Below are 53,973 nucleotides of genomic sequence, written 5' to 3'. Positions count from 1 at the left end.
AACACCTCGACGGTGTGGACATAGCCCCGGTCGAACAGGGCGCCGTAGAGCTCGCGGATCCGCTCGTTGATCCAAGTGCGCTCGCTGTCCCGGCGGGGGCCGGCGCAGCCGTCGATCACCGCGTCGAAATCCGTATCGCAGCAGACCTCGAACTGGTCGCTCCGCACGGTGCGGGCGAGGCGGCGCGGAACGCGGAACCCATCGAGCGGCAGAATACCCCGCGCCCTCGGCTCGACCCAGTAGAGGGTCGGATCGTCGGCGTCCTCGGCCATCGGGAAGATGCCGGCGGCGTAGGCCTTCAGCAAAATCTCGGGCGTGATGTCGATGCGAGCGCCGTCCTGCATGGCGTGACTGTCGCGCGACGCCGCCGGGAACGCCAGGGGGGACGGCTCAGGTCTTGAGGTTGCCCCCGGCCAGGGCGGTCTCCAACCAGTGGATGTCGTACATCCCGTTCTGGACGTCCTGATTGCGCACGAGCGCCCGGAACAGCGGCAGGGTGGTGTCGACCCCGTCGATGACGAATTCGTCCAGAGCCCGGCGCAGGCGCATCAGGCACTCGTTGCGGGTGCGGCCGTGGACGATCAGCTTGCCGATCAGCGAATCGTAGTTCGGCGGGATGCGGTAGCCCTGGAAGGCCGCCGAATCGACCCGCACGCCCAGCCCGCCGGGCGGGTGATAGTAGGTGATCTGGCCAGGGGAGGGGCGGAAGGTTTCCGGGTCCTCGGCGTTGATCCGGCACTCGATGGCGTGACCCTCGACCTTGATGTCGCTCTGCGACACCGAGAGCGGCGCCCCCGCGGCGACCCGGATCTGCTCGTTCACGAGATCGATCCCGGTGATCATCTCGGTGACCGGGTGCTCCACCTGGATGCGGGTGTTCATCTCGATGAAGTAGAAACGGCCGTCCTCGTACAGGAACTCGATGGTCCCGGCGCCGAGATAGCCGAGCTTCTTCATGGCGTCGGCGCAGATGCCGCCGATCTCGGCGCGCATCGCCTCGTTGAGGGCGGGCGAGCCGCCTTCCTCCCACACCTTCTGGTGACGGCGCTGGAGCGAGCAGTCGCGCTCCGCGAGGTGGATTGCGTCGCCCCGACCGTCGCCGAGGATCTGCACCTCGATGTGGCGGGGCTTCTCGAGGTACTTCTCGAGGTAGACCGCGTCGTCGCCGAAGGCCGCCTTCGCCTCGGAGCGGGCCATGCCGATGGCCTGATCGAGGTCGGCTTCCGTGCGGGCGACCTTCATGCCGCGCCCGCCGCCGCCCGAGGCGGCCTTCACCAGCACGGGATAGCCGATCTCGGCGGCCACCCGCTTGGCCTCGTCGCCCGGCTCCACGCCGCCGTCCGAGCCCGGAACGCAGGGGATGCCGAGGCTGATCGCCGTGCGCTTCGCCTCGATCTTGTCGCCCATCACGCGGATATGCTCCGCCTTCGGGCCGATGAAGCCGATCTCATGGTGGGCCAGCACCTCGGCGAAGCGGGCGTTCTCCGACAGGAAGCCGTAGCCCGGGTGCACCGCGTCGGCCCCGGTGATCTCGCAGGCCGCGATGATCGAGGGGATGTTGAGGTAGCTGTCGCGGGCGGCGGGCGGGCCGATGCAGACACTTTCGTCCGCGAGGCGCACATGCATCGCGTCGGCGTCGGCGGTGGAATGCACCGCGACGGTGGCGATGCCGAGTTCCTTCGCCGCCCGCAGGATCCGCAGCGCGATCTCGCCCCGGTTGGCGATCAGGATCTTATCGAACATGGCGACAGCTTCTTCGAGCGGCGCGGAGCCGGGGAGGACCCAGGAGTGTCACGCGATGGTCGGCGTCACGCGATGACGAGGAGCGCCTCGCCGAACTCGACCGGCTGCCCGTCCTCGACGAAGATCGCGGTGACGGTTCCGGCGCGGGGCGCGACGATCTCGTTGAAGGTCTTCATCGCCTCGATCAGCAGCAGCTTGTCGCCGACCTCGACCTTCGAGCCGACATCGATGAAGGCCTTGGCCTCGGGCGAGGGGCGCATGTAGGCGGTCCCCACCATCGGGGAGGGCACCGTGCCGGGCTCCGTCCGGCTCGGCTCCGCGGGCGCGAGGGAGCCGGGCATGGACGGAACCACCGGTGCCGCCAACGCGACGGGGGCGGCGGGCGCCGCGACCTGCATCGTCACGGGCTCGATGCGGCGCACGACGCGGATGCGGAGATCGCCCTTCTCGACCTCGATCTCCGATAATCCTGTCTCGGTGACGAGGTGGGCGAGTTCGCGGACGAGCTCGGGATCGATGGAGTCGTGCTTGGACATCCGGCCTTCTTCGTGTGGCATCGGTCGAAACGTCCGGCGGGACGCGGCCGATCTCGGCGGCGGCGGCGGCATCGGGTGCCGGCCGCCGCGGCGACCCGCGCTCTTAGACGAACGAGCCCCCCCGCGACAAGGCCGCCGGGCGGGGCCGGGTTCGGAATGGGCGCCTCAGCAGGAGGCGTGACCGCACTGGCGCACGTCGGAGATGGTCTTGCGCATCGGCTCGACCCCTACAGCGCCGGGAATCACCTCGTCGCCGACGATGAAGGCAGGGGTTCCCGAGAGGCCGAGCCGGTCGCCGAGACCGCGATTCTCGGAGATGGCGGCCTTCACCTCGGGGGCGGTCATGTCCTTCTGGACCTTGGCCGTGTCGAGGCCCATGTCCTTGGCGACCTGGAGGGCCTTGGCGCCGTTGACCTTGCCCTTCGACTCCAGCAGCTTCTGGTGGAATTCGAAGAGCTTGTCGCCCTTGATCTGATTGGCGACGGCCACCGCGACCTCGCTCGCCTCAACGGAATCCTGACCGAGGACGGGGAAGTCCTTGATCACGACGCGCAGCTTCGGATCGGACTTGATCAGGGCCTGCACGTCGCTGAGCGCCTTGCGGCAGTAGCCGCAATTGTAGTCGAAGAACTCGATCAGGGTGACGTCACCCGCAGGGTTGCCGGCGACCACGTCGTGCGTGCCCTTGGTGAGGAGGTCGCGGGCCTCCTTGAGCGCGGCGGCCTGGGCGAGGCGCTGCGTCTCGACCTGGCGCTTCTCCGCCTCGGCGAGGGCGTCCTGCAGCACCTCGGGATTCTTGATCAGGTAGTCCTTGATGATCCCCTCGATCGCGCTGCGCTGGGCATCCGTGAACGGCGCGGCGGCGTTCTGCGCGAGGACGGGTGTCGCGACGCCGAGGCCGAGGGCGAAGGCCAGGACGGGCAGGGAACGGAAGGACGGCATGGAACCTCGCGGAGGCGCGAGCGCCGGATCTGCCGCTCGCGCAAGGGTCGTATGATCCTGGGTCGTATGATCCTGGGGTTTGGCGTTTTCGCGGCACGCGGTCAAATAGCGGGCGAGCCATCCGCCCGGAGCGCCCGATGGGCGCGCGCAATGCCAGCGAGTCCGATGATCCCTCCCTCCCGCCGGTCCGAAGCCGTCGCACCCTTCATGGTGATGGACGTGATGTCCGCCGCCGCCGCCCGGGAGCGGTCGGGGCTGGACGTGGTGCACATGGAGGTCGGCCAGCCCTCGGCCGGTGCGCCCCGGCCCGTGATCGAGGCCGCGCAGAAGGCCCTGGCGCTGGGCCGCGTGCCCTACACGGAGGCGCTCGGCCTGCCGGCCCTGCGCGAGAGGATCGCCCTCGATTACCGGACCCGCTACGGCGTCACCGTGCCGCCGGAGCGGGTCATCGTCACCACCGGCTCCTCGGCCGGGTTCCTCCTCGCCTTCATGGCCCTGTTCGATGCGGGCGTCCGGGTCGGCGTGCCGCAGCCGGGCTACCCGGCCTACCGCAACATCCTCGCGGCCCTCGGCATCACGCCCGTGCCGATGGTGCTGCGGCAAGAGGACCGTTTCGCGCCCACCGCCGACCTCCTCCAAGCGACCCACGAGGCCCACGCCCTGAAGGGCGCCCTGGTGATGAGCCCGGCCAACCCCTCCGGCACGGTGATCGTGCCCGGCGCCCTCGACGCCCTCTGCCGCCGGGCCCGGAGCCTCGGCCTGCCCCTCATCTCGGACGAGATCTACCAGGGCCTGACGTACGGCGCGCCCGCCGCCACGGCCCTGCAATTCGAGCCGGAGGCGGTGATCATCAACTCCTTCTCGAAGTACCATTGCATGACCGGCTGGCGGATCGGCTGGATGGTGCTGCCCGAATCCCTCGTCCGCCCGGTGGAGCGGCTGGCGCAGAACTTCTACATCTCGGCGCCCTACCTCTCGCAGGTCGGTGCGGCGGCGGCCTTCGACGCGACCGAGGAGCTGGAGGCGGTGCGCGAAGGCTATGCCCGCAACCGCGCGATCCTCCTCGACGCCTTCCCCGGCCTCGGCCTCGGCAAGGTCCACCCCGCCGACGGGGCGTTCTACATCTATAGCGACGTCTCCGCCCTCACCGACGACGCGGCGGGCTTCTGCAAGCGGATGCTGGCCGAAACCGGCATCGCCGCCACGCCGGGCCTCGACTTCGACCCGGCCGAGGGCGGACACCACATCCGCTTCTCCTTCGCCGGCTCGGAGCAGGATTGCCGCGAGACCGTGACGCGGCTCAAGGCGTGGATGGGGTAGCCGGGTCCGGCCTCACCCCACCCGAACGAGGGCCTTCACCGCCCCCGGCAGCTCCGAGAAATGCTCGATCACCCGGTCGGGCGAGAGGTCGGCCACGGGAACGTCGGTGTAGCCGAAGGTGACGGCGACAACGGCGATGCCCGCGGCCTTGGCGGTGTCGATGTCGGTGCGGGAATCGCCCACCATCACCGCCCGGCCCGGGTCGCCGCCCGCCCGGGCGATCGTGTCCGTCAGGTGGCGCGGGTCGGGCTTGAAATGCGGGAACGTGTCTCGCCCGCAGATGACCGCAAACCGGTCGGCCACGCCGAGGGTGGTGAGCAGCTTCACCGATTGTCCCTCGAACTTGTTCGTGCACACGGCGAGGCGGAAGCCCGCCGCCTCCAGCGCGTCGAGGGCCGGCACCACGCCGTCGAACAGGTGGGACGTGTCGGCGAGGTGGTCGTCGTAATGGGCGATGAAATCGTCGAAGAGCCGCTCGTGGTCCTCATGGCTCAGCGCCCGGCCCTCCGCCTCGAAGCCCCGTCGGATCAGCGCCTTGGCGCCGGCGCCGATCAGGTCGCGCGCCTGGGACAGGGGCAATTCCCGGAGGCCCTCGCGGGCGAGGAGGATGTTCAGGGTGCCGATGAGGTCTCCGGCCGTCTCGGCCAGGGTGCCGTCGAGGTCGAACACGGCGATGGGCGGGGCGGCCATGAGGTCATCCAGAAGGTAGGAGCGCCGTCCGGCTCGTGCATCGATCCAGGCGGGGCGTCGGCCGTGCCTGAAAAAATCGATGCAGAAACAATGAGCTAGGGCAGGGGCGCTGGAACGGGGCGAGTGCGTCACTGCACTAGCTGCGCCCGCGCCGCGCGGCAAGGCACCGCGCACGGTCGCGATGCCTCAGGTTCGCCCGAAACGGACGCGAAAGCGACGCCTCCACTCCCGCGGAAATCCCATGCGCCCGATCCTGCCGACGCTCCTCGTCTGCGCCACGCTCAGCGCGCCCCCGGCGCTGGCCTCCTCCTACGAGTTCGTGCCCGCCCCGCAGAACGATCTCAACCGGATGTACCGGATCGATAAGGTGACGGGCGAGGTCACCTCCTGCCAGTACGGCCTGCAGGAATCCGGCGGCGGGATCGGGCAGACGGTCTGCTTCGGCGCGGGGGAGGGCGCCGGCGCCCAGCCGCCCTCCGAGTACGGCCTCGTGGCGAGCCGCCACGCCCGCGAGGCGGGGGTGTTCCGGGTCAACTACCGCACGGGCGAGATGAGCATCTGCTTCGTGCTGGTGAAAAAGGAGCAGGTGGTTTGCACCCAGCAGTCGCGGCCCGGTGCCGAGGCAACCGAGGGTGTGCAGACCGGACGGACGGGTCCGAGCGCCACTCCGCCACAGGGTGGCCGACCCTGATGGATTCGGGCCGCGACAGACGTTCCGAACGCGGCGGCGACGTGCTACGGGCGCGGCGAATCTTCCTCACGGTTCCTTCGCGAATGACCGAATCTCCTTCCGTCGCAGCCAGCCGGATCTTCCGGCGATGAGCGGTCCCGACCTGCGCCGGGCCGCCGCCGCCCGCGCCCTCGATCTCGTGCGGCCCGGCATGCGGCTGGGCCTCGGCACCGGCTCCACGGCGGCGGCCTTCGTCGCCCTCCTCGGCGAACGGGTGCGCGACGGTCTCGACATCGTCGGCGTGCCGACCTCCGAGGCGACGCGCATCCAGGCGGAGGGATTGGGCATCCGCCTCTCGACCCTCGACGCGCTGCCCGAACTCGACCTCACCATCGACGGCGCCGACGAGGTCGATGAGCGCCTGCGCCTCATCAAGGGCGGCGGCGCGGCCCTCCTGCGGGAAAAGATCGTCGCCTGCGCCAGCCGCCACATGGTGGTGATCGCCGACGCGGCCAAGCGCGTGGACACCCTGGGTGCCTTCCCCCTGCCCATCGAGGTCAACCACTTCGGCCTCGCCGCCACGCAGCGGGCGGTGGAGGCGGCCATCGCCCGGTCCGGCGCGGCGGGTCCAGTCGCCCTGCGCCGGGGCGCGGACGGCGCCGCCGTCACCACCGACGGAGGACACGTCATCCTCGATGCGAGGCTCGGGGCGATCCCCGATCCCGAGGCGCTCGGCGCGGCCCTCTGGGCGGTCCCCGGCGTCGTGGAGCACGGTCTCTTCCTCGGAATCGCCTCCGCCGCCATCCTCGCCGCCGAGGTAGATGGAGAGGCCGAGGTCACGGTCCTCGGCACCCCCCCGACCTTCTGACCCAGGCCATCCGTGATGCCCGCGCCGCCGGCCCGATGATTCCGGTGGCGGGCGTCCCCGCTCCAACCCTCAGGACCCGCCCATGTCCCGCCTCCTCGCCGCCGTGCTCGGCCTTGCGCTCGCCGCCACCGGCCTGCCCGCCCTCGCGCAGACCAAAACCCCCGCCGCCGCGGCGACCGCCGCCCCGGCCATCTCGGCGAATCACCTCGCGCTCGCCCGTGAGGTGATGCTGAACTCGGGTATCGCCCGCTCCTTCGATTCCATCATCCCGTCCTTTGCGGAGCAGATCCGCAAGCAGGCCATCACACGCCCCGAGATCCAGAAGGACCTTAACGAGGTGCTCGTGCAGCTCCAGCCGGAGATGGAATTGCAGAAGCAGCGCATGATCGACATCGCCGCCCGGCTCTACGCCTCGCGTCTCACCGAGGCGGAACTCACCGACATCGCGGGCTTCTTCCGCTCGCCCGCCGGTAAGCGCTACGTCGAGACCCAGCCGCTGCTGCTCGACGAGATGGTGCACGCCATGCAGGGCTGGACCGAGGAGGTGTCGGAATACATCATGGTCCGCGTGCGCGCCGAGATGGGCAAGCGCGGCTTCAACCTCCAGTAATCCGTGGCGGAGGCGGCCACCGGCCGGATGCATCCCGCCTTCACGATCGGCGGCGCGGCGCTCGCGCTGATGCCGCTGGCGATGACCCTCGCGAGCCGATCGAGCCCGGCCGTGGTGGGGTTCGCCGCCCTGTGCTTCCTCGCCGGATGCTGGCGCGTGGACCGGGCCGCCCTCCGCGCCCTGCTGCCGCCCCTCGTCTCGCCCCCCGGGCTCGCGGCACTCGCCTTCCTCGCCTGGAGCGTGATCTCCCTCGCCTGGAGCCCGTTCCCGGCGCTGTCTCTCAGGATGCTGTCCGAGTTCCTGCCGACGCTGCTCGCGGCCTACTGCCTCGCGCGCCTCGCGCCCGGACGACTGCCCGGCTTCGCGCCGACCCTCGGCGCCGTGGCCGTCGTCCTGTCCGCCGCCTACGTCGCCGTCGATCTGGCCGCCGACATGCCGGTGGAGCGCTTCCTCGGCAGCCGGGTCGCGGCGTTCGTCTTCAACCGCTCGGTCATGACCCTCGATCTCGTGGCCGGGCCGCTCGCCTTCGTCCTGTGGCGGGGGCGGCAACGGGTGGCGGCGGTGGCGACGCTGGCCTTCACCATGCTCGGCGTCCTGCGCTCGATCAGCGGCGCGGCGATGATGGGCCTCGCCGCCGGGCTCGGGATGGCCGGCCTCGCCCGCCTGCTGCCCCGCCGGGCCGGGATCGGGCTCGCGGGGCTCGGGCTGGGCCTCGCCGTGGCGCTGGCCCCGGTGGAGGGCGATCTCCTCGCCCGCGTCATGCCCGACGCGATGCACGCGCAGTTGACGCAATCCTCCTCGCGGGCGCGGGTCGCCATCGCCCGGAGCTTCGGCGCCGCCGTCGCCGCCGACCCCTGGCGGGGTGCGGGGTTCGGCACGAGCGGACGCTTCGCCGAGACGCCCGCCGCCGCACGGATCCCCGGGGAGATGCGGGTGCTCCTCGGCGTGGGCCATCCGCACAACAGCTTCCTGCAGGTCTGGGCCGAGCTCGGCCTGCCGGGGGCGTTCCTGGCCGCCCTCGTGCTGATGCTCATGCTGGACCGGCTGGCGCGGCTGCCCCGGCCGGACCTCGCGGTCGCCCTCGGCCTCGTGGCGACCTCGGCCGCCATCGCCTTCGTGGAGCACAATGCCTGGGCGGCGTGGTGGACGGCGGGGCTCGGCGCTGCCATCTCCTGGGCGAGGGAAGCGGCCCGCCAGCGGGTCGAGGATGCCGCGACGCGGTCCTTCGCGATGGGTGGACAGGCATGAGCGACGACGTCGATCTCTTCGTCATCGGGGGCGGCTCGGGGGGCGTGCGGGCCGCCCGGATCGCGGCGGGCTACGGCGCCAGGGTCATGCTGACCGAGGAATACCGGGTCGGCGGCACCTGCGTCATCCGCGGCTGCGTGCCGAAGAAGCTGATGGTCTATGCCGGCCGCTTCCGCGACGAGTTCGAGGACGCCGCCGGCTTCGGCTGGACCGTCGAGCCGCCACGGTTCGACTGGAGCGTGCTCAAGCGGCGGCGCGACGCGGAGGTCACCCGGCTCGAAGGCATCTACGACGCCAACCTGCTCCGGGCGGGCGTCGAGATCGCGCCGGAGCGCGCGGTGATCGAGGACGCCCACACGGTGCGCCTCCTGACGTCGGATCGGCGCGTGAAGGCCGGGAAGATCCTCGTGGCGGTGGGGGCGCGCCCGCTCAAGGAGCCGACGGTCCCCGGCATCGAGCATGCCATCACCTCCAACGAGGTGTTCGAGCTGGAGAGCCTGCCGGAGCGGATTCTGGTGATCGGCGGCGGCTACATCGCCGTCGAGTTCGCGGGTATCTTCGCGGCGCTCGGGAGCCGCACGACCCTGATGCACCGGGGCGACCGGCTGCTGCGCGGCTTCGACGACGAGGTGCGCGACGCCCTCGCCGAGGCCTATTCCCACCGGATGGACCTGCGCCTCGGCCGCACCCTGGACCGGATCGACCGGCGGGCGGACGGCCTCCAGGCGACGCTGGACGACGGCAGCACCATCGCGGCCGACCAGATCCTGCTCGCCACCGGCCGCCGGCCGAACGTCGAGGGCCTGGGACTGGAGAATGTCGGGATCACGCCCGATGCGGCGGGGGCGATCCCCGTGGATGCCTTCTCGCGGACCTCGGTGCCGTCGATCTTCGCCGTCGGCGACGTCACCAACCGGGCCAACCTGACGCCCGTGGCGATCCGCGAGGGGCACGCCTTCGCCGACACCGAGTTCGGCGGCAAGCCAACCACCGTGGACCACAGCTTGATTCCGACGGCCGTCTTCTCGACGCCGGAGATCGGCACGGTGGGCCTGAGCGAGGCGGCGGCGCGGACGGCCTGCGGCCAAATCGACGTCTACAAGGCGAGCTTCCGCCCGATGAAGGCCACCCTGTCGGGGCGGGAGGAGCGCATCCTGATGAAGGTCCTCGTCGAGGCCGCGAGCGACCGGGTGGTCGGCGTCCACGTCTTCGGCCACGACGCGGGCGAACTGATCCAGGCGGTCGGCATCGCCGTGACGATGGGCGCCACGAAGGCGGATTTCGACCGCACCATCGCCGTCCATCCCACCGCCGCCGAGGAACTGGTCACCATGCGGGTACCCGCCGTAACAAAACACCCTGTGGGTGTAGGCTAGGCCGGAAATCCGCTCCACCGCGCGACGAACGCTCGTCCGGGCCTCGACGGCGTGCACCTCAGAGCCATATCACGGCGATGGGCAAGCAAGGCTCGGGCAACGGAAAGCGGGACGACGCGCATGCGCGTCGGCAGGCCATCATCGATGGTTTGCTGGCCGACGCCCTGCGTCCGGCCTTCACCTATCGGCTGCCGAGCCAGGAATCGCTCCCGGCCGACATCCGCAAGGCGATCGACCGGCTGCTCGCCAAGGCCGAGGCGCAGCGCAGCCGCTGCCTGACCTACGACGACCTGGAGGAGGCGCTGCCGCCCCGGGACGTCTCGGCGGAGGATCTGGAGGCGATCTTCTGGATCCTCGCCGAGCACGGCATCGAAGTCGAGGACGGCGAGCCGGGCGACTGACGCTCCGTTCCCGCGCCCCCTCGCGATCCGCGAAAGACTTCTCTATAAGCGCCCATCCGCGTGTAGGGCGCGGCCGCACGGAAGGAAGTGCGTGGAGAGGTATGATGGGCGAGCGCTGGACACCGACGACGTGGCGAAATCTGCCGATCCAGCAGGTTCCGGCCTATCCGGACGCCGCCGCCCTGGCTGCCGTCGAGACGCAGATCGCGAGCTTTCCACCGCTGGTTTTTGCCGGTGAGGCGCGCAAGCTGAAGTCGGCCCTTGCCCGGGTTTCGACCGGTGAGGCGTTCCTCCTCCAGGGCGGCGACTGCGCCGAAAGCTTCGACGAGCACTCGGCCGACAATATCCGCGACTTCTTCCGCGTCTTCCTGCAGATGGCGATGGTGCTCACCTTCGCGGGCGGCTCGCCCGTGGTGAAGGTCGGCCGCATCGCCGGGCAGTTCGCCAAGCCGCGCTCCTCCCCGAACGAGACGCAGGACGGCGTGTCGCTCCCGAGCTACCGGGGCGACATCGTCAACGGTCTGGCCTTCTCGGAGGAGGCCCGCGTGCCCGATCCCCGTCGCCAGCTCGAGGCGTACCGCCAGTCCGCGGCGACGCTGAACCTGCTGCGCGCCTTCGCCACCGGCGGGTACGCGAACCTCGAGAACGCGCACCGCTGGATGCTGGGCTTCGTGAAGGACTCGCCGCAATCCTCGCGCTACCAGGATGTCGCCTCGCGCATGACCGACGCGCTCGGCTTCATGCGGGCCATCGGCATCAACCCGGAGACGCACCAGGAGGTGCGGACCACCGATTTCTACACCAGCCACGAGGCGCTGCTGCTCGGCTACGAGCAGGCCCTGACCCGCGTCGATTCGACGAGCGGTGACTGGTACGCCACCTCGGGCCACATGCTCTGGATCGGCGACCGCACCCGCCAGCCGGACCATGCCCACGTGGAATACGCCCGCGGCATCAAGAACCCCATCGGCCTGAAGTGCGGCCCCTCCATGACGGGGGAGGGGCTCATCAAGCTCATCGATCTGCTCAACCCGGAGAACGAGGCCGGCCGCCTCAGCCTGATCTGCCGCTTCGGGGCCGACAAGGTGGGCGACCACCTGCCGAACCTCGTCCGGGCCGTTGAGCGCGAGGGCCGGTCCGTCGTGTGGGTCTGCGACCCGATGCACGGCAACACCATCTCGGCGGGCGGCTACAAGACGCGACCCTTCGACCGGGTGATGCACGAGATCGAGAGCTTCTTCGCCGTCCACCGGGCGGAGGGCACGATCGCCGGCGGCATCCACTTGGAAATGACCGGCAAGGACGTCACCGAGTGCACGGGCGGCGCCCGCGCGCTCACCGCCGACGACCTGAGCGACCGCTACCACACCTATTGCGACCCGCGCCTCAACGCGGAGCAGGCGCTGGAAGTGGCGTTCCGCACGGCGGAGCTGGTCAAGCGCGAGCGGGCCGAGATCGAAACGCCGCGCCTCGACGCGGCGGAGTAAGCCGCTCTCCCCGTCGTTGCAGGCGGGGCGAAGCCATCGAGGGCAGCGGGACGCGTCCAACCGTGTCGCTGCCCGTGTGGCTCGCGGATGCGCGCAACGACGGCGGGGGCAAGAGACGCCCTAAGCGATCGCCCGCGAGGCACCGTTCCAGCGGGCGATGAGACCCGCCACCTGGCCGATCGGCACCGGGCGGCTGAACAGGTAGCCCTGTACCTCGTCGCACCCTTCGGCCCGCAGGCGGAGGAGTTGCGCCTCGGTCTCGACGCCCTCGGCGGTGGTGGTCATCCCGAGGCTCGCCCCCAGGCCGATCACCGCCCGGACGATGAAGTCCGTGCCGTCCTCCTCGCAGAGGTCGCGGACGAAGGACTGGTCGATCTTGATCTTGTCGAAGGGGAAGCTGCGCAGGTAGCTCAGCGACGAGTAGCCGGTTCCGAAATCGTCCATCGAGACGCGCACGCCCAGGCCCTTGAGGCTGTGCAGGATCGCCGTCGTGACGCCGGGATTGGCGACGAGGACCGATTCGGTGATCTCGAGTTCGAGGCGCCGTCCCGGTAGGCCGGTGGAGCGCAGGGCCTCGCGCACCGCCGTCACGAGGCTCGCGGAAGTGAACTGCACCGCCGAGACGTTCACGGCGATCTTGAGCCCGTCGGGCCAGCGTACGGCGTCGGCGCAGGCGCGGGCCAGCACCCACTCGCCCAGCGGCACGATCAGGCCCATCTCCTCGGCGATGGGGATGAACTCGGCCGGGGAGATGAAGCCCCGCTCCGGGTGGTTCCAGCGCAGCAGCGCCTCGAACCCGCAGACCCGCTCGGCGGCGAGGCTGTAGATCGGCTGGTAGTAGACCTCGAAGGACTCGTCGGCGACCGCTTGGCGAAGGTCGCGCTCCAGCAGGCGGCGGGCCTGGAGGCGGGCATCCATTTCCGCCTCGAAGAAGCGGAAGGCGCCCCGCGCCTCGGCCTTGGCCCGGGCGAGGGCGACGTCGGCGTTCTTGATGAGCTTTTCCGAGGAGGTTCCGTCGCCGGGCGCGACGGTCACGCCCACGGTCACGCCGACGCTGACCGTATGGCCGGACAGCACGTAGGGCGACTTGATCACGTCGATGATCCGGCGGGCGAGGACGGCGGCTTCCTCCGGCCGATCGACGGCGCGCTGGACGACGACGAACTCGTCGGCGCCGATGCGGGCGACGCAATCGATCTCGCGGATGCAGGCGCTCAGCCGGTTCGCCACCGCCACGAGGAGTTCGTCGCCGACGCCGTGGCCGAGGGTGTCGTTCACCGGGCGGAAATCGTCGAGGTCGATGGCCATCACCGCGAAGCCCTGGTCGCGCCCGGTCTGGCTGACGGAGGCGGCGATGTGCTGTTCCAGCGCGGCGCGGTTCGGCAGGCCCGTGAGCACGTCATGGTGGGCGAGGAAGGCGATGCGCGCCTCGGCCCGGCGCCGCTCCGTCACGTCCTCGTAGGTGGCGACGAAGCCGCCGCCGGCCGTGTTGCGCCGCTCCACGGCGATGATCTTGCCGTTGGCCAGTTCCTGGACGATCGGCCGTCCGGGCTGTCCGAAGAACGCCTCGCCGTCCCGCCGCAGCATGTCCGCCTCGTCCCGGCCCAGGGCCAGGCTGATCTGGAGGACCTGGGCGGCGGTCATGCCGGGCACGACCGCGTTGGGGTGGAGATCGTAGATCTGCGCGTAGCGGCGGTTCACCACCATGAGGCGGCCGTCCGCATCGTACAGGCAAAGGCCCTGGGACATGTTATCGAGGGCCGCGTCGAGGCGCAGGTTGGTCTGGCGGAGCTGCGCCTCCTGTCCCTTCACCATGCTGATGTCGCTGCACACGGCGACGAGCCCGCCATCCGAGGTGGCGCTCCGGCTCACCCGCAGCCAGCGGCCGTCGGGCTGGAGGAACTCGCCGTCCCGGGCCAGGGCCGCGAGGCAGCGGGCATGGGCGTCGGGGCCCTCGAACAGCTGCATCGCCCTCGTGTTGGCGAAGGCGATCTGCCCGGCGGGGTCGAGGACGATGATGCCCTCGCGGGAGCTTTGCAGCGCGTCCGCGAGCAATTGTTCGGCGGATTGGCGTTGGCGCACCTCCCGCTCCATCATGGCGCGGATGTTGTCGCGCATCACCGCCATGGACCGGAGCAGGCTCCCGAGCTCGTCGCGGCCACCCGTGGGGATCATGTCGTCGAGGCGCCCGCCGGCGATCCGCTCCGCCGCCGCCGAGGCGGCCGCCAGGGGACCGCGGATGCGGCGGTGGAGCAGCCACGCGATGAGCGCGGACCCGGCGATCGCCAGGGCAGCCACGGCGATGTTGAAGCGCAGCTCGCTCGCCACGGCGGAGCGTGCCGCCTGGCGGAAGGTGAAGCCGTCGCCCGCCGTGTAGTTCACCAGCAGATCGAGCTGGGCATCGACCAAATCGGCCTGGTGGTCGAGGGCGTCCCAGCGCTCCGGGCGGACGGTGGCGATATCGCCGAAGCTGCGCCGCATCTCGTCCCAGGCCGCGACGCCGGACTGCACGGCGCCGGCGGCCCGCAGGGCCCGATCGGATTGCGAGCGCTCGACGGCGATGGTCAGGTCCTCGGCCAGCGTCGTGTTCAGGTCCGCGATCTGCGCGTCGAGCTTGGCGGCGATCGTGTGGTCCTTGGTGAGGCCGTGACGGGCGAAGGCCGAGCGCATCTTCGCGAAGTCCGCGGCGGCGGCGCGGGCGTAGTTGATGGACATCAACGACTGGTCGTAGGTGCGCCCGACGAGATCGCCGACATGGTCGATGGCGATGACGGCGTAGGCGCTGAGGCCCCCGGTCAGCAGGCTCATGGCCAGGAACGCGACGAGGATGCGTCCGCGCACGGTCGAAACCCAGTCGGTCAGCGAGCCCGTCGCCGAACGTCCGGTGCGCCATTGTTTCGTCGGAACTGCCGCATCGGTGAGTTGCATTGGACCGGGTCGCCGCGCCTTCCGTAACTGCGACCTTGGGTCAGACATCTTAAATTGTGATTAGCTGAGCCTTATGATCATTCGTGATTTTTATGGGCCGCAACATGGACGTGTCCGCTCGCTGCGCATTTTTTCGAGTGTCTGAAAATCTTTTCTCAAAGATTGTCGAGTTAGGAAGTCGAGGCATCGAGAGCTTCGCATGTTTTCTTTCGAGACCGTTTCGAACCATAGGTCGTCCTACGTGCTCGCGGCGACGACATTAGCCTCCCTCGTCCTAGGGATGGGCAGCGGCGTCGTCGTGGTGGGGGGGCTTCAGGCGGCCGGCACCATCGTCTCCCAGAAGGGACGGACCTTTCTTCCCGACACCCTTACCCTGACGAAGGGCGAGGTCGTGACCATCGTGAACGACGACAGCGACCTGCTGCATCACGCCTACGTCGATTCGCCGAACTTCAGCTTCGATTCGGGGGACCAGGAGCCGGGAAGCCGGACGCCGATCACCTTCAGCGAGAAGGGCGTGTTCCAAGTGCTCTGCGGCATCCATCCGAAGATGAAGCTCGTCGTCCGGGTGAACTGAAACGCCGAGCCGGGCCGCGAGGGCTCAGGCGCACGCGCGTCCTCCATGCGAGGGGGCACGAGGCGACCGTCCTGCATCGGTTCCCGCCAGCGTCATTGCGAGCGGAGCGATCCGCGTCCGACCGTCTCCGCCTCAGCGCTCGGCCGAGCGCATCGGCTGGCTCGGCCCCCTGTCGTCGGGATCGACGGGCTGGTCTTCCTTGAGGTCGGGGGAGGGGCCGAACAGCACCTTCGTGTCGGGATCGAGCCCGTCCTCCAGTTCGAGGACGCGGCCGAAATCCCGCCGGACCTTGATCGGCCGCCATGTGATGTGCCGGTTCTCCTTGAGGACCGCCACGCGCATCTCGCCCCTGTGGAACACGATCGCCTCGGCCGGAACGGTCACGCCCGGCCGCTCCCGCGGGATCTTCAGCGTGACGTCGGTGTGCAGTCCGGCCCGGAGGACGCCGTCGGGATTGGGGACATCGACCTCCGTGGTCAGGGTCCGCGACGGCGTCTGCAAGGCGCTCGAACTGCGCTGGACCGATCCGGCGAAGGTCCGTCCCGGGAGCTGCGGGACCCGGATCTGCGCCTCGAGCCCCGGCATCACGCCCCGCGTCAGATTCTGCGGCACGTTGACGATGATGCGGAGCGTGCTGTCCTGATCGATGTTGAGGAGCGCCGTGCCGCCGTTGTCTGCGCGGACGAGATCGCCCACATCGACGGTGCGCGTGGTCACCACGCCGTCGAAGGGCGCAACGACGCGCTCGAAGGCGGTGAGGGCCTTCAGCCGGGCAACGGCGGCCTCCTGCGCCTTGATGTTGGCGGCGGCGACCTTCACCCCGGCCTCCGCCGCCGCGAGCGTCGCCGCCTGCGAGAGAAGCCCGGCCTGCGAGGTGTCGGCGTTCTGGCGCGAGGCCCAGCCCTGGTCTGCCAGCGTCGTGGTGCGGTTGTTGGTCAGGTTGGCGAGCGTCACGTTCGCCTTGGCCTGCTCCACCTGCGCCTGCGCCTGCAGCGCCTGCGCCTGGAATTGCCCGAGCTGGGCCTGCGCCTGGACGAGCTGCTGGTCGAGGTCGGGGGCGGCGATTCGCAGGAGCAGATCCCCCGCCTTCACCCGGGAGCCGATATCGACGTGCCGCTCCGCGATGTAGCCCGTCGCCCGCGCCGCGATGGCGGCGGTGAGAAAGGGGCTGGTCTCCCCCGGCAGGGTGAGGTCGACGGGACCATCGACCCGCTCGGCGGAGACGGTCCGCACGCGGGGGACGAGGTTGCGGATCGCGTCGAGGGTCACGGTCGCCTCGCGGTCGCGCTGCCAGTGGCCGTAGGCGCCCCACCCGATCAGGGCCGCCCCAACCAGCAGCACCAGCACGTAGGGGGTCTTGCCGGGCGGCGGCGGAATGTCCTTCCCGTCCTCGCGAGCATTCATGACCGGTCCGCTCCGCGCCGGCCGACGTCCGACCGTCGGACTCTAGCGCGGCGGAAGGGGAGGAGCCAGGGTGCCCGGTTGCCGCAATTGCGGGCGGCGGCCCGACAGGCGCTTGTGCAGATGCACCATCAGGGCGATGCCGAAGAGCGGCGTGACGAGGTTGACCACGGGCACCACCATCAGGCCGGCGAGGAGGCAGCCCGCGAGCAGCGTCCGGGCGGCGTGGGAGCGCCGCATCTCCGCCGCCTCCGGCAGGGGCCGGAAGCGGGCGGCAGCCATCTCGAAATACTCCCGCGAGAGGAGGTAGGCGTTGGCCCCGAAGAAGGCCGCGACCCCGACGAGGGGGATGAAGAAGATCGCCAGGGCGACGAGGTTCACGAGCAGCGTCAGGCCCGCAAACCGGACCGCGTAGACCATCGCGAGGCCGTAGGGCATGGCCTGCCCCGGCGGGTCCGCGGGAAAATCCGTCCGCTCGACGATCTCGGCGGCATAGTCGAGGAAGAATCCCGCCACGAGGATCGAGATCGCCGGCATGAGGTAGGCGAGGGCGACGAACAGCCCGAAGCCCGCCAGATAATACGCGACGGTGTCGAGGATCGGATACTGCGCCGAGATGTGGTGGCTCGTCTGGAACCATTGGATGAGCCGTGTGAGCCCGAACCACGCGAACAGGAGGATCCCGAGGGTGAGCCCGAGGGATTTCCAGAGGATGCCCCGCAGTGCGGGCGACAGCGTGTGCCGCAGGGCGGCGGCGGCGGATTCGTAGAGCATCGCGCGCGGGTTCCGGGTCAGGTCGGTGCGGCAGGGTTGTGGGAATGCGGCGGGCCGGGCGCAAGGGTTTCTTCGGCTCGATGCCCCCTCACGGCAATCGGTCGCCTGGGACGGGACGAGGGATGGAGCGACACTGGGCGCCATGAGGACAGGCACGACACCGAGACCGGCGGCGGGACGCCTCGACGCGCCGCGCCCCCCCGACTTCCGGCCCGCCCTGGCGCCGCTGCCGGAGGCGCCGGACGTGGTGGTGATCGGCGCGGGCGCGGCGGGCATCGCGGCGGCGCGGACCCTGACGGATGACGGCCTCGCCGTGGCGGTGCTGGAGGCGAGGGACCGGGTGGGCGGCCGGGCCGTCACGGTGTCGCTGCGCGGCCACCCGATCGATCTCGGCGCGCACTGGCTCCACGCCGGGCCGATCAACCCCCTCGTCGCCCTCGGCCGGGAGCGCGGCGAGCGCCTGTTCCGCGCGCCCCAGGACGGCCATGCCTGGGTCGGCGGACGTCCCGCCCCGGCGCGGGAGGCGCGGGCGAGCGATCGCGCCTTCGCCCTGGCCGACCACGCCATGACCGGCGGTGCCGGCCGGGGCGGCGGGGACCGCGCCGCCGCCACGGCTCTGCCCGTCGCGCCGGGGCCCTGGGGAAAGCGAGTGGCGCAGGTCCACGGCCTCGTCTCGGGCCGTCCCCTTGAGGAGGTTTCGCTCCACGATTTCCCGAGCATGGAATACGGCGACAACTCCTTCATCGCCGGCGGCTACGGCAACTACCTCGCCCGCTTGGCCACCGGGCTTCCGATCCGGCTTTCGGCCCCGGTCCGGCAGATCGACTGGCGGGGGGAGGGCGTCATCGTCGAGACGGTGGCGGGCCAGCGCATCGCGGCCGCCGCCGCCGTGGTGACTGTGCCGGTGATGGTCCTGCGCGAGGGCCCCACCTTCTCGCCGCCGCTGCCGAACGCCATTCGTGCGGCGATCGACGGCTTCACCACCGGGATCTACGAGCACGCGGTACTGCACTGGCCGTCGAGCCCCTTCACCGGGCGGGATCGCCTGGCCGGGTTCCACGGCGGGCGCCGGGCGCCGCCGGGCCTGTTGACGCGGATCGAGGGGACGCCCTTCCACTTCTACGAACTCGATTCCCGCGAGGCCGAGGCGATCGACGCCGCCGGGGGCGGCTCGGATGCGGTGAGGCGGCACGTGCGCGCGGTGCTGGCCGAGCAGGTCGGCCGTGACCGGCTGCGCGACCTCGCGATCCCGCTGGTCAGCGCGTGGCGGCACGATCCCTTCGCCAGGGGCTCCTGGGCGGTTGTGCCGCCGGGCCACGCCCCCGCCCGCGCCACCCTCAGGGACGGCGTCGGCGGGCGGATCTGGTTCGCGGGAGAGGCCCTGTCGCGGGAGCAGTGGGGGACCGTGGGCGGTGCTTACGAGCAGGGCGTGCGCGCCGCGCGGGACCTTTGCCGGACGATCCGCGCGGGTCGTCCCGCCCGCTGACGACCGCCACCGGCTTGCCGCGCGCAGCGCAGGAGGGCATCCCCGGCGCGAAGGTGGTTTCACGGGACGGCGATGAACTGGATCGAAGGCATCGGCTACCTGGGCACGGCGCTCACGATCTCGGCCTCCGCGATGAGCACGATGATCCCACTGCGGATCATCTCGCTCTGCGCGAGTCTGGTCGTGGTGACCTATGGCGTTCTCATCGGCAGCATGCCGGTGGTGCTCACCGAGTGCATCCAGATCCCCTTCAACGCCTACCGCCTGTGGGAGATGATTCGCCTCGTGCGCGACACGGAGAAGGCGGCCTCGGGCGACCTCTCCCTCGAATGGCTCTCGTCCTTCGGGACGCGGCGGCGGTTCGGCACCGGGGAGATCATCTTCCGCAAGGGCCAGCCGGCGGGGGAGATGTACTATGTGGAAAGCGGCGTCTTCTCGATCCCCGAGGTCGGGATCACGCTCCGCCGGGGCGGCATCGTCGGCGAACTCGGCCTGCTGTCGCCGGGCAACAAGCGCACCGCCTCCCTCGTCTGCCTGGAGGCGGGGAGGGCGCTCTGCGTCTCCTATTCGGAGGTCAAGCAGCTCTACTACCAGAACCCGGAATTCGGGTTCTACTTTCTGAAACTGACGAGCGAGCGCCTGTTCCAGACCGCGAAGGCCGGCGAGCCCCTCACGGCCGGGGACGCGCTGTAGCGAGGAGGCGCCACCGCGTCGCCCTCACGGCGGGCGACAGGAGGCGCGCCGCCCCGGCCTCAGAGCATGCTGGGCAGGATCCGGTCCGGCGGGCGGTGGCCGTCCATGAAGGTGCGGATGTTGATGATCACCTTCTCGCCCATGTCGACGCGACTCTCGAAGGTGGCCGAGCCCATGTGAGGCAGCAGGACCACCTTGCCCTGGCGGGCGAGCTTCACGAGGCGCGGGCTCACGGCGGGCTCCTGCTCGAACACATCGAGGCCGGCGGCCGAGATCTCGCCCGATTCGATGAGGCGGGCCAGGGCGCTCTCGTCGATCACCTCGCCGCGGGCGGTGTTCACGACGATAGCCTCCGGCTTCAGGAGCTTGAGGCGGCGGGCGGACAGGAGATGGTAGGTCGCCGGCGTGTGGGGGCAGTTCACCGAGACGATGTCGACGCGGGCGAGCATCTGGTCGAGGGATTCCCAGTAGGTCGCGTCGAGGGCGCCCTCGATCGCGGCCGGGACCCGGCGCCGGTTGTGATAGTGGACCTGCAGGCCGAAGGCGCGGGCGCGCTTGGCGAGCGCCTGGCCGATCCGGCCCATACCGACGATGCCGAGGCGCTTGCCGGTGATGCGGCGGCCGAGCATCCAGGTCGGCGACCAGCCGGTGGTCCAGTCGTCGTCGGGGATGATCCGGGCGCCCTCGGCCACGCGCCGGGCGACGGCCAGGATCAGGCCCATGGTCATATCGGCGGTGTCCTCGGTGAGGACGCCGGGGGTATTGGTGACGGTGATGCCGCGCTCCAGCGCGACGCCGACATCGATGTGATCGACGCCGTTGCCGAAATTCGCGATCAGGCGAAGGTTCGGGCCGGCCTGCGCCAGCAACCCGGAATCGATCTTGTCCGTCACGGTGGGCACCAGCACGTCCGCCTCGCGCAGGGCGGAGGCCAAGGCGTCACCGGACAGGGGGGTGTCGCTGTCGTTCAGGCGAACGTCGAACAGCTCGCGCATCCGCGTTTCCACGGCATCCGGCAGACGCCGTGTCACCACCACGAGCGGCTTGCGCTTCGACACGTCTCACTCCCCCCGGGGCCCTCTGGCCGCAAGAAACCGTTAACGGAGTTTCGCCACACAGACCGGACGGACCGGGCCGTGCGTCTCCCTGAGGTCTGTCTATCAGAGGCCCGGCGGAACACAATCGGAGGCCGGACCGGCATCCGACGGCACGCCTGCGAAGCGGGACTGGAAACACGATGCGCCAACATGGACCGATTGCGGCGGCGGCCATGATGATCGGCGCGGTGATGGCCTCGACGGCCCCCGGTGCCGTGTCCGCCGCCTCGGCCCAGGAGAGCGGCGTCGGCCCGGTCACGAAGTTGCCGCTGCCGCGCTACGCCAGCCTCAAGACGGATCGCGTGAACCTGCGGGAGGGCCCCTCCAAGGATCATCGCACCCTGTGGGTGTTCCAGCGCGCGGGATTGCCCGTGGAGATCGTCGGCGAATTCGAGACTTGGCGGCGGATCCGCGATTCCGAGGGAACCGAGGGTTGGGTGCTCCACTCCCTCCTCTCGGGCCGCCGGACGGCGATCGTCAATGCGGGGCCGGAGAAGAACGGCATCAAGCCGGATGTGCCCCTGCGGTCCTCGCCCGACGATACCTCCGCCGACGAGGCCCGTCTCCAGACGGGGGTGATCGGCAGCGTCAAGAAATGCACCGGCGGCTGGTGCCGCCTCATCGTCTCCCTGCCGAGCAAGCGCGACGTGGACGGCTACATCCGGCAGAACCGGCTGTGGGGCGTATATCCGAACGAGACGGTGGATTAGCACGCGGTACGGAGCAGAGACTGGCTCAACCCGCCCGCGCACTCCGTCATTGCGAGCGAAAGCGAAGCAATCCAGGGAAGCGGGACTTCTCAAGACGTGGCGCCGCCCTGGATTGCGTCGCTGCGCTCGCAATGACGACCGGGTCTGAGCAAGAAACAAAAAACCCGCCGGGACGCCCTTGAGCGTTCCGGCGGGCCTTAAATCTGCGAGCCCGGATCTGAAAGAGCGCGCTTCAGCCCTGCTGGCGGCGACCGGCGGGGCGGCGGCGGCGCAGGCGGACGATCACCTCCACGCCCGCGATCTCCATGCCTTCGGGGGCCTCGGGCAGCGAATCGACTGTGATGCCGCAATCCGGCATGTCGATCACCGCGCCCTCTTCCTCCAGGTAGAAGTGGTGGTGCTCGGACGGGTTGGTGTCGAAGTAAGCCTTCGACCCGTCCAAGGCGAGCTGACGCAGCAGGCCCGCCTCGGTGAACTGGTGGAGGGTGTTGTAGACAGTGGCCAAGGACACCGGCACCTTGGCCCGCATCGCCTCGTCGTAGAGCATTTCCGCCGTCAGGTGACGGTCGCCCCGGCCGAAGAGCAGCCAGCCGAGCGACAGGCGCTGGCGGGTCGGCCGGAGTCCGGCGCGGCGCAGGCGCTCGCGCAGGTCCGAGAGCGGGCAACCACGGCGGCCGGCCGCGGTGGCGTCCACGGACAGGGTCGGCATGCGACCGCTGAGGACCGCCTGAAGGGGCACCATCTCGGACATATCGGTGGGTACGCTCGACAAAATGGCGAAGGGAACCATGAGTATATGGAAGGTGGCCCCGGGTCGCAACCCGCCGGGCTCCCCCTTCGGCGGCGCCCCACCGCAGACTGCCGCTTTGATCGAGCCGCCGCCCGTGTTAACCCCCCGGCCGGACACGTCGTCGGTGGTCGGCGGCGGGTCGCCCTTCTTGTGGAATCCTCTGCGCCTTCATGCCGCCTGACGCCGATACCGCGCAATCGCCGGCCCCGAACCGCCGGTCGAGCTACTCCTACGAGGATCTGCTGGCCTGCGGGCGCGGGGAGTTGTTCGGCGCCGGCAACGCGCAGTTGCCGCTGCCGCCCATGCTGATGTTCGATCGCATCACGTCGATCGGCCAGGAGGGCGGCGCCCACGGCAAGGGCCATGTGCTCGCCGAGTTCGACATTCGGCCGGACCTCTGGTTCTTCCCCTGCCATTTTCAGGGCGATCCGGTGATGCCGGGATGCCTCGGGCTCGATGCCCTTTGGCAGCTCGTAGGCTTCCACCTTGGCTGGCTCGGGGCTCCCGGACGGGGCCGGGCGCTCGGTGTCGGCGAGGTCAAGTTCGCGGAGCAGGTGCTGCCCACCACCAAGAAGGTCGTCTACGGCATCGACATCAAGCGCGTCCGCCAGGGCCGCCTCGTGCTCGGGATCGCCGATGGCTGGCTTGAGGCGGACGGCAACCGGATCTACGAGGCGAGCGATCTGCGCGTCGCCCTGTTCCAATCCTGATTTCGCGGATCCATCCGCCGGGTTCGAGTGAGCCGGAGGCGGGTCCGGCGCTGTATCCAGGCCCGGAAACGGGCCCTTTCAAGCAACGTCTCCCGTTTCCGGCTGTTGTGATTGGACCAGCTACCCCTTAGCTGACCGCAACGCGGCCCGGGCGACCGAGGCCGTGACGGAGGTTTGGTCGTTCCATGCGCCGCGTCGTCATCACGGGGATGGGCATCGTCTCGTCCATCGGCAACAACACCCAAGAGGTGCTGGCCTCCCTGCGCGAGGCCCGCTCCGGCATCTCCCATTCCGCCCCCTTCGCCGAGCACGGGTTCCGCTGCCAGGTGCAGGGCGCGCCGAGCCTCGACCCCGAGACGGTGGTTGATCGCCGCGCCATGCGCTTCCACGGCGGCGGCACCGCCTGGAATCAGGTTGCGATGGAGCAGGCGATCCGGGATGCCGGGCTCGAGGAGGGCGACGTCTCGAACGAGCGCACCGGCATCATCATGGGTTCCGGCGGTCCCTCGACCCACGCCATCGTCGAGGCGGCGGACATCGCCCGCAGCAAGGGCCCGAAGCGGGTCGGCCCCTTCGCGGTGCCTAAGGCCATGTCCTCCACCGCCTCGGCGACCCTGGCGACGTGGTTCAAGATCAAGGGCGTGAACTATTCGATCTCGTCCGCCTGCGCGACGTCGAACCACTGCATCGGCAACGCTGCCGAGATTATCCAGGGCGGCCGCCAGGACATCATCTTCGCGGGCGGCTGCGAGGAACTGGATTGGACGCTGTCCGTCCTGTTCGACGCCATGGGCGCCATGTCCTCGAAGTACAACGACACGCCCGCCCGGGCCTCGCGGGCCTACGACAAGGGCCGTGACGGCTTCGTCATCGCGGGCGGCGCGGGCGTCCTGGTGCTGGAGGAATACGAGCATGCCAAGGCGCGCGGCGCGCGGATCTACGGCGAGATCGCCGGTTATGGCGCCACCTCGGACGGCTACGATATGGTCGCCCCGTCGGGCGAGGGCGCCATCCGCTGCATGCGGCAGGCGATCGCCGGCCTGAAGGGCGCGCGGATCGACTACATCAATCCGCACGCCACCTCGACGCCGGTCGGCGACGACAAGGAGATCGAGGCGATCCGCGAGGTCTTCGGGACGGGCGAGAACTGCCCGCCCATCGCGGCCACGAAGTCGCTCACCGGCCACTCGCTGGGCGCCACAGGCGTGCAGGAGGCGATCTACTCGCTGCTGATGATGAACAACGGCTTCATCTGCGAGAGCGCCCACATCGACGAGATCGATCCGGCCTTCGCCGACATGCCGATCCTTCGCGCGCGCCGCGACGGCGCCAAGCTCGGGCATGTGCTCTCGAATTCCTTCGGCTTCGGCGGGACGAACGCGACGCTGGTGCTGAAACACATCGACGCCTGACGCGGCGCTGAGGGGGCCCGCGGCTCAGGACACGATCGAAGGCCGACCCGGCACTGTCCGCATCGCCGGGCCGGCCTGCGCTTCACCCGCCACACGGACCCGCCCCGTCGGGGGCGGCGCCCCTTCGAGAAGACAGTTACGCATGACAGGATTGATGGCGGGCCGGCGCGGCCTGATCATGGGCGTCGCCAATGATCACTCGATCGCCTGGGGCATCGCCAAGACGCTCCACGCCCACGGCGCCCAGCTCGCCTTCACCTACCAGGGGGAGGCCCTCGGCCGCCGGGTGACGCCGCTCGCCGCCAAGCTCGATTCGGACGTGGTGCTGCCGTGCGACGTGGAGGATCTCGCCTCCGTCGATGCGGCCTTCGCCGCCCTGGACGAGCGCTTCGACGGCACCCTCGATTTCGTGGTCCACGCCATCGGCTTCTCCGACAAGGCGCAGCTGAAGGGCCGCTACGTCGATGTCACCACCCGCGAGAATTTCTCGCGGACCATGACGATCTCGTGCTTCTCCTTCACCGAGATCGCACAGCGCGCCGCCAAGCGCATGAAGGCGGGCGGCTCCCTGCTGACCCTTACCTATGGCGGCTCGACGCGGGTGATGCCGAACTACAACGTCATGGGCGTCGCCAAGGCGGCGCTGGAAGCCTCGGTCCGCTACCTCGCGTCGGATCTGGGGCCGGACGGCATCCGGGTGAATGCCCTCTCCGCCGGGCCGATGCGCACGCTGGCCGGGGCGGGGATCGCTGACGCGCGGTTGATGTTCAACCACCAGCGCGCCCACGCTCCCCTCCGGCGCACGGTCTCCATGGAGGATGTGGGGGGCTCGGCCCTCTACCTGCTCTCGCCTCTCTCCGGCGGCGTGACAGGCGAGGTCCATTTCGTCGATTCGGGCTACAACATCATCTCGATGCCGCGGCCCGACGTCCTGCAGGCGCAGGACGAGGCGGGCGTCGTCGGCGACGCCTGACGGCGGCCGGTCACTCCTCCGGGATCCGGCCGGGCGGCACCGGTCCCGCCTCGGCATCCCGCCGCGAACGCCGGACGGCGCGGGCATCCCGCGCGGCCCGCGCCTCGGCGGGCGAGGGTGGCGCGGACGGGTAGTTCGACGCGAAGGGGTTGGCCGGCGTCGCCCCCGGCGTGCCGCCGAGCAGCCGGTCGAGGAAGCCTTCCCCGGCGCGGGCACCGGACGCCGCCGAGATCGCCAGGGCGCAGGCGAGGGCGGGCAGGCCGAGAACGGTCAGGCGGAGGCGGAGGCGCGGCGTCATCGTGGCCCTCATGGAACGGTGCCCACGGCTCTGGCCGGTCATTCGGGCGGATCGGAGGCCACGGAACCGCCGAGCGGCGCCGGGGGTTCGCGCTCGACAGGATCGGCACGAACCGGAGTCCCCATGACGGAAGTCACCTACCACATCGTCGAGCATGACGGCGGCTACGCCTACAAGGTCGGCGACGTCTTCTCCGAGACTTTCCCGGACCGCGAGTCGGCGCTTCAGGCGGCCCAGGCCGCGGCGGCGGAACAGCAGGTCCCCGGCTCCACCGAGGGCATCCGCTACCAGGATCAGGCCGGGCAGTGGCACGACGAGACCGCGCAGGGCAACGACCGCCCCGTGGCGAAGGTCGAGGAATAGGCCGGACGGCGGCTCAGGTCGTCTCGATGGCGTCGACGCGGTTCGGATAGAAGGCGACATGCCCCGCGATCGCAGCGAGCGCGGGGAAGGGCGTCTCGTAGCTCCACACTGCGTCGGCCCGGCGCGTGTCGCCGACCACGAGATCGAAATACCGGGCATCGCCCTTGTAGGGGCAATGCGTGCGGGTCGCGGACGGCACGTAGAGGTCGGCGGCGATATCGTCGCGGGGAATGTAGAAGACCGGCGGGTAGTTGGCCTCCTCGACGCGGAGCGCCCGCTCGGTGTCCGCCACCACCGACCCGGCGAGCATCACGCGGACGCGTCCCGCCTGGGGCAGGACCGCGATGGGATGGTTGGCATCCGACGTCTTCATCAGGTGTCTCCCGCGACCGGAGGGTCGCCTTTGAGTTCGACGGTTCCGAGGGCGTCGGCGAGGCGCGCCGTGGCGCTGCCCGGCTTCAGCGGCTTTTGCTGGCTCTCATGGGGCGCCCAGCCCGAGAGCCACAGGATCTCGAAGGTGGCGCGGATGCGCCCGTCCGCGTCGGCGAAGCGCTCCCGATAGATCTGAGCCGCCCGCAGCAGGGTCGCCCGCCCGGTGGGGCGGCGGCGGCGGTCGTGGAGGGGATTCGTCATCCCCATGGCGCGCAGGTCGCGCATCAGGGCGAAGGCATCGGGATAGCGGACCGTCAGGCTGTCCGAATCGGCCACCGGCAGGGCGAAACCCGCGCGCTGGAGCAGGCCGCCCGCCTCGCGGATCGCGGCGAAGGGCGCGACCCGGGGACTGACGCCGCCCGTGGTCTCGCTCTCGGCCTGGGTGAGGCACTGGCGCAGTTCGGTGAGCGTCGCCCCCCCGAGGAGGCAGGCCACGAACAGCCCGTCCGGCCGCAGGGACCGGCGGATCTGCACCAGCGTTCCGGGGAGATCGTTCACCGCCTGGAGGGCGAGGAGGGACACCGCGAGGTCGAGGGAGGCCGGCGCGAGGGGCAGCGCCTCGGGATCGCCCACGACGGTTCCCGCCACCACCTCGGGAAGCAGGGCAAGGCGCAGATGCCGGGCCTGCGGGTAGCGCTCGGTCAGCACGGCGGCGGCGGACCGTCCGGGCGTCGCGAGGTCGAGCACGGTCTTGAACTCCCGCAGCACGGTGGCAAGGCGATCATCGAGATCCTCGGCCATCCGCCCCACGAGGAAATCCGCGTAGCCGCCCGTCACCGCCCGCCGGAGGCGACGGCGAAGAAGAGCTGTGTCGAACAGGGGCGAGGGCGTACTCATCGCTGCCTCAGATGGCGTAGGATACGCGCCGTTGCCACCCATCGCGAATGTGATCGCCCCAGGGAGAACGCTGTCGGAACCGTATCCTGGGGTCGCCGTTCCTGCCGCGACAGTCGCTCGACCACCGCGACAGATGGGAGATCACACATGAAGCGCATGATCCTCGGCACCGCCTTCGCCCTGGCCGCCCTCTCCGTTTCCGGCGCCGCCGAGGCGAAGGGCTGCATCAAGGGCGCGATCGTCGGCGGCATCGCCGGCCACTACGCGGGCCACGGCATCGCGGGTGCAGCGGCCGGCTGCGCCATCGGTCGCGCCCGCGCCAACGCGAAGGATCGCGCGGCCGCGCAGCAGCAGCAGGGCGTTCGCCCTGTCATGGCGCGCTAACCGCCTTCGGCGACATCGGGGACGGCGCGTCGCGCGCCGTCCCACCCTTGAGCCGCCGGGCCGCCCGCCTGGCCGCCGGGGCCCTGTCCACCGCTCTCACCCGCACCCTCGCGCTCATCTACCCGCCATCCTGCGCAGCGTGCGGTACCGCTACGGCGGATCCGGGTGCCTTCTGCCCCTCGTGCTGGTCCGGCCTGAGGCTCATCGAGGAGCCCCGGTGCGACCGCCTCGGCATCCCCTTCGCCGTCGATCTCGGCATCGGCCAGCTGGTCTCGCCTCTGGCTTTCGCGGCCCCGCCCGTCTTTGCCCGCGCCCGCGCCGCCGTGCTCTACGACGACGTCGCCCGGCGCCTCGTGCATCGCCTGAAATACGAGGATCGCCTCGACCTCGCCAAGCCGATGGCCCGCATGATGGCCGGGGCAGGCGGCGCCCTGATCGCCGAGTCGGATTGCGTGGTCCCGGTGCCCCTTCACCGATGGCGGCTGTGGCGGCGGCGGTTCAACCAAGCCGCCCTGCTCGCCCGTCCCATCGCCGAGGGCGCGGGCCTTCCGCTGGCACCGACGGCGCTGGCGCGTGTCCGCGCCACGCGGACCCAGGTCGGATTGAGCCGGGCGGCGCGGGCCGAGAACCTCGCCGGAGCCTTCCGCGTCCCGCCGTCGGCCCGGCACCTCATCGCGGGGCGCCGAATCCTCCTGATCGACGATGTGATGACGACGCGCTCGACGGCCAATGCGGCTTCACGGGCACTGATACGGGGCGGCGCTGCCTCGGTGAACGTCCTTACCTTCGCGCTGGTCGGCGATCCGATCGGCTGAAGCGCCGGCCGTCGTCGAAGCCGTCGGCAAGGCAGCGGCTCAAGGCGGCGGGGTGCAAGCGTGTGTCCGTTGGCGAATGGTCAGGCCGCGTCGCGGCCGTCCGCGGCATCCGCCGTCCGCTGGGTCACCGACAGGGTGAAATCGAAGGCTTCGGCGATGCTCTCGTACCAGAGCGTCATGGGCGTCGCCCGATCGAGGTGGAGGGCGCCGTCCGCCTCCAGCCCGTCGCGGCTCACCGCCGCCCCCTGACGGGCGGCCAGCCGGATCATCGGTCCGTTGCGGGCGAAGCAGCGGACGTGGAGATCGCTGACGCCGCGGTTGCGCGCGGCCTGGGTGATTCGGGCAAAGAGGGCGGCGCCCAATCCCCGCCGCCGGAACTCGCGCTCCACGGCGAAGGCCGCTTCCGCCTGGGGACCGAGATAGTAGCTGGACCGGCCGCCGCCGCCGGGACGCAACTCGCCGAGCCCCCGAAGGGTGCCGTCGAGGAACGCACCGTACATGACGCCGCGGGCCGTCATGGCTTGCTCGGCATAGGCGAGCAGGCCGGTCTCGCTCACTTGGCCCATGAAGCGGTTGGCCCGCGTCTCGGCGTCGAGGCGGCGAAAGTAGTCGAGGATGGCCTGCCGGTCGCTCGGCCAAAGGCGGCGTACGAGGGGCAGTGATTCGCTTGGTCGAGGATCGGCCATGAAGGTCTCCGGTCGTCCGGCGCTGACCGCGCCTCAATGATCCGGACGTCCCTCCCGAGGACCGTGGCCATATGGCATGGGACCGTTCATTGTGCAATGCAGCGAGACGGGTGGCAGCCCTGCGGATGCACTGGGAACTTCCGCGACATCACCGCCCGTTTGCCTCCGGACGGGGGTCGCCACGGCTTGATTCGGCACCCCACCGCAGCGCACAGACGCGGGCATGAGCCTTCGGTTTCGGGGCAGAGGGGCAGGGGATCGGTGGCGTGAGTGAGACATCCGGGGGTGCGCGGGGCCCCTCCGCAGAGGTGCGCGGCAGCGCGGCCCCGCCCGGCCCGGTCCACGAGCGGTACGAGGCATTGGTGGCCTCCGGCGCCATCGAGCGAGATCCGGCACAGGTGGCGGCCCTGCGCGCCCTGGACGGGATCGTCCAGGAATTGAGCCGCCGGAAGCGCGCGAGCAAGAGCAGCGCGCTGGGCTGGCTCTTCAAGAAGAAGGACCAGCCTGAACCGGTCCGCGGCCTGTATCTCTGGGGTTCGGTCGGGCGCGGCAAGACCATGCTGATGGACCTCTTCCACGAGGCCGCGCCGGGGCCGAAGCGCCGGGTCCACTTCCACGGCTTTCTCGCGGACGCCCACGAGCGCATCCATGCCTACCGGCAGGCGCTGAAGCGCGGCGAGGTGAAGGGGGACGATCCGATCGGCCCCGTCGCCGACCAGCTGGCCGACGAGGCCACGCTGCTCTGCTTCGACGAGTTCACCGTCACCGACATCGCCGACGCGATGATCCTTGGGCGGCTGTTCTCCCATCTCTTCCGCCGGGGCGTCACGGTGGTGGCGACCTCGAACGTCGAGCCGGACCGGCTCTACGAGGGCGGCCTCAACCGGGCGCTGTTCCTGCCGTTCATCGAGACGCTGCAGGAGCGGGTGGCGGTCCTGCGCCTCGATTCCCGCACCGATTTCCGCCTGGAGAAACTCGGCGGCGCGTCGGTGTGGCATGTCCCGGCGGACGGGACCGCCCGTGCCGCCCTCGATACGGCGTTCAAGGGTCTCACCGGTCGCGCCAGGGGGCAACCGGCGACGCTCACCGTGCATGGGCGGGAGCTGAAGGTGCCCGAGGCGGCGGGCGGCGTCGCGCGCTTCGGGTTCGACGACCTGTGCCGCCAGCCCCTGGGGGCGTCGGACTACATGGCCGTCGCCCGCGCCTACCACACGGTCCTCCTCGATGGCATTCCGGTGATCGGGGAGGCCGAGCGCAACGAGGCGAAGCGGTTCATCACGCTGATCGACACGCTCTACGACCGCAACGTGAAGCTCGTCGCTTCGGCGGCGGCCGAGGCGCAGGACCTTTACACGGCCACGGAGGGGCGGGAGGCCTTCGAGTTCGACCGCACGGTCTCGCGGCTCATCGAGATGCGCTCCACGGAGTACATCGGCAAGCCGCATGGGCGGGGCCATTCCGAGGCGAGCGGGGCGAGCACCGGGCTGGCGGAGACGTGAGAGCCTGACCGGAATTCGGCCGTTCTCCCCATCGCTGTCCTCGTCCTGAGGCGCCGGAGCGCAGCGGAGGTTTCCGAGGAGACGTCCAGACGGCGCCGCGCTCCCTGGATGCCTCCTTCGAGGCGGCTTCGCCGGACCTCAGGATGAGGACGATGGAGTGGACAACGGGGTGTCCGGTCAGGCTCTCAGTCTCACAACCCCCTGAACGCGATCGTCAACGCCCCGATGGCGATGCCCCACAGGGCGAGGGTCGACCAGACCGCGCGGATGCGCTCGTTGCGGGCAAAGCGTTCCAGCCGCTTGGCGTCGCCGGTGCCCGCCTCGTCCACGCGGATCAGCACGCGCTTGAGGCGCACGGCGAGGTCGGGAATGTCGCCCACCACGTTCGAGACGACGCGCAACGCCTCGGCGCCGCTCTGCAGGCGCCCCACCGGCCCGAGATTGTGGGTGATCCAGGTGCGGACCACCGGCTCGGCCGAGGTCCACATGTCGAGCTTCGGATCGAGTGAGCGCGCCACGCCCTCCACCACCACCATGGTCTTCTGGAGCATCACCAGTTCGGTGCGGGTGCTCATGTCGAACAGGGCGGTGATGTCGAAGAGCAGGGTGAGCACCTTGGCCATCGAGATCTCGTCGGCCGAACGCTGGTGGATCGGCTCGCCGATGGCGCGGATCGCCTGGGCGAAGTCGTCGACGGAATGGTGCGGCGGCACGTAGCCGGCCTCGAAATGCACCTTGGCCACCCGCCGGTAGTCGCGGGTGATGAAGCCGAGAAGGATCTCCGCCAGGAAGCGCCGCTCGTTCGGCCCGAGGCGGCCCATGATGCCGAAATCCACCGCGACGAGGCGCCCCTGCGCGTCCACGAACAGGTTCCCCTGGTGCATGTCGGCGTGGAAGAAGCCGTCGCGGATGGCCTGCCGCAGAAAGCTCTGGATCACCGTCCGGCCCACGGAGCGCGGATCGTGTCCGGCGGCCACGATGGCCGCGGGACCGTGCAGCTTCGTCCCATCGATCCACTCGGAGGAGAGCACGTCGCGGGCGGTCAGCTCCCATTCCGGGCGCGGCACCCGGAAATCCTCGTCGTGCTTGGTGTTCTCGGCGAGTTCGGAGGCGGCGGCGGCTTCCAGCCGAAAGTCCATCTCCATCATCACGGAGCGGGCCAGGATCTCCACCACTTCCCGGGGCCGCAGGCGCTCGGCCTCGGGCGAGAGGGCGTGGACCACGCGGGCCACGAAGCGCATCACCTCCAGGTCGCGCTTGAAGCCCTCCCGGACGCCCGGCCGCATCACCTTCACGGCGAGCGTACGGCGGGTGCCGTCCGCGTCCTCCACCTCAGCCTTGTGAACCTGGGCGATGGAGGCGGCGGCGATCGGCTCGCTGAAGGAGACGAAGATCCGCCCGATGGGCCTGCCGAAGGCCGCCTCCACCACGCGCACGGCGGTGGCCTGCGGGAAGGGCGGCACCCGGTCCTGCAACTGTTCCAGATCGACGGCCGCCGCCATGCCGACGATATCCGGCCGGGTGGCCAGGAACTGGCCGAACTTCACGTAGGACGGGCCGAGCCGCGTCATCGCCGCCGAGAGGCGGGCGGCGCCATCTTTCAAGCCGGGACGCTCGATGGACCGGCCGAGACGCAGGGCGAGCTTCAGGTGCGGGGGCAGTTCCGACGGGTCGGCGAAAGCCAGCGCGCCCTCGCGGGCCAGCACGAAGCCGACGCGGACACCGCGGAACAGGTTGATGAAGGCACCGATCACGGGCGCACCGACCGTTCGACGCCCAAGGCCGTCCCCGTGAGCGAAGCCGAGCGATCCAGGGCCGCCGGCCTCTTCCGGGCGAAGGGCGTCCCCGGATTGCTTGGCTGCACTCGCAATGACGGAGACAGGGTGGCGTTCCGTCCAGCCCCGGGGACCGACGGCATCCGCATCGCGCGACCGCTCACGACACCTTCCACCCGGAATGGATCGCCACGATGCCCCCCGAGAGCGGGCGCTCGGTGACGTGGCGGAAGCCGGCCCGCTCGATCATCCCGGCGAAGGCGCCCCGCGTCGGGAACTTGCGGATCGATTCCACGAGGTAGCGGTACGAGTCGGCATCCCCCGCCACCCGCTCGCCGATGCGGGGGATGACGTGGAAGGAATACGCCTCGTAAATCTTGTCGAGCAGCGGCACGTCCACCGCCGAGAATTCCAGGCAGAGGAAGCGCCCGCCGGGCTTCAGCACGCGCTTGGCTTCCGCCAGCGCCACCTCGATGCGCGGCACGTTCCGGATGCCGAAGGCGATGGTGTAGGCGTCGAAGCTCGCATCCGGCAGGGGCAGGGTCTCGGCATTGCCGGTGACGAAGGCGATGCGCTCGCCGTAGCGCCCGGCGGCGCGCTCCGCGCCGACGCGGAGCATCGACTCGTTGATGTCGAGCACGGTGACCTGCGTCGCAGGCCCGCCGGCCTCCAGCACCCGGAAGGCGACGTCGCCCGTGCCGCCGGCCACGTCGAGATGGGCGAAGGGCCGCCCCTTCGGCGGGCGCAGCATGGCGATGAGCTGCGCTTTCCACGCTCGGTGGAGGCCACCAGACATCAGGTCGTTCATCAGGTCGTAGCGGCGCGCCACGGAATGGAACACGCCGTCGACGCGTCCCTGCTTCTCGTTGAGGGCCACCGTCTCGAAGCCGAAATCCGCGGTCTCGCGCTTCGTGCCCTCATCCGCCACCGTCATACCCCGCTTGCTCGTCACACCCGGACCGGTGCCGGCCCCGGGGGCGTCATACCCGGAGTCCGGCCGAGCCGCCATGCGTCGCAGGGTGCGGCGGCGCCGACGGGACGCGGATCAGCCGACCCGCGCCTTGAGCGCCTGCGCGATCACCTCCGCCATGGCCTTGGTGCCGATGGGGGTCGTGCCCTCGGTGGCGATGTCGGCGGTGCGGGCGCCGCCGGCCAGCGCGTCGGTGATCGCTCCGTCGAGGGCGTCGGCGGCCTCGCCCAGGCCGAAGGAGTAGCGCAGGCACATGGCGAGCGAGCCGATCATGGCGATGGGGTTCGCCTTGTCCTGGCCGGCGATATCGGGCGCGGAGCCGTGGACGGGCTCGTAGAGCGCCCGGCGCAGGCCCTTGTCGTCCACAGCCCCCAGCGACGCCGAGGGCAGCATCCCGAGGGAGCCGGTGAGCATCGCCGCGATGTCGGAGAGGACGTCGCCGAACAGGTTGTCCATCACCAGCACGTCGAACTGCTTCGGGCGCCGCACGAGCTGCATGGCGCAGTTGTCGGCCAGCACGTGCTCCAGTTCGAGATGGGCGTAGTGCTCCGCGTGGACGCGGGTGACGACCTCCTTCCACAGGACGCCGGTCTTCATCACGTTGTGCTTCTCGGCCGAGGCCACGCGGCCGGAGCGCTTGGCGGCGAGATCGAAGGCGACGTGGGTGATCCGCTCGATCTCGGCCGAGGTGTACACCTGCGTGTCCACGGCCCGCTTGCCGCCGTCCGGCAGCGACGTGATCTCCTTCGGCTCGCCGAAATAGACGCCGCCGGTCAACTCGCGCACGATCATGATGTCGAGGCCCTCGACGAGGTCGCGCTTAAGGGCCGAGGCCTCGGCGAGCGCCGGGTAGCAGATCGCGGGCCGGAGGTTGGCGAACAGGTCGAGGTCCTTGCGCAGGCGCAGGAGACCGGCCTCGGGGCGGTTCTCGTAAGGCACGCCGGCCCATTTCGGGCCGCCGACGGCGCCGAGCAGGATCGCGTCCGCGTCCTTCGCCCGCTGGAGCGTCGCATCTGCCAGGGGCACGCCGTGCGCGTCGAGGGCGCTGCCGCCGACGAGGTCGGTCTCGGTCTCGAAGGAGGCGAGGCCGGTCTCCTTCAAGGCGCCGAGGACGGTTTTCAGGCCCTCCGCCACCTCCGGGCCGATGCCGTCGCCGGGGAGGAGCAGGAGCTTGTAGCTGGCCATGAGGAGTCTCGCGCGAATTCGATTGGGGCGTCCGGGACCGCCGGTCGCTGCATCCCCCTCCGTCCTCGCGAGCGAAGCGAAGCGACCCAGGGGGCGGGACGCCTCGCTTCGCTCGCGAGGACGGCAGGGCCAGCCTGTCCCGAGCGGGAACGATCTCGCGCGCTTTAGTGCGGTCTCCGCCGCAGGGAAAGCGCTTCGGAGACGATCGGCCGGACTTCCCCTTGAGTTTCACGGGCGCCGGATGTACCTCTTCGCGCCTGACGCGCGGCGGCTCCGGCCAAGCCTGCGCGAGCCTTTGGGAGAGACGAGCCTTGGCCCATGCCGGCTCAGCGTTCGGGATCGCGGATGCCGCTGCTGCGGCCACGCGGTCGCGCGCGCTCCCGGCCCGGCTCCTTCTCGACCTTCTGCTTACCCGCCCCTGAGGGCCGTCCGGGCATGCGCCTGGGCCCTTAGGGGAGTTTTTCGCGAGTGACCGCCCCTTCGAGGGCATTTCCCGCCTCCGGCCACCAGCCCGGGCGGAGCGCGACAGGGTTTCAGGAAGGCGATACCATGAGCACCACGGCAAACATCTCCCCCACCGGCACCCGCGAGCGCGTGCTGATCTTCGACACCACCCTGCGCGACGGCGAGCAGTGCCCCGGCGCGACCATGACCTTCGACGAGAAGCTGGCGGTGGCCGAACTCCTCGACACGATGGGTGTCGATATCATCGAGGCCGGCTTTCCCATCGCCTCCAACGGCGATTTCGAGGCCGTGTCCGAGATCGCCCGGCGGACCAAGCGGGCGACCATCGCCGGGCTGGCCCGCGCCATCCCCGCCGACATTGCCCGGGCGGGCGAGGCGGTGCGCCACGCCAAGCGCGGGCGGATCCACACCTTCGTCTCCACCTCGCCGATCCACCTCGCGCACCAGATGCGCAAGAGCCAGGACGAAGTGCTGGAGATCATCCTGAAGACCGTGGCCCAGGCCCGCGACCTCGTGGAGGACGTGGAGTGGTCGGCCATGGACGCGACGCGCACGCCGATCGATTACCTGTGCCGCACCGTCGAGGCGGCGATCAAGGCGGGCGCCACCACCATCAACCTGCCCGACACGGTGGGCTACGCCACGCCCGCCGAGTACAGGGAGATGTTCCGCGCCGTGCGCGAGCGCGTGCCGAACGCCGACAAGGCGATCTTCTCGGTCCACTGCCACAACGACCTCGGCCTCGCCATCGCCAACTCGCTGGCGGGCATCGAGGGCGGCGCGCGGCAGGTGGAATGCACCGTCAACGGCATCGGCGAGCGGGCGGGCAACGCGGCGCTCGAAGAGATCGTGATGGCGATCCGCACCCGCGCCGACGTGATGCCCTACGAAACCGGCATCGAATCGCAGATGCTCACCCGCGCCTCCAAGCTCGTGAGCCACGCCACCAACTTTCCCGTGCAGTTCAACAAGGCCATCGTCGGCCGCAACGCCTTCGCCCACGAGAGCGGCATCCACCAGGACGGGATGCTGAAGAATGCGGAGACCTACGAGATCATGACCCCGGCCTCGGTCGGCCTGACCAAGACCTCCCTTGTCATGGGCAAGCATTCCGGCCGTGCGGCCTTTCGCTCCAAGCTGGAGGATCTCGGCCTGCACCTGTCCGACAACCAGTTCCAGGACGCCTTCGAGCGGTTCAAGGCGCTGGCCGACCGCAAGAAGCACGTTTACGACGAGGACATCGAGGCCCTGGTGGACGAGAACCTCGCCACCGCCCAGGACCGCATCCGGCTGGTCTCCCTCTCCGTTATCGCCGGCACGCGCGGCCCGCAGCGGGCGACCCTGCGCATCCAAGACGAAGCGGGTTCGCGGATCGAGGAGGCCGACGGCAACGGGCCGGTGGACGCCGTGTTCAACGCGATCCGCGCCCTGGTGCCCCACGAGGCGCAGCTCGACCTCTACGATGTCCACGCCGTCACGGGTGGCACCGACGCACAGGCGGAGGTGACCGTCCGCCTGCGCGACGGCGACCGCAGCATCACCGCCCGCGGCGCCGACCCGGACACGCTGGTCGCCTCGGCGAAGGCCTATCTCTCGGCGCTGAACAAGCTCTCGGCCCAGGCGGTCCGCCTGCACGCGCAGCACGCCGCGGCGGAATAAGGGAAAAAAGCACCGCCGGGGGTGGACAGCCCCCGGCAGCGTTGGTACTAGGCCCCCCGTCGGCGGTTGGTGGCCGACAAAACGGTCGCTGAAGCGATCGGGCGCATAGCTCAGTTGGTAGAGCAGCTGACTCTTAATCAGCGGGTCCTAGGTTCGAACCCTAGTGCGCCCACCAATAAATCAAAGACTTAGCCGGTAGTTCTGAAGCCGTTTCGACACGGCGTCATCGGCTATTTCGACAAACCTTCCTTCTTCGTTCTCGCATCCAGTCGTTTCCGCCCTCCCGCTTGCCGTTGCCTCGGTGTCGCCTGGGCGTACCGAAGGAGGGCTGCGGTAGTGAGATGACCGCTCAGAGCGCGGAGCTGAGCGTCTGTCAGTCCAGCCTCTGCACCCTCGACGTTGCCGCCGTGGCGCAGACCCATGAACTTGACCTCGGGATCGATGCCGGCCGCTGAGCGGATCTCGGCAACGCGATGTCGAAAATAGCGAAACTGCCAAGGCAGATGCACCTTGCGCAGACGGTCCGGCTGATCACGGATCACAATCAGCGTACCGCGCCGAGGTGCGGCATCCAGCCGATCCATGATCTGCGGCCAAAGCGCCGTGCCGTCGGTGTCGAAAAGAGGCACCTCGACCAACTCGTCGGTCTTATGGTGGAACACGCGCACAATGTGAGGCGCATCGGCGGGGCGGTAATGCCCCCAACTGAGTCGGGACAGGATGTCCTCCTGCCGCTGCAACCAGAAGAACGCGATCATCGCCGCAGTACCGATGGACGGCTCGCCGGCTGCGTCGGCGGCGGCCACGAAGCGCACCACCTCGTCATGCGTCACGGGGCGAGTAGCCTTTGCCTTGTAGGACAGGCCCATCTTGGCAAACGGATTATCGAGCGGCACGATTTCCGGCTTGTCGCGGCGTGCCACGTTCCACGCCCGCTTCGCGATGCTCATAGCTAGGATGGCCGTGCGAACGCGCTCGGTACCATCCGCCTTGAGCTTCAACTTGGCGTAAAGCCGATCCGCAGCGCCGGGGGTGATGCTGCCGATAGCCAGCGTCCCGAAGCACCGACCGTCTTTCAGCTTGAAGCTAGAAACCAAGTGAAGCGATGCGTCGTAGCTCCGACGGGTCTGCGGCGGCTTGCCGGTGTATTTCGGAGAAGACTTGTAGAGCGTAACGAGCCAATCGAAGGTGCCGACGCGGACGCGATTTGCCTCAACGGGTAGAGCGCTTTCCAGACGCCAAGCGTCGAATTGCGGATTGAGAACGTCGTCGCAGCGAGCCTTGGCCGTCCCATAATCTTGACCCAGCGCTTCCGAGCGCAGGTTGCAACCACGCTTAGCGGCCCAGGTAGGTGGAACCCAATAGTAAGCGGTCAGCCCGGACGCGAGCCGCCGCGTGACCATCAGCTTGGGCCAACCCTGCGGCTTGCGGCGCGGCATCAGATTAGATCCTCCACGCTCTCAGCGAGGGGGAGGGGGCTAATCGCAAGGCCATGCCGGCGAGCGATGTCCTGCTCCAACCGCCCGCGATGCCACTTGGGCAGGCAGCCAGCGGCGACGCGGGGAGGCGAGTAGATGCCGCGCTCGACCTTGCGCCGGAACGCCTCGACGCTCGGCTCATCGCAGAACGCAGCGGCTGTCTCCGCTCGCATCTCCAGCGGCCAAGATCCGAGAGGATAGGCGATAGGGCGCGGCATGGTCAGGCCACGCTCCCTTCAAAATAGGAGAGCACCTGCGAAGTGATCTCTTCAATATTAATTATCGTGGCGATGCCGCTGGACTCAGCCATGGCTTCCATGAGGGAGGCATCTGGCCGAAGACGGCGGAACAAGATTTCCTGCGCCGGCAGATCCTTGCCGTCAATCAACTCTTCCCTGCCGTCCGCGTGCTTCACTTGAACGCGCCCAGTGTAGGGTTTGGGATTGCGGATGACGACAACGAACCGTGCCCACGCCACGCCTTGTAAGCGCGCGGCAAAATCGGCGAACAACTGAGTGTTGGCGAGCCAGACGGCGTGATTGGCAAGGATACCTTGCTCGGTCATTAGGACCACGGCCCGCACTAGGCAGATGTCGAGCAGGGAGAAGCGCTTCCACCCAGACTTGCCGGCAGTCTCCGGGAACAGACCGTTTCGGTTGCGCCACGTGCGGAACGTGTCGGCAGTGCAGCCGGCGATCTCAGTCAGCGTCGAGGTGGTGAAGGTCTTTTCGAGTGGGTCCATGGGCGCCAAACCGGACGTGTTGAACTGTTTGTAGCATACTTTCGGACCATTTCAACCCGTCCGTTTCACAGCGTACCGAATGCGCCAGCGGCGTTGGTGAAGCTCGGCTGGTCCTGGCGTGGGTGTTCTCGCTTGGAACACCCAAGACCGCGCCAGCAGCTTGGTCATGCAAAAGGGTGGGGGATTTCCCCACCCATCCGGTTCCCCCAAAAGTGTCCACTTAGTGGACACATCTGGCTCAACTCTCTGACGCTGCTTGTTTTTCGGCTTCCCCCGAATAAGTCGGCCTGCAACTGTTCGGGGCATTTCGTGAAGGGTGCCCAGATTGGGCACCCCTAAGTTGCGCTTAGCTTTCGCCAAGCTGGCGAAACCTTCGATGCAGTCGCAGAGTTTGCGTTTGCATCGCAGTCCTCAGCCGTCCCGCCAACTTGGCGACACGGACCAGGATGGAGTGGCGAGGTCTGCCACTCCACGAATGTCGCCAACTTGGCGACTCACGTGAGCGCAAACTTTGCGCCGACGTTGCCGAAAATTTTTTGCCACCGTGCTCTTCGCCAGCTTGGCAAACACCCCGGATACGCAAGCGCAAACTTTGCGCCCGCGTTCACCGACTGAGTGGCCAAGTCGGCCGTTGCATCTCAGAGGCCCGGCCGGGCTCGGGACAGGTTCTTTCTCAGATTGAGAAAGATCCTCAGGCCGCGCTGGCGGCCGGGCCGGGGTATTAGCTGCGGATCAGCGGCAGCTTCGGCATCGCCGGCACGCCGCTCTCCGTCACCACCGCCGGCATCATCCCACTGGCGATCAAGGCCCGCTCGCCCCGCAGCGCGTAGTAGGTGGCCCTGCGGAAGTCGGCCGTGGCGCGACGGACCCGACGCAGGTTCCACCACGCGGCGAGGGAGATGAATGGAGCGATCAGATGCATGGGATCACTCCTCCGTGCTCGCTCCCGAGGTTGATACAGCGTTGTCCACGGCTAGCTGAGGCATTCCCAACAGGAGGAGATTGCCCGTGTTCAGCCACATGATGGTCGGCACCAACGACATGGCCCGGTCGAAGGTCTTCTATGACGCCCTGTTCGCCGCGATGGGCGGCAAGGCGGGCAAGGAGGACGCGGCGGGGCGGCTCGTTTACCTGCACCGTGGAGCGATGTTCCTCGTCACCAAGCCGATTGACGGTCAGCCCGCGAACCCAGGGAATGGGTGGACCCTCGGCTTCAACGTGGAGGCGCCGGAGGAAGCCGACGCTTGGCATAAGGCTGGAGTGGCGAACGGCGGTACTGCCATTGAGGACCCGCCGGGCGAGCGCAACGGCGCTGCCGGTCGTCTGTACCTCGCCTACTTGCGCGATCCCGACGGCAACAAGCTCTGCGCTCTGCATAAGCTCGGCTAACGGTAGGGGGAGGGCTATGCGCATAGCGTGCCCTCCTCAGCCATCTCGCAGTACCGGACGACGAGACCGACGCGGTGCGCGTTTGCCCCCTCGATGATCGCGTGGCGAACCATGGCGACCGTCATGACTGGATCGCCCTTGCAGGCGACCGAGAAGACGGCCTGCATCAGCTTCTCAGCCTCCTCCGCACGAGCTTGCGCCTTTTCGGCTTCGGCCCTGATGCTGGCGAGGCAGCGGCGAAGGCGGGCGATCTCTATGTCTGGACGGGCCGCCGCCCGCCGAACTTTTGAGATCCGGGAGACGGACTTGCCGTTCTGCGTGGCGAGGGTCGGGCGCCTGGTAGTGCCTCCCTCCATTTGCAGCCGACGGCGCTGCACGGCGTCTACCATATCCCCCTCCCTTCCCATTCGCAGCCGACGGCGCTCAGGACGAGGGCCGCACGGGTCGAGGGCAGGCGGTGGGGGTCACGCCAATGGCCAGGGCCATCAAAGTGATAGGTATGAGCGCCTGTGTTCGTCGGGCGGAAGTTTTCGCGGGTATCATCTCCGGGGCACTGCTCAAGGCAGAGCATCCGCCGTTCCATGAACAGCCACTCGTCGTAGGCCATCAGCAAGCCGGTCGTGACGGGCTGCGCGACGGCAGACGGAGCGCCGATCAGTGAGATGCCACCGCCAATGAGCGGCAGGGTGGTAAGGCCGCGTAGGAAGCCGCGACGGGATGCGGGGTCGTTCACGCGCCCCTCCCAAAGCTACCGGCTTGGAAGGCGCCACCGCCCATGAAGACGGGCTGCGCCGCGTGCTCATCATCGAACTGCGCGTCGTGCGGTTCGTCCTGCACGTCGCCGCCGTGCTCGTTCTCGTCTTCGAGTTCGTCATCGAACTCAAAGTCGGTGTCGCCGTCCAGCGCGTCGAGAAGGGCAATGTACGCTTCGATACGATTGGCCAATTCGAGCCGGATTTCGCGCAGATCGGCGGGCAAATCCGCGAATTTTGCGGGTTTGGAGGGCTCTGCGCCCCGCATCGCGCGGATGGCCTGCGTGACCGGTCCAATCTGTGGTGAAGGCGAGCGCGGGCGTTCACCGCCGCGAATGGGCGGTGTAAGGTGGTGGATAGCCATGACTGTGATGCCCTTCCAGTTCGTGGTCAGGCCCGGCGTGAAGGTACGAACTTCCCGTCGGGCCGCTGTTGTGATAACACGGTTTCTATGGCCGCGCAAGAAACCGTGCTAACAAAGAAACGACGGGGGCCTCAGCCCACCGGCAAGGGTACGCTTATCGGCGTGCGGTTGCTGCCGCTTCTGCTAGAGCCGCTTGACGCTTGGATCGAGGCTCAGCCCCATCCGAAGCCTTCGCGTCCAGAAGCCATTCGCCGCCTTGTAGAGGACGCGCTTAAGGCAAAGCGGTCGTGAAGAGCAATATCTAAGCGATCGCTACACAAGCGTTCATCCAATAATGACTAGCACGAGTACCAAGTCTAGCGAACAGAGGCACTGGTTCTACGATAGCTGGGTGCTGGTAAGCGCATTTTGCTTAATTTCATTTATGATCATCTGCTGGCAAGTGAACCGCTTCGAGGGCTTCCAATCGATCTTCACTTGCGAGTCCGATGGAGAGATCGACCAGACGCTACTGTCATCCGGGATGGAAGCATGCATGGGCAAGGCGCATACGCCGGAAGACCAAGCAGGCTGCATCAGGACCGTTTACATCTTGGCTTGTATGAAGGAACAGTGGCGATAGGCTGGCGGCTACAAGGGTCGCTTTAGTGATAGCGTAGACGCCAAGAGGCTTCTTACCGAGCATTGGATGGCGAAAGGCTATCTCAAATGAAGATGCTGCCAATCGGCCTTTTTTCCATGGTTGTAGCTGTCACCAGTCCGGCCCTCGCTTCAGGCAAGATATTCTACGGCTCGCGGATCGGTATGACAGTCACCGTCGTATCTATGAGCGGTCTTGATACGTCTCAGGCCACTATCAAAACTAAACATACACGCGAGGACGCTATAGGGTTTTGTCGCGATTACGTAGGAAAAGTGACACCTGATTGCATTCGCGAGGAATTAGCCGTCCGCCTGAACGACGAGATCTTCGCCAATTGCCCAAGAGGGGAATTTGTCGATTTCCGCGGCAATCGCTATCGCTTCCTTGGCGAGTCTACGGACAAGGACAGCATGGCGAAATATGTGCTGAAAAGTCTGCCGTCCGGCGAAATTGCGGATGGTTCATCAGCGTCTGGCTATCCTACCAATATCCAGATCTTCAAGGCTCTTTGTCCGAGCCGGGCCCCGCTAGAGGAGTGAGAGGCGTGCGTAAGTTTGCCGTCAGTCTCGTAGGCGCTGCACTTCTCTCAGCCTTCGGGTCTGCCTCGTGCGTGCTGGCACAGGTCCAACAGGAGCGGTTCAGCTACCCGGTCGGCCTGGACCCCTCTGGTGACAACTTCCTTGCACTGCGGAGCCTTCCCAGCGGAAGCGAGGGTGTGCGGATTGCGCGGCTCGGACCCGAAACACTTTTCACCGAGATCGGCCGTCGCGGGGGATGGGTGAATATACAGCTGCCGTCCGGCCAGACAGGATGGGTCAGCGCGCGATACGTCGGTTGTTGCCGGACAGCCGGGGCATCCGACACTTCAGTTCCGGCGGTGACGAGGTCGTCCTGCGACGATCTTTGGTATGAGCGGAATGCAATCTTCAAGGCCGCCGGTTACTGCTTCCGCTCGCCGCGCGGCATCCAGGCTTTCGGGAACGCAGGTTGCCAGTATGACGATGAGGCGGACGTTCCTCTTTCGACGCGGCAGCGGACGCAAGTTGAGGATCTACGCGCGGCCGAGCGGCGCCTCGGCTGCCGGTACTGACGTGGCCTTGTGTCAGCCCAACCTTCGCGCTGCCTTGGCGATCTCGGCAATAAGTCTCGCCATTTCAGTGCGCAGATATACGGGCACATGGGTCGGCACCACGGCACGTTGAATGCGCAGGCGAAATACCACTGCACCTTGGCAGCCGGCTTCGCGGAAGTGTGCGATAATCTGCCCATGACAAACGTTATACGCCCAAATTTTGGCCGTCCCGCAGACGCACCACCTGACACCATTGCGGAGTTCAGCCCGCTTCAGGTTTACGGAACGGCCGTCGGGCACTTCGTTGCGTTGATCCGGGCCGAGAGCGGCGATGAGGGCCTAACCCTTCAGATCATAGTCGGCCAAGAAGGCGGCGAAGGCGCCGAGTCCGTTGCAATCTTCCCAGATAATGCCGAGGGCGAGGCGGATGCAGAGGCAACTGCATTCTCCATCCTTCGTTCGCTGGAGATTGTGAAAGAAGCGATGGTGGGAGTTGGGTGATCGGCAAGCGTTAGGCAACCCAAAGCCAGTTTAGCGCTCTCATCGCAAATCCATGCGTCATCTTCATTGAGGAAAATGGCGAGGGGCCGGGGGTGCGCCTGAGGAAGGCAGCAGGCGCAAGCTGTTGCCGGCTATCAGAAACTCAAAGGCGAAGTCTTGTTTAAAATCAAACATTATGCTTTATAACAAATTTGTTGTTCATGAGCGCGGCACTAGCTGTATTGAGATCTGAATGATTTTCGAGAATTTTCTTTTTGCAATCATATCTGCCATTGTCTTGTCGCTTGTAGGCTATGTCCACAAATTCGATGAAAAGACATGGGCGATTATACTTATTGCAACACGATTTATTGGTTTGGGTGCCGTCGTTCTTTTTATCTTTAATATTGAGAAATCTTCTCTTCAAGATCGCGCAGACAAGTCTCTCGTTGCTTACAAAGCGGAACTTGCAAAGCAACTTATAGCAGTTGAAAGCCTTAAAACTGCGAATTGTGAAAAGGTGAATTATAAAAGACAGAAAGACAAGAAATGCGATGATTTCATCAATATTAGCAATTATATACGAAGATGGCAGGTATTTGGTTTTAACGATACCGTGGGGTATATGAGGAATAATACAGAAACATATTGGCTGTTGAAATATTATCAATCGGACATAGGCAGGAAATTATCAGAAAATCATTATCGCATTGGAAATCTATTAGGCTATCAAGCGGATCTACTGAAGTCAGACGATAATATAGAAGCCATTTCTGCTTCTTTTGCATATTCACTATCTGATTATTGGGGCATCATACTGAGCTTAATTATATCTTGCCAGATCGTCGCAGACGTCTTCAAACTTTATCTATCTGATAGGAAGATTAAAGAGAACAAGAAGAGAGAGCGGCGAGAAATCTTAGCTGAATGCAGGTGGAGATCAGAAATGTATAAGAGATAGCTCAATTATTTTAGAATTTTCGGAATTCAAAATATTTGTATTATCCCTTTCACCAAGCGTGTCGCTAGAGTGAAAAAGTACACCCATAGAAGCAGCAATGGTTGACTGTGTTCTTGCAGAAGTGGCGTACCCGTGCATCGGAGGCGAAGGTCCGGGCTATAAAGTCAACGCTCCAAGAGTCATTCTCATTGAATACAACGGCGGTGGACGGCTAACGAGATACTTACGAGTCCTACGTAGGTACGATGCCTACACTCGGCCTCAAGCTACCGCTCCGCATCTGCCTGCTTGAGAGTCAGTGTGCGTTGAGGACGCCGCCGGCCGACGCGCCGGCTACGTCTACTGGTCCAATGACGCCCAGCGCCGGACCAGCACCGGCCGTTTCACCTAGGCCGAGGCAATCAAGCAGGTTCGAGAGATCGCGCGGGCTTTAGCTGATCCTATTGATACTTATGACGCATCCAATCCGCGGCAAATATGAATAGCGATTGGAGGCAAGATGAAGAACGCGCTTTGAAATTAGGCGACATCGCACTAATCCTTGTGTCATGTCAGCCTTCCGTCGAACACCCTCATTTAAGTATCCTCCTGTCGGCATCTGCATATATTGCGGCTGCGCCGATGGCCCTTTGACAGATGAACATCCAATCCCGCTTTCTCTAGGCGGCCACTTGGTTTTACCAAAGTCAAGTTGCAGAAATTGCGCAAATAAAACACTTTATTTCGAAGGAGTGACTGCCAGGACGACATTCGGAAAATTGAGAATGCGATACAATTTTCCAACGCGGCGGCGGAAAGCCCGCCCTGCCGAATTAGAAATTGGTGTAATCAATCGGGATGGCACTCCAAAGCGAAGAATGGTTCCAGCAACAGACTACCCTGCTGTGGTTTTCCTACCGCATTTCGGTCGTGCCGGTTTCTTTGTTGGCAATAATCCTAATATTGACACGCTATATTGGAAAGGAAAGGCGCATCCAACTGTCAATGTTGATGAGCACATGGCACTCTATGGTTTCGATGGTGTCTACGAAGCCAAATTCATGCCCCACGAACTCGGGCAAACTATCATAAAAATATGTTATGCCTATGCCATAGCAGAGCTTGGTATTGATAGCTTCGAGCCGGTTTGTCTGCCTCAAATACTTGGCAAAGATAATAATATATCATACATATTTGGGCAGAAGGGTGAAACTCAGCCGGAGGCCGGGGACACAATTATTTGGAAGATTACGCTGGCCTATATAGTAAGTCGAAGTATGCCGCCAGTCTTGACAGCACAGTGTGTTTTTCTCGAAAAAATGGGCATGCCGATCTATGAGGTGGTATTAGGTTTCATTCGCAACTTTGATCAATTCGCGGTTATGAAAGACAAAATAAGCAACTACAGCCTCGTAAATCAGTTTTAGTGATGGGTCGACATCGTCATAAGACTCCTGATCGGTTGGATCAAAAGCTTCAAACGCTTCGTACAGATTTCTCGCGAGCTGATGTCGAATATTCTCATCCTGATCGATTTTGCGCATCGTCAATGTATCGATATTCATTTTGAAATCTCCCAAGAGATAAACAATATAGTGCTGAACAATGATATATCAGCAAGAAAAGACTGGCAAAGGCGTGCTGTTTTTAAATTCCTGCACAAGCAACTTCACGTCGCCGCCTCCGGCACCGCAGGCGTAGCCCCGGCACGATACCAGCCATCATCAACGTTCGCGTCGGGCCTGCGAACCGCGAAGGCGTTACGGTTCACGCACTCGATTTGCGTCGTCGTCCCGCCTTCCGAACTTTGCGAGTAGATGACGCCCCAGAGCTTTAGCTCCATCTGCCCGCTCTCCGTCGGGAAGAGCATCGGGCTTTTGATCGTCACGTTGTCCCTGAGCGACCATAGTTTGCCGGTGCCGGGCTTGTGCCAGCCCTGGTAGGTGAGGTTCACCCGTAGGCGCGATGCCTCGATGGCCTGCGCCTCCATGTTGGTGCGAGCGACCGCGCCCTCCTGATCGAGCGGCATCTCCGCGAGCACCTTGCGCTTGATGTTCGGCATCCCGGCCGAGAGGTCCGACGTCGCCTGGATCTCGGAAGCCTTCCGCCCGAACAGGCTGTCCGAGCCCGGCTGCTGCGAATTCGCGATAATCTGCGAGACTGCTGGCGCCTGGATCGTGCACTCGGCCGAGAGGATGTTCTTACCCTCAACGAAGGTCGCCGAGTCGCCGCCGCTCTTCCGGTTGGCAACGAGCGTCCCGTCGGCATCCGCATCGAGCCAGAGCCCGCGCTGGTTGCACAGCCGGGCGATCATCGCGAAGGGGCTCTCGCCGTAGCGGACCATTACGTTCGGAAACGGCACGCGAGCGCTGTCCGGCGCGTCCTCCATACGGAACCTGAGGCCGTGAGGCTTCAGAACGGAGTTAGCGATGGCTTCCAGCGTGTAGCCCCGGTACTGGCCCGTGCCGCTATCGACGGAGCCCTCGGTGGCGAGTCCGGCTTTCGAGTAGCCTTGCACCACGACGGCGTGTCGGTTGGCGTCGAAGGCCACCTGCCGCGTGACGACGTAGCCCTCTTGGATGACCACCTCGCCAGCCAAGGCGATATCGACTCGCATGTTCGGGGCAAGGCGCTCAAAGAGGTTCTTGCTCGGCTCGGCGCAGATCAGGCGGAAATTCCGTTGCCACGTCGCGTCGAAGGACTGCGCGACCGTCACGCTGAGCCAGTCGCGGAAGACACCGCCTTCGGTGCGGACCTCGCAGATGAGAGCGGGATCAGACATTCTCACCTCGCAGTTCGAACTGGCGCTGCTTGCTGATCGTCGTGCTGCTGAACAGGTCGTCCATCGACGCGCGGGGCCGCATCCCGGCAGGAGCATTTTCGAATTGAATGTGAAGCGTGCCCTTAGAGTGGGAGCGGCCTCCGTTTGACATGTCGTAGAAGCGACGGAGCAGTAAATCACCTGGCCGCTCACCTGCTACCGTCTCCCCGACTACCTGTCCCGGCACAGTCGGGTCGCTTGCCATGGAACGAGGCTTCAGAGCGCGCGGGGCGCCGTTCGGGAAGAAGCCGTTCTCGTCGGCTGCCGCGGCAGGTCTGGCGGGCGCGACGGATGGGCCGACGCGATAGGCATGAGCGACAGCCCCTGTCCGATAATTGGTGACGGCGGGCGCTTCGAAGTTCCTGGTGATCGTCACCGTGTCGGCGTTGAGATCACCCGATCCCTGGCCCATGAGGATGCGGCGCGTTCTCCCATAGCTCGGATCGCTCATCGCCTCATGGGTCATGTACCGCATCTGCCCTTCGGCAGAGTTCGGTTCATAGCCATTCGCCTTCAGCCACCGCAGCATTTCCGAACGGCGTTTTTTACCCCGGCCATTCGGATCACGGGCACCGTAGATGCCGTACCCCGTACCGCCGTCGTGAACAGCGTTCGGGTTGAGGCCCGACTCCATCTGAGCTTGCCCGACCATATGCGCTGCGGCCTGCCGCAACTGATCCTCCGGGACGCCTTCGGTTCGAAGCTGATCCATCGCGTACCGCATCATGTCGCCGGTACGCGCGGCGAGAGGCCCGCCGAAGCCGTTGCTGCGGCCCGAGCGGAGGGGCGCTGGAATGCTTTCCCCACCACCCGCACCGGGGGCTCCTTGCCCCATGCCGGGCACGCCGCCGCCGGCACGCGGGTTGAGAGGCGGCCCTAGATCGCCGAAGCCACCGAACCCGCCTCCACCCATGCCGGGAACACCCATGCCGGGCATACCGCCGCCTCCGAACGAAGCGTTGTAGATCCGAGGGCCGCCGCCCCCAACGCCACCGCCGCCATAGCTCATCGGAATTGCGGATACGCCGCTCGGGCCAGCGGCGTCCTTGGACCGGCGGATCGCATCCGTGAGGGTGCGGATCTCCTTTTCCAGCGACTTCAATTGGTCGGCGTTCTTGACCGGGTCGGCCTTGAGGTCGTCGCGCTGCTTCGTCGCCGCCGCCAGTCGCCCCGCGAGGTCGGCGTCCATCGCTTCCGCGTTGCCCCGGATACCGTTCCGGTCGCCGCTCTCCACGATGGTGTTGAGCCCTTTGAGCAGCGGGCCGAGCGTGTTGAGCTTCAGCCGCTCGGCCGCGTTGCCCATGCGGCTCATGTTCTTTTCGAACTCGGTCGCCGCCTTCTCCGTCTCCTTGCTCATGGAGCCGATGGAGGATTGGATCTCCTTCATCATCTCCTGATATTTGCCCGTGACCTGACCGGCGACGGCGCCGATCTGATCCGTGCCGAACAGCATCTCGGCCACCTTCCGGCGGCGGACCGGATCGCCGATGTTGCTCAGCGACTCCATTGCCGCGTCCAAGGCGGCCTTCATGTTCGGGGCGTTGACCAGCTTCTCGACCAACTCGCCGAGGTTCATCGCCTGCAAGCCAGAGTACGCCTCGCCGTAGCGCTTGCGCAGCTGGCTCATCTCATCGGAGAAGCGCTTCACGCCTCCCTGCATCGTATCGGCCGAAGCGCCGAACCGCTCGCCCAGCGCGTTGAAGGCGCGCAGTTCGTTGACGGCAAGGCCGGTTTCTTTCGACAGGATCGTGAGTTGCTGCGTGCCGCTGGAGAAGCTGCGGAGCGCCGTGGCGATGCCACCCAGCCCTAGCCCGGCACCAAGGCCGACGACGCCGAGGGATTGAAGGGGAGACAGCATCCCCTGCAAGGCTGTCGTCGCTTTTCCGAGCGTGCCATGGAAGCCCTCGAAATCCTTCGCGAGATCCTTCCCGGTTTGGGTGCCGGTCGAAGCGGTACGGCGCAGAGCCGTGTTGAGCTTGTCCAGCGGCCCCGTGAACTGATCGGTTACCTCTGCAACAAGGCGCAGGCGTTCATCAGCCATCGGTAGTCACCTTCTGCCACTGCGTGCCGTTCCAGCGGAGCCGGATACCGAACAGGGTTCGGATCTCACCGATGCGCGGCGGGTCTGTCGGGATGGGCGGGGAGGTCGGCTGATCGGTCATGCTGACGCTTCGATCTGGGCGAGGCGCCGCTCGCAGGCATCCTCATCGAAGACGCCACCGCACCGCTGTGCGAGAGCAGTCCAGTCCGGTGCGGGGAAGTCTTTGGTGCTGCACAGTTCGCCGACGGTGAAGCCTTTGGCGAAGCCTTCGAACCCATGCTCTGCGAGAGCATCAGACGCAGCACCGTCCAGGGCGCTCGCAATCATCACGCTAAGGACGTAGGCGACCTCCAACGAGGCGCCGGTCGTGATCGCGCTTTGCGCCACGATGGCTTCGGCTTTGCCGATAATGCTTCGAGCGATCTCAACTTCCGGCTCATACGCGCCGAGCGGCGGGGGCGAGCGCAGGAGGCGAGGCCGATCCGGTGCGAGCTGGCGGGCACGAACGACGCCCTTGTCTTGGACCGTCTGGCTCGCCTGAGTCCGGTTGATCCAGTTAAGAGCCTGCTCGCGGTTCAGTTTGCCGTCGGAACGTACTGGCATACCCGCTTTTACGTATTGACTGACGCGGGCCTTAGAAATCTTTAATTCGGCGGCAAGTGCAGCCTTGGTAGTGATGGCCATGAGTCCACCTGCGATTGTGAAGGTTAAGTGGTTTTGAGGGGCTGCACCTAGACAGGTGTCGGGCTCAGGCGGACCCGCGTGGCCCTCCCGTCTGGACAGGACCCGCTCTAAACTTTCATGCCCATCTGCAAGTGGATCAGGCTCAGAGTTTGCCCTTCTGATCTTCCTGCGTACCGTGCTAGTGTCAGTCTCAGCCCCGCACGTACTGCCGAGCTGTAGGAGGGTATCTCCATGCGGCTCACGTTCGGACATTTGGGCGATTGGATCGTTGATCCTCGCGAGTTGGCAGCTCGGCTGGGCGTTAGCACGACAGAACTGAAGCGCTTGCAGCGTCGGGGCGAGGTGGATGCCCGCATCAAAGACGCTACTGAAGATGGCGACGGCCTGACCCGAGTGACGGTTCGCCTTCACAGCCAGAGTTGGCGCGGACTCTTCGACCGTCACGGTGAACTCGTGGGTGAAGAGCAGGCGTGACAGCATAGGGTTACCTCACCCCTGCCGACTGCCATGCGAGCCATCGAGCTTCAGCCTTCTCGGCGGTCTCGTGAAGCAGGTCAGGCCGGACGGGCGTGCACTCGATGTTACCGACGCCGTGAGCATCACCCGGATCGACGGGCGGGATCTCGATGACCGGCACGGCGGGCGTCACAGTCGCTTCGGTCGTGTCGGGCTTGGTGGTGGCCATCAGGCTCTCCGCATCCTCTGAGTCGGGACCGCAGCGGGGTCACCCTCCCGCCGCGATCCCGGATGATCCGCCGCTTTGGTCGGCGGGAGTGCGGTCGTGCCAACCTTGAACCCTCTCCCATGGCATGGAGGGCAGGCCGGCTTTCGCTGTCGGGCTGACCACATCGCCCTCAACCGCGCAGGAAAGGAGCCCAGGCCGACCTGGGGACCTGCGCAACTCCTTTAGGCGACGCGCTTCCAGCGGGAGCCGTCAGCCGCATACCGCTCGGCGCCGACCGTGAAGGACGAACCGGGAGAGGTGAGATCGCGCCGGGTCTGCTCGACGGCCGACCGGGTCTGAGGTGCGCTGCCGCCTTCAGCCTTGCGGTTCTCGGCCATCCAAGCTGCGATGCGCTCAGTCTGGTTGGGCTTACGCTCGGCGGTGATGGGCTCGGGCTTGCGAAGGGTGCGACGGGCCCAAGCGGCGCCGTCCTCAATCTCAGAGCGTGTCATTGACGATCCTCCCATGGAGCGGGACGACATCGCCCCAGATGTAGCCTGTGTCGGTGCCGAGGTTCGGCAGCTTCACGCGGCTGGCGATAGAGGTGTGAGGCTGGTCGGACCGGCCCTGCCAACTGCACCGAGGCTCGCCGGGCGGGACCGGATCGGCGCCGTCGGGCAGGGCGAGGTTGGCCGAAGCGATCAGGGCCGCGCCGTCGCGGATCTTTTCGAGCAGCGGCACGAGGCGCTGGGCTTCGGCGACGTACTGCTCAGAGAGCGCGCGAACCTCGGCGCTGGCCTTATGGGCCTTGCGGTGGAGATCCTTCCGACGCTTCTGCTCGGCCTCGTAGGCGGCGTGCGCTTCGGCTTCCGAGCGAACCGCAGCGGCGTGCTGTACCTCCAGCTGATCCAGTCGGATCTTCACGACTGCGATGCGATGATCCAGCGAGGCGACGTCGTCGGCGCTGCCCTTGAGCAGCGCGTCGGAACGGCTCGTCTCTAGAGCTTCGCGTTCGGCCTGGGCGGCGTCGCGCTCAGCGGCAATCTGTGCAGCGCTGCGCGGCGCGGGCGGCAGCGGGTAGAGCACGACAGTGCTAGGTTTGAAACCGACCACCGGAGCGAGAGCACGGTCTTCGCGGCTTTGGCGGACGTTGACGTTTGGAAGCGCGTTCATGTCGCTCTCCCTCACGCTGCGGGACGGAGGGCGACGGCGGGACCGACGGGACCGGGGCCGTCATCGTCCTTGATCGGCGGAAGCCTGATACCTTCGGCTACCAACTGAGCACGAACGGTTCGACGCACATACTCCGAGGTCGAAACGCGGTTCTGTCGAGCAGCCCGAACCACAGCATCGGAGAGCCCTCGCTCCGCACGGAAACGGAGGGCTTCAGGAAACGTCAGGGAGCGGCAGGAAGGCATATTGGGCACCCATCAGCTTGAGGCTTCATGATGCTGAAAGATGCCGTTTCCGCCGCCTCTGTTCTACGTCACGATTTCCGCAACGTTCAGATTGAAATTCTCTGCCAACGCTCTGCTAAATCCCGCAACCCTTCTGCCTCGAAGTACTGCATGACCTTTGGCGAGCGGCGATCACCGGAGAGATAAGCCTGGAGCGCCTGCTGGTCCCCGTTCAGGAATGCCGCAAGCGCCACTCGGCTAACAAGCCATGGGCCGCCAGCCACCCGGCGACCGAGATCGTGCTCAATGCACCACTGCCGCACCCGCCGTTCCGTTCGGCCAGCGACCGCAGCGGCTTGAGCCGTTGTCAGGCCCTCTCGCCTATCGAAAGGCTGAAGCACTCGAGGTCCCAGAGGGCCGAGCCGAGGCATGACCCTGCGGCTTGATGGGCAAAGCACCTCAGCCATTCGCGCCTCCGTCGGTCAGATAGATGAAGCGGGAAACACGGGTGCCGGCGTTGCTTCGTTCCTCGATCCGAACCAAGCCGCGCTCTTCAAGCGATGCGAGCACGAGCCCTCGAATTTCGGGAGTGCGAGTGTGGCGCGGTGCGTGCGAAGGGATCAGCTTTGCGTTGATCGGCCGCTCCGGCCGGGACTGAAGCCACTTGAGGAAATCCCTCGCCGGTTTTGAGACGGGATCCTCCGGCGCAGCGATCACATCGCTACCCCCGGTCACATCGATCACATGATCACAACCCGTCTGAGAAGCAGAGACCTCCGTTCCGCAAGCGGTATCCCGGCGTTCCTCTGACGGTGTGAGTTTGTGATTGGTGACGGGATCACGATCACAAACCGGTCGATCACTGACAGCCCCCGAGAGGCCATCGCCGCTCTTGGCCGGCCGGTAATCAGACAGCTTTGTGATCTTGTGATTGTTGTGATCGGGGGGTGGGTTGTGATCGGGGTGGCGGTATTGTCCGCGACCGACCTTCACCACCTCGCCCGCCTTGACCATCTTCACGAGAAGCTGACGGATGTTCTGGTTCGACATCCTCGTCTCGTCAGCGATCTCCCCCGGCGACATCGGCTCGGTTGCGTCTTCCAGAGCCGCGAGCACCGCGCCGCGCTCGTCCGTCCGGCGAACGTCGCTTGCCTCGCCCTGGACATGCCAACGGCACCCCGCCTTGTCGAAGACGACGGCGCTCTCGATCTCCTCAACGTCGCGGCCCCGCCCGTAGAGGGTAGCACCGTTGCCGTCCCGGTCGAGGATCAACGTGGTATCGGCGGCGCCGGACAGGCCGAGCGTCCCGGATACCTTTTCGAAGGGATCGCTCTCGGTGCCCGACTTGCGGGTGTGATGCACAATGCAAATGGCGACGCCATGTTCGCTTGCGAGCCCTTGCAGCCCTTTGATTGCTGCATAATCGGCTTCGTACAGGGACTCGCTAGAGCCCCGCACCGGCTTGAACATCGCCAGCACGTCCACAATGACCAAGCGCGGGTTGGCCTTCGCCAAAATCCATTCGCGGATCTTGTCGAGACCGCCCTCGTTGGCGCGGGGCCATTCTGTCGCGTACTCGAACGCTTCGGGCCACTCCGGGTTGAGCGGACCGAGCAACTTGTCGATACGGCGCTGAAGCCGGCGACGGTTGTCCTCAAGGGCGACGTGCTGTACCTCGCCCTTGAGGACAACCGTC

General features: G+C 67.1%; 59 protein-coding genes and 1 tRNA gene (1 of these 60 only partly in view). 28 read left to right on the top strand and 32 right to left on the bottom strand.

Going from position 1 to position 53,973, the window contains the following annotated elements:
* The 4 genes from aat to MFF06_RS18690 all read right to left on the bottom strand — a co-directional run.
* Nucleotides 1–344 carry the 5' portion of a leucyl/phenylalanyl-tRNA--protein transferase gene (gene aat, locus MFF06_RS18705; RefSeq protein ID WP_238206760.1) on the bottom strand. Its footprint begins 334 nt before the window's first position, so only the first 344 of its 678 coding nucleotides appear in the window; the start codon lies at nt 342–344; its stop codon lies off the left edge, out of view.
* 46 nt (nt 345–390) lie between these two features.
* Entirely contained in the window at nt 391–1,743 is a 1,353-nt protein-coding gene (gene accC, locus MFF06_RS18700; protein WP_238206752.1) for an acetyl-CoA carboxylase biotin carboxylase subunit, read from the bottom strand.
* 65 nt (nt 1,744–1,808) lie between these two features.
* Complete coding sequence (gene accB, locus MFF06_RS18695) at nt 1,809–2,279, bottom strand: acetyl-CoA carboxylase biotin carboxyl carrier protein (protein ID WP_238206751.1); 471 nt, start codon at nt 2,277–2,279, stop codon at nt 1,809–1,811.
* Nucleotides 2,280–2,444: 165 nt separating this feature from the next.
* Nucleotides 2,445–3,221 carry a DsbA family protein gene (locus tag MFF06_RS18690; protein WP_238206749.1) on the bottom strand — a complete coding sequence of 259 codons (777 nt, stop codon included), beginning with the start codon at nt 3,219–3,221 and terminating at the stop codon, nt 2,445–2,447.
* Nucleotides 3,222–3,386: 165 nt separating this feature from the next.
* Here MFF06_RS18690 and MFF06_RS18685 point away from each other — a divergent pair, with 165 nt between their 5' ends.
* Nucleotides 3,387–4,541, top strand: a complete 1,155-nt coding sequence (locus tag MFF06_RS18685) for a pyridoxal phosphate-dependent aminotransferase (protein WP_238206747.1) — start codon at nt 3,387–3,389, stop codon at nt 4,539–4,541.
* 12 nt (nt 4,542–4,553) lie between these two features.
* On the opposite strand, the gene MFF06_RS18680 is transcribed toward MFF06_RS18685, so the two are convergent.
* The gene (locus tag MFF06_RS18680; RefSeq protein ID WP_238206745.1) at nt 4,554–5,231 is read right to left on the bottom strand and encodes an HAD-IA family hydrolase; all 678 of its coding nucleotides are present in this window, start codon (nt 5,229–5,231) and stop codon (nt 4,554–4,556) included.
* Between the two features lie 241 nt (nt 5,232–5,472).
* Here MFF06_RS18680 and MFF06_RS18675 point away from each other — a divergent pair, with 241 nt between their 5' ends.
* From MFF06_RS18675 to MFF06_RS18645, 7 genes are all read left to right on the top strand, one after another.
* A complete protein-coding gene (locus tag MFF06_RS18675; protein WP_238206744.1) occupies nt 5,473–5,922 on the top strand; it encodes a hypothetical protein in 450 nt (149 codons plus the stop codon).
* 127 nt (nt 5,923–6,049) lie between these two features.
* Complete coding sequence (rpiA, locus tag MFF06_RS18670; RefSeq protein ID WP_238206742.1) at nt 6,050–6,769, top strand: ribose-5-phosphate isomerase RpiA; 720 nt, start codon at nt 6,050–6,052, stop codon at nt 6,767–6,769.
* Between the two features lie 82 nt (nt 6,770–6,851).
* Nucleotides 6,852–7,379, top strand: coding sequence for a DUF2059 domain-containing protein (locus tag MFF06_RS18665; protein WP_238206740.1), 528 nt, complete (start codon nt 6,852–6,854; stop codon nt 7,377–7,379).
* A 27-nt stretch (nt 7,380–7,406) separates the two neighbouring features.
* A complete protein-coding gene (locus MFF06_RS18660; RefSeq protein ID WP_238206731.1) occupies nt 7,407–8,627 on the top strand; it encodes an O-antigen ligase family protein in 1,221 nt (406 codons plus the stop codon).
* Entirely contained in the window at nt 8,624–10,003 is a 1,380-nt protein-coding gene (gene gor / locus MFF06_RS18655) for a glutathione-disulfide reductase (RefSeq protein ID WP_238206729.1), read from the top strand. The genes MFF06_RS18660 and gor overlap by 4 nt, the downstream gene beginning before the upstream one ends.
* 77 nt (nt 10,004–10,080) lie before the next feature.
* Complete coding sequence (locus MFF06_RS18650) at nt 10,081–10,404, top strand: RNA polymerase sigma factor region1.1 domain-containing protein (protein ID WP_238206727.1); 324 nt, start codon at nt 10,081–10,083, stop codon at nt 10,402–10,404.
* A 104-nt stretch (nt 10,405–10,508) separates the two neighbouring features.
* A complete protein-coding gene (locus MFF06_RS18645) occupies nt 10,509–11,891 on the top strand; it encodes a class II 3-deoxy-7-phosphoheptulonate synthase (RefSeq protein ID WP_238206725.1) in 1,383 nt (460 codons plus the stop codon).
* Between the two features lie 120 nt (nt 11,892–12,011).
* Here MFF06_RS18645 and MFF06_RS18640 read toward each other — a convergent pair whose 3' ends face one another.
* Nucleotides 12,012–14,819 carry an EAL domain-containing protein gene (locus MFF06_RS18640; RefSeq protein WP_370876579.1) on the bottom strand — a complete coding sequence of 936 codons (2,808 nt, stop codon included), beginning with the start codon at nt 14,817–14,819 and terminating at the stop codon, nt 12,012–12,014.
* 199 nt (nt 14,820–15,018) lie between these two features.
* Between MFF06_RS18640 and MFF06_RS18635 the strand changes: the two genes are divergently transcribed.
* Nucleotides 15,019–15,396 carry a cupredoxin domain-containing protein gene (locus MFF06_RS18635; RefSeq protein WP_238206722.1) on the top strand — a complete coding sequence of 126 codons (378 nt, stop codon included), beginning with the start codon at nt 15,019–15,021 and terminating at the stop codon, nt 15,394–15,396.
* Nucleotides 15,397–15,528: 132 nt separating this feature from the next.
* Here MFF06_RS18635 and MFF06_RS18630 read toward each other — a convergent pair whose 3' ends face one another.
* The gene (locus MFF06_RS18630; protein ID WP_238206720.1) at nt 15,529–16,800 is read right to left on the bottom strand and encodes an efflux RND transporter periplasmic adaptor subunit; all 1,272 of its coding nucleotides are present in this window, start codon (nt 16,798–16,800) and stop codon (nt 15,529–15,531) included.
* A 42-nt stretch (nt 16,801–16,842) separates the two neighbouring features.
* Nucleotides 16,843–17,571, bottom strand: coding sequence for a sulfate transporter family protein (locus MFF06_RS18625; protein ID WP_238206718.1), 729 nt, complete (start codon nt 17,569–17,571; stop codon nt 16,843–16,845).
* Nucleotides 17,572–17,713: 142 nt separating this feature from the next.
* Here MFF06_RS18625 and MFF06_RS18620 point away from each other — a divergent pair, with 142 nt between their 5' ends.
* Both MFF06_RS18620 and MFF06_RS18615 read left to right on the top strand, forming a co-directional pair.
* Entirely contained in the window at nt 17,714–19,057 is a 1,344-nt protein-coding gene (locus MFF06_RS18620) for a flavin monoamine oxidase family protein (RefSeq protein ID WP_238206716.1), read from the top strand.
* A 72-nt stretch (nt 19,058–19,129) separates the two neighbouring features.
* Nucleotides 19,130–19,750, top strand: a complete 621-nt coding sequence (locus MFF06_RS18615) for a Crp/Fnr family transcriptional regulator (protein ID WP_238206714.1) — start codon at nt 19,130–19,132, stop codon at nt 19,748–19,750.
* 59 nt (nt 19,751–19,809) lie between these two features.
* Here the strand turns inward: MFF06_RS18615 and MFF06_RS18610 are convergent, their stop codons facing one another.
* Nucleotides 19,810–20,808, bottom strand: a complete 999-nt coding sequence (locus tag MFF06_RS18610; protein ID WP_238206713.1) for a 2-hydroxyacid dehydrogenase — start codon at nt 20,806–20,808, stop codon at nt 19,810–19,812.
* Nucleotides 20,809–21,020: 212 nt separating this feature from the next.
* Here MFF06_RS18610 and MFF06_RS18605 point away from each other — a divergent pair, with 212 nt between their 5' ends.
* Nucleotides 21,021–21,557 (top strand): SH3 domain-containing protein, encoded by a 537-nt coding sequence (locus MFF06_RS18605; protein ID WP_370876590.1) that lies wholly within the window; start codon nt 21,021–21,023, stop codon nt 21,555–21,557.
* Nucleotides 21,558–21,789: 232 nt separating this feature from the next.
* Here the strand turns inward: MFF06_RS18605 and irr are convergent, their stop codons facing one another.
* Nucleotides 21,790–22,308: a Fur family transcriptional regulator Irr gene (gene irr, locus MFF06_RS18600; RefSeq protein ID WP_283207293.1), complete on the bottom strand. Its 519-nt coding sequence runs from the start codon at nt 22,306–22,308 to the stop codon at nt 21,790–21,792.
* A 209-nt stretch (nt 22,309–22,517) separates the two neighbouring features.
* Here irr and fabA point away from each other — a divergent pair, with 209 nt between their 5' ends.
* From fabA to fabI, 3 genes are all read left to right on the top strand, one after another.
* Complete coding sequence (gene fabA / locus MFF06_RS18595; RefSeq protein WP_238206711.1) at nt 22,518–23,057, top strand: 3-hydroxyacyl-[acyl-carrier-protein] dehydratase FabA; 540 nt, start codon at nt 22,518–22,520, stop codon at nt 23,055–23,057.
* Nucleotides 23,058–23,242: 185 nt separating this feature from the next.
* Complete coding sequence (fabB, locus tag MFF06_RS18590) at nt 23,243–24,469, top strand: beta-ketoacyl-ACP synthase I (RefSeq protein WP_238206709.1); 1,227 nt, start codon at nt 23,243–23,245, stop codon at nt 24,467–24,469.
* A 142-nt stretch (nt 24,470–24,611) separates the two neighbouring features.
* Entirely contained in the window at nt 24,612–25,442 is an 831-nt protein-coding gene (fabI, locus tag MFF06_RS18585) for an enoyl-ACP reductase FabI (protein WP_238206707.1), read from the top strand.
* Nucleotides 25,443–25,452: 10 nt separating this feature from the next.
* Here fabI and MFF06_RS18580 read toward each other — a convergent pair whose 3' ends face one another.
* Complete coding sequence (locus tag MFF06_RS18580; RefSeq protein WP_238206705.1) at nt 25,453–25,740, bottom strand: hypothetical protein; 288 nt, start codon at nt 25,738–25,740, stop codon at nt 25,453–25,455.
* Between the two features lie 123 nt (nt 25,741–25,863).
* Here MFF06_RS18580 and MFF06_RS18575 point away from each other — a divergent pair, with 123 nt between their 5' ends.
* On the top strand, nt 25,864–26,103 hold the full coding sequence (locus MFF06_RS18575) for a DUF2188 domain-containing protein (protein WP_238206703.1): 240 nt from the start codon (nt 25,864–25,866) through the stop codon (nt 26,101–26,103).
* Between the two features lie 13 nt (nt 26,104–26,116).
* Here MFF06_RS18575 and MFF06_RS18570 read toward each other — a convergent pair whose 3' ends face one another.
* Entirely contained in the window at nt 26,117–26,476 is a 360-nt protein-coding gene (locus MFF06_RS18570) for a DUF427 domain-containing protein (RefSeq protein WP_238206701.1), read from the bottom strand.
* Nucleotides 26,476–27,372 carry a methyltransferase domain-containing protein gene (locus tag MFF06_RS18565; protein ID WP_238206699.1) on the bottom strand — a complete coding sequence of 299 codons (897 nt, stop codon included), beginning with the start codon at nt 27,370–27,372 and terminating at the stop codon, nt 26,476–26,478. The genes MFF06_RS18570 and MFF06_RS18565 overlap by 1 nt, the downstream gene beginning before the upstream one ends.
* A gap of 147 nt (nt 27,373–27,519) precedes the next feature.
* Here MFF06_RS18565 and MFF06_RS18560 point away from each other — a divergent pair, with 147 nt between their 5' ends.
* Nucleotides 27,520–27,756: a hypothetical protein gene (locus MFF06_RS18560; protein WP_238206697.1), complete on the top strand. Its 237-nt coding sequence runs from the start codon at nt 27,520–27,522 to the stop codon at nt 27,754–27,756.
* Nucleotides 27,757–27,824: 68 nt separating this feature from the next.
* Nucleotides 27,825–28,571 carry a ComF family protein gene (locus tag MFF06_RS18555; RefSeq protein WP_370876589.1) on the top strand — a complete coding sequence of 249 codons (747 nt, stop codon included), beginning with the start codon at nt 27,825–27,827 and terminating at the stop codon, nt 28,569–28,571.
* Between the two features lie 80 nt (nt 28,572–28,651).
* Here the strand turns inward: MFF06_RS18555 and MFF06_RS18550 are convergent, their stop codons facing one another.
* On the bottom strand, nt 28,652–29,257 hold the full coding sequence (locus tag MFF06_RS18550; protein WP_238206693.1) for a GNAT family N-acetyltransferase: 606 nt from the start codon (nt 29,255–29,257) through the stop codon (nt 28,652–28,654).
* Nucleotides 29,258–29,565: 308 nt separating this feature from the next.
* Between MFF06_RS18550 and zapE the strand changes: the two genes are divergently transcribed.
* Nucleotides 29,566–30,756 (top strand): cell division protein ZapE, encoded by a 1,191-nt coding sequence (gene zapE / locus MFF06_RS18545; protein WP_238206791.1) that lies wholly within the window; start codon nt 29,566–29,568, stop codon nt 30,754–30,756.
* A gap of 191 nt (nt 30,757–30,947) precedes the next feature.
* Here the strand turns inward: zapE and ubiB are convergent, their stop codons facing one another.
* The 3 genes from ubiB to leuB form a co-directional block, all read right to left on the bottom strand.
* Nucleotides 30,948–32,510 carry a 2-polyprenylphenol 6-hydroxylase gene (ubiB, locus tag MFF06_RS18540; protein ID WP_238206691.1) on the bottom strand — a complete coding sequence of 521 codons (1,563 nt, stop codon included), beginning with the start codon at nt 32,508–32,510 and terminating at the stop codon, nt 30,948–30,950.
* Nucleotides 32,511–32,691: 181 nt separating this feature from the next.
* Nucleotides 32,692–33,465, bottom strand: a complete 774-nt coding sequence (gene ubiE, locus MFF06_RS18535; protein WP_238206689.1) for a bifunctional demethylmenaquinone methyltransferase/2-methoxy-6-polyprenyl-1,4-benzoquinol methylase UbiE — start codon at nt 33,463–33,465, stop codon at nt 32,692–32,694.
* A gap of 111 nt (nt 33,466–33,576) precedes the next feature.
* Complete coding sequence (gene leuB / locus MFF06_RS18530; RefSeq protein ID WP_238206687.1) at nt 33,577–34,686, bottom strand: 3-isopropylmalate dehydrogenase; 1,110 nt, start codon at nt 34,684–34,686, stop codon at nt 33,577–33,579.
* 549 nt (nt 34,687–35,235) lie between these two features.
* On the opposite strand from leuB, the gene MFF06_RS18525 reads away from it, so the two are divergent.
* Both MFF06_RS18525 and MFF06_RS18520 read left to right on the top strand, forming a co-directional pair.
* A complete protein-coding gene (locus MFF06_RS18525; RefSeq protein WP_238206686.1) occupies nt 35,236–36,810 on the top strand; it encodes a 2-isopropylmalate synthase in 1,575 nt (524 codons plus the stop codon).
* A 99-nt stretch (nt 36,811–36,909) separates the two neighbouring features.
* Nucleotides 36,910–36,985: transfer RNA gene (locus tag MFF06_RS18520), tRNA-Lys, on the top strand.
* Nucleotides 36,986–37,040: 55 nt separating this feature from the next.
* Here MFF06_RS18520 and MFF06_RS18515 read toward each other — a convergent pair.
* The 3 genes from MFF06_RS18515 to MFF06_RS18505 form a co-directional block, all read right to left on the bottom strand.
* Complete coding sequence (locus tag MFF06_RS18515) at nt 37,041–38,249, bottom strand: site-specific integrase (RefSeq protein WP_238206685.1); 1,209 nt, start codon at nt 38,247–38,249, stop codon at nt 37,041–37,043.
* A gap of 259 nt (nt 38,250–38,508) precedes the next feature.
* Complete coding sequence (locus tag MFF06_RS18510) at nt 38,509–39,030, bottom strand: hypothetical protein (protein WP_238206684.1); 522 nt, start codon at nt 39,028–39,030, stop codon at nt 38,509–38,511.
* A gap of 721 nt (nt 39,031–39,751) precedes the next feature.
* Nucleotides 39,752–39,952 carry a hypothetical protein gene (locus MFF06_RS18505; protein WP_238206683.1) on the bottom strand — a complete coding sequence of 67 codons (201 nt, stop codon included), beginning with the start codon at nt 39,950–39,952 and terminating at the stop codon, nt 39,752–39,754.
* 86 nt (nt 39,953–40,038) lie between these two features.
* Between MFF06_RS18505 and MFF06_RS18500 the strand changes: the two genes are divergently transcribed.
* The gene (locus tag MFF06_RS18500) at nt 40,039–40,419 is read left to right on the top strand and encodes a VOC family protein (RefSeq protein WP_238206682.1); all 381 of its coding nucleotides are present in this window, start codon (nt 40,039–40,041) and stop codon (nt 40,417–40,419) included.
* Nucleotides 40,420–40,433: 14 nt separating this feature from the next.
* Here the strand turns inward: MFF06_RS18500 and MFF06_RS18495 are convergent, their stop codons facing one another.
* The 3 genes from MFF06_RS18495 to MFF06_RS18485 are packed head-to-tail and all read right to left on the bottom strand — an operon-like array spanning nt 40,434 to nt 41,535.
* Nucleotides 40,434–40,808: a hypothetical protein gene (locus tag MFF06_RS18495; RefSeq protein ID WP_238206681.1), complete on the bottom strand. Its 375-nt coding sequence runs from the start codon at nt 40,806–40,808 to the stop codon at nt 40,434–40,436.
* Entirely contained in the window at nt 40,802–41,152 is a 351-nt protein-coding gene (locus MFF06_RS18490) for a hypothetical protein (RefSeq protein WP_238206680.1), read from the bottom strand. The genes MFF06_RS18495 and MFF06_RS18490 overlap by 7 nt, the downstream gene beginning before the upstream one ends.
* The gene (locus tag MFF06_RS18485) at nt 41,149–41,535 is read right to left on the bottom strand and encodes a hypothetical protein (protein ID WP_238206679.1); all 387 of its coding nucleotides are present in this window, start codon (nt 41,533–41,535) and stop codon (nt 41,149–41,151) included. Before MFF06_RS18485 ends, MFF06_RS18490 begins: the two co-directional genes overlap by 4 nt.
* Nucleotides 41,536–42,243: 708 nt before the next feature.
* On the opposite strand from MFF06_RS18485, the gene MFF06_RS18480 reads away from it, so the two are divergent.
* The 5 genes from MFF06_RS18480 (at nt 42,244) to MFF06_RS18460 (ending at nt 46,097) form a co-directional block, all read left to right on the top strand.
* Entirely contained in the window at nt 42,244–42,717 is a 474-nt protein-coding gene (locus MFF06_RS18480; RefSeq protein WP_238206678.1) for a hypothetical protein, read from the top strand.
* Nucleotides 42,714–43,268 carry a YARHG domain-containing protein gene (locus MFF06_RS22835; protein ID WP_370876577.1) on the top strand — a complete coding sequence of 185 codons (555 nt, stop codon included), beginning with the start codon at nt 42,714–42,716 and terminating at the stop codon, nt 43,266–43,268. Before MFF06_RS18480 ends, MFF06_RS22835 begins: the two co-directional genes overlap by 4 nt.
* Before the next feature lie 87 nt (nt 43,269–43,355).
* The gene (locus MFF06_RS18470) at nt 43,356–43,751 is read left to right on the top strand and encodes a hypothetical protein (RefSeq protein ID WP_238206677.1); all 396 of its coding nucleotides are present in this window, start codon (nt 43,356–43,358) and stop codon (nt 43,749–43,751) included.
* A 232-nt stretch (nt 43,752–43,983) separates the two neighbouring features.
* Nucleotides 43,984–44,691, top strand: coding sequence for a hypothetical protein (locus MFF06_RS18465; protein ID WP_238206676.1), 708 nt, complete (start codon nt 43,984–43,986; stop codon nt 44,689–44,691).
* A gap of 764 nt (nt 44,692–45,455) precedes the next feature.
* On the top strand, nt 45,456–46,097 hold the full coding sequence (locus MFF06_RS18460; protein ID WP_238206675.1) for a hypothetical protein: 642 nt from the start codon (nt 45,456–45,458) through the stop codon (nt 46,095–46,097).
* Nucleotides 46,098–46,339: 242 nt separating this feature from the next.
* On the opposite strand, the gene MFF06_RS18455 is transcribed toward MFF06_RS18460, so the two are convergent.
* Genes MFF06_RS18455 through MFF06_RS18445 form a run of 4 tightly spaced genes read right to left on the bottom strand, consistent with a single transcriptional unit; the run spans nt 46,340 to nt 50,216 of the window.
* On the bottom strand, nt 46,340–47,386 hold the full coding sequence (locus MFF06_RS18455) for a hypothetical protein (protein ID WP_238206674.1): 1,047 nt from the start codon (nt 47,384–47,386) through the stop codon (nt 46,340–46,342).
* A 58-nt stretch (nt 47,387–47,444) separates the two neighbouring features.
* Entirely contained in the window at nt 47,445–49,532 is a 2,088-nt protein-coding gene (locus MFF06_RS18450; protein ID WP_238206673.1) for a phage tail tip lysozyme, read from the bottom strand.
* Nucleotides 49,525–49,653 (bottom strand): hypothetical protein, encoded by a 129-nt coding sequence (locus tag MFF06_RS22725; RefSeq protein WP_283207292.1) that lies wholly within the window; start codon nt 49,651–49,653, stop codon nt 49,525–49,527. The genes MFF06_RS18450 and MFF06_RS22725 overlap by 8 nt, the downstream gene beginning before the upstream one ends.
* Nucleotides 49,650–50,216: a hypothetical protein gene (locus MFF06_RS18445; protein ID WP_238206672.1), complete on the bottom strand. Its 567-nt coding sequence runs from the start codon at nt 50,214–50,216 to the stop codon at nt 49,650–49,652. The genes MFF06_RS22725 and MFF06_RS18445 overlap by 4 nt, the downstream gene beginning before the upstream one ends.
* A gap of 231 nt (nt 50,217–50,447) precedes the next feature.
* Between MFF06_RS18445 and MFF06_RS18440 the strand changes: the two genes are divergently transcribed.
* Nucleotides 50,448–50,690, top strand: coding sequence for a DUF6522 family protein (locus MFF06_RS18440; RefSeq protein ID WP_238206671.1), 243 nt, complete (start codon nt 50,448–50,450; stop codon nt 50,688–50,690).
* A 10-nt stretch (nt 50,691–50,700) separates the two neighbouring features.
* On the opposite strand, the gene MFF06_RS18435 is transcribed toward MFF06_RS18440, so the two are convergent.
* From MFF06_RS18435 to MFF06_RS18420, 5 genes are all read right to left on the bottom strand, one after another.
* Nucleotides 50,701–50,901: a hypothetical protein gene (locus tag MFF06_RS18435; protein WP_238206670.1), complete on the bottom strand. Its 201-nt coding sequence runs from the start codon at nt 50,899–50,901 to the stop codon at nt 50,701–50,703.
* Between the two features lie 221 nt (nt 50,902–51,122).
* Complete coding sequence (locus tag MFF06_RS18430) at nt 51,123–51,392, bottom strand: hypothetical protein (RefSeq protein WP_238206669.1); 270 nt, start codon at nt 51,390–51,392, stop codon at nt 51,123–51,125.
* Entirely contained in the window at nt 51,379–52,053 is a 675-nt protein-coding gene (locus MFF06_RS18425; RefSeq protein ID WP_238206668.1) for a hypothetical protein, read from the bottom strand. The genes MFF06_RS18430 and MFF06_RS18425 overlap by 14 nt, the downstream gene beginning before the upstream one ends.
* Nucleotides 52,054–52,384: 331 nt before the next feature.
* Nucleotides 52,385–52,708, bottom strand: a complete 324-nt coding sequence (locus tag MFF06_RS22830; RefSeq protein WP_370876588.1) for a helix-turn-helix domain-containing protein — start codon at nt 52,706–52,708, stop codon at nt 52,385–52,387.
* Between the two features lie 28 nt (nt 52,709–52,736).
* Nucleotides 52,737–53,973, bottom strand: a 1,237-nt coding sequence (locus MFF06_RS18420) for an AAA family ATPase (RefSeq protein ID WP_238206667.1), incomplete at its 5' end; no start/stop codon positions are given.

The sequence above is a fragment of the Methylobacterium aerolatum genome, from assembly GCF_022179085.1.
GTDB classification, from domain to species: Bacteria; Pseudomonadota; Alphaproteobacteria; order Rhizobiales; family Beijerinckiaceae; genus Methylobacterium; species Methylobacterium aerolatum.
The sequence above is the reverse complement of the archived record's forward strand: the minus strand, read 5'-3'. Positions and strand labels throughout refer to the sequence as shown.

Coding starts and splice junctions, on each gene's coding strand:
- accC (WP_238206752.1), bottom strand. CDS start 1,743: ATGTTCGATAAGATCCTGATCGCCAACCGGGGCGAGATCGCGCTGCGG.
- accB (WP_238206751.1), bottom strand. CDS start 2,279: ATGTCCAAGCACGACTCCATCGATCCCGAGCTCGTCCGCGAACTCGCC.
- MFF06_RS18690 (WP_238206749.1), bottom strand. CDS start 3,221: ATGCCGTCCTTCCGTTCCCTGCCCGTCCTGGCCTTCGCCCTCGGCCTC.
- MFF06_RS18685 (WP_238206747.1), top strand. CDS start 3,387: ATGATCCCTCCCTCCCGCCGGTCCGAAGCCGTCGCACCCTTCATGGTG.
- MFF06_RS18680 (WP_238206745.1), bottom strand. CDS start 5,231: ATGGCCGCCCCGCCCATCGCCGTGTTCGACCTCGACGGCACCCTGGCC.
- MFF06_RS18675 (WP_238206744.1), top strand. CDS start 5,473: ATGCGCCCGATCCTGCCGACGCTCCTCGTCTGCGCCACGCTCAGCGCG.
- rpiA (WP_238206742.1), top strand. CDS start 6,050: ATGAGCGGTCCCGACCTGCGCCGGGCCGCCGCCGCCCGCGCCCTCGAT.
- MFF06_RS18665 (WP_238206740.1), top strand. CDS start 6,852: ATGTCCCGCCTCCTCGCCGCCGTGCTCGGCCTTGCGCTCGCCGCCACC.
- MFF06_RS18660 (WP_238206731.1), top strand. CDS start 7,407: ATGCATCCCGCCTTCACGATCGGCGGCGCGGCGCTCGCGCTGATGCCG.
- gor (WP_238206729.1), top strand. CDS start 8,624: ATGAGCGACGACGTCGATCTCTTCGTCATCGGGGGCGGCTCGGGGGGC.
- MFF06_RS18650 (WP_238206727.1), top strand. CDS start 10,081: ATGGGCAAGCAAGGCTCGGGCAACGGAAAGCGGGACGACGCGCATGCG.
- MFF06_RS18645 (WP_238206725.1), top strand. CDS start 10,509: ATGGGCGAGCGCTGGACACCGACGACGTGGCGAAATCTGCCGATCCAG.
- MFF06_RS18640 (WP_370876579.1), bottom strand. CDS start 14,819: ATGCAACTCACCGATGCGGCAGTTCCGACGAAACAATGGCGCACCGGA.
- MFF06_RS18635 (WP_238206722.1), top strand. CDS start 15,019: ATGTTTTCTTTCGAGACCGTTTCGAACCATAGGTCGTCCTACGTGCTC.
- MFF06_RS18630 (WP_238206720.1), bottom strand. CDS start 16,800: ATGAATGCTCGCGAGGACGGGAAGGACATTCCGCCGCCGCCCGGCAAG.
- MFF06_RS18625 (WP_238206718.1), bottom strand. CDS start 17,571: ATGCTCTACGAATCCGCCGCCGCCGCCCTGCGGCACACGCTGTCGCCC.
- MFF06_RS18620 (WP_238206716.1), top strand. CDS start 17,714: ATGAGGACAGGCACGACACCGAGACCGGCGGCGGGACGCCTCGACGCG.
- MFF06_RS18615 (WP_238206714.1), top strand. CDS start 19,130: ATGAACTGGATCGAAGGCATCGGCTACCTGGGCACGGCGCTCACGATC.
- MFF06_RS18605 (WP_370876590.1), top strand. CDS start 21,021: ATGATGATCGGCGCGGTGATGGCCTCGACGGCCCCCGGTGCCGTGTCC.
- irr (WP_283207293.1), bottom strand. CDS start 22,308: ATGTCCGAGATGGTGCCCCTTCAGGCGGTCCTCAGCGGTCGCATGCCG.
- fabA (WP_238206711.1), top strand. CDS start 22,518: ATGCCGCCTGACGCCGATACCGCGCAATCGCCGGCCCCGAACCGCCGG.
- fabB (WP_238206709.1), top strand. CDS start 23,243: ATGCGCCGCGTCGTCATCACGGGGATGGGCATCGTCTCGTCCATCGGC.
- fabI (WP_238206707.1), top strand. CDS start 24,612: ATGACAGGATTGATGGCGGGCCGGCGCGGCCTGATCATGGGCGTCGCC.
- MFF06_RS18580 (WP_238206705.1), bottom strand. CDS start 25,740: ATGACGCCGCGCCTCCGCCTCCGCCTGACCGTTCTCGGCCTGCCCGCC.
- MFF06_RS18575 (WP_238206703.1), top strand. CDS start 25,864: ATGACGGAAGTCACCTACCACATCGTCGAGCATGACGGCGGCTACGCC.
- MFF06_RS18570 (WP_238206701.1), bottom strand. CDS start 26,476: ATGAAGACGTCGGATGCCAACCATCCCATCGCGGTCCTGCCCCAGGCG.
- MFF06_RS18565 (WP_238206699.1), bottom strand. CDS start 27,372: ATGAGTACGCCCTCGCCCCTGTTCGACACAGCTCTTCTTCGCCGTCGC.
- MFF06_RS18560 (WP_238206697.1), top strand. CDS start 27,520: ATGAAGCGCATGATCCTCGGCACCGCCTTCGCCCTGGCCGCCCTCTCC.
- MFF06_RS18550 (WP_238206693.1), bottom strand. CDS start 29,257: ATGGCCGATCCTCGACCAAGCGAATCACTGCCCCTCGTACGCCGCCTT.
- ubiE (WP_238206689.1), bottom strand. CDS start 33,465: ATGACGGTGGCGGATGAGGGCACGAAGCGCGAGACCGCGGATTTCGGC.
- leuB (WP_238206687.1), bottom strand. CDS start 34,686: ATGGCCAGCTACAAGCTCCTGCTCCTCCCCGGCGACGGCATCGGCCCG.
- MFF06_RS18525 (WP_238206686.1), top strand. CDS start 35,236: ATGAGCACCACGGCAAACATCTCCCCCACCGGCACCCGCGAGCGCGTG.
- MFF06_RS18515 (WP_238206685.1), bottom strand. CDS start 38,249: ATGCCGCGCCGCAAGCCGCAGGGTTGGCCCAAGCTGATGGTCACGCGG.
- MFF06_RS18510 (WP_238206684.1), bottom strand. CDS start 39,030: ATGGACCCACTCGAAAAGACCTTCACCACCTCGACGCTGACTGAGATC.
- MFF06_RS18505 (WP_238206683.1), bottom strand. CDS start 39,952: ATGCATCTGATCGCTCCATTCATCTCCCTCGCCGCGTGGTGGAACCTG.
- MFF06_RS18495 (WP_238206681.1), bottom strand. CDS start 40,808: ATGGTAGACGCCGTGCAGCGCCGTCGGCTGCAAATGGAGGGAGGCACT.
- MFF06_RS18485 (WP_238206679.1), bottom strand. CDS start 41,535: ATGGCTATCCACCACCTTACACCGCCCATTCGCGGCGGTGAACGCCCG.
- MFF06_RS18480 (WP_238206678.1), top strand. CDS start 42,244: ATGAAGATGCTGCCAATCGGCCTTTTTTCCATGGTTGTAGCTGTCACC.
- MFF06_RS18470 (WP_238206677.1), top strand. CDS start 43,356: ATGGGTCGGCACCACGGCACGTTGAATGCGCAGGCGAAATACCACTGC.
- MFF06_RS18465 (WP_238206676.1), top strand. CDS start 43,984: ATGATTTTCGAGAATTTTCTTTTTGCAATCATATCTGCCATTGTCTTG.
- MFF06_RS18460 (WP_238206675.1), top strand. CDS start 45,456: ATGCGATACAATTTTCCAACGCGGCGGCGGAAAGCCCGCCCTGCCGAA.
- MFF06_RS18450 (WP_238206673.1), bottom strand. CDS start 49,532: ATGGCTGATGAACGCCTGCGCCTTGTTGCAGAGGTAACCGATCAGTTC.
- MFF06_RS22725 (WP_283207292.1), bottom strand. CDS start 49,653: ATGACCGATCAGCCGACCTCCCCGCCCATCCCGACAGACCCGCCGCGC.
- MFF06_RS18445 (WP_238206672.1), bottom strand. CDS start 50,216: ATGGCCATCACTACCAAGGCTGCACTTGCCGCCGAATTAAAGATTTCT.
- MFF06_RS18440 (WP_238206671.1), top strand. CDS start 50,448: ATGCGGCTCACGTTCGGACATTTGGGCGATTGGATCGTTGATCCTCGC.
- MFF06_RS18435 (WP_238206670.1), bottom strand. CDS start 50,901: ATGGCCACCACCAAGCCCGACACGACCGAAGCGACTGTGACGCCCGCC.
- MFF06_RS18430 (WP_238206669.1), bottom strand. CDS start 51,392: ATGACACGCTCTGAGATTGAGGACGGCGCCGCTTGGGCCCGTCGCACC.
- MFF06_RS18425 (WP_238206668.1), bottom strand. CDS start 52,053: ATGAACGCGCTTCCAAACGTCAACGTCCGCCAAAGCCGCGAAGACCGT.
- MFF06_RS22830 (WP_370876588.1), bottom strand. CDS start 52,708: ATGCCTCGGCTCGGCCCTCTGGGACCTCGAGTGCTTCAGCCTTTCGAT.